The sequence below is a fragment of the Micrococcoides hystricis genome (assembly GCF_042434215.1).
Classification (GTDB): Bacteria; Actinomycetota; Actinomycetes; order Actinomycetales; family Micrococcaceae; genus Micrococcoides; species Micrococcoides hystricis.
Genome location: NZ_JBHLUB010000024.1, coordinates 1 through 51,115 on the forward strand (window position 1 = coordinate 1; position 51,115 = coordinate 51,115).

The following is a 51,115-nucleotide window of genomic DNA, read 5'->3' on the forward strand; positions in this document are numbered from 1 at the left end:
AAACCGGTGGCGTGAAGATCCACACCGCTTGAACGAGAGCTACGCGATCAATCTATATGAGGCACAACCCGAGTTACGCGATCAAATTGACATGAGGCACTACGGTTTCTGCTCCTCTGTTTCTACCCCTTGTCTGGGGCTGGGGGCGTACCATGATGACACAGGTACCCCCGCGGCGTTAGAACGATGAAAGACCAATAATGAGCACCCCCGAAGTACCCACTCCGTACGTCACGGCCACCACCGTGTCTGACTTCCAAGCAAACATTTCGGCTGTTCGTGAAAGGATTGCCGCTGCTGCACGCTCCGTGGACCGGGACCCCGCCGAGGTGAGCCTGCTGCCGGTGTCCAAGACTGTTTCGGAAGAGCGTATCCGCACCGCGGTCGCAGCGGGGCTGACTCGTCTGGGCGAGAACAAGGTTCAGGAGGCCGAACGTAAAGCCACGAACTTAGCGGATCTTGGCGTGGAGTGGGTAGTCATCGGCCACCTCCAACGCAACAAAGCCAAAGACGTGGCTCGCTTCGCAACCGAGTTCCAGGCCCTCGACTCATTGCGCCTCGCAGAGACCTTGGATCGTCGCCTTCAGCTGGAAGGACGAGGCCTCGACGTACTTGTGCAGGTCAACACCTCGGCCGAGCCGCAGAAGTATGGCCTTGCCCCGGAAGAGGTGGCTGATTTCCTGAACAAACTCACCCCGTATCAATCCTTAAGAGTGAAGGGATTGATGACCTTGGCCGAATTCACCTCCGATACGGAGCGGGTCCGTGAGTGTTTCATCACCCTGCGCACCCTGCGTGATCAGCTTCGTGACAACGTTCCCGCCGGAATTGAGCTGTCAGAACTGTCCATGGGAATGAGCGGAGACTACGAACTGGCCATCCAGGAAGGGGCTACAATTGTTCGGGTCGGTCAAGCGATCTTCGGTCCGCGGTCAACCCCGGACAGCTTCTATTGGCCTGACTCCCCCTCCTCAAGCTGACGCCTGCTCAGACGCCAGCAAACTGAATGTGTAGAAACTTGGTGCTTCTTGAGCTCTTCGTCGAATCCGACGTCTATCGAAACTTCGCGGCTGTCTGAGGGCGCCGCCTCGACGATAGCTGTGCTGCTCGGTGCAGCATTTGTGGTCATCCTGAATGAGACGATCCTGAACGTCGCCCTCACGCACTTGATGGAAGACTTCCACGTCAGTGCGAATACCGTGCAGTGGGTTGCCACCGCCTTCATGCTGACCATGGCCGTGGTGATTCCCACGACCGGGCTCTTACTCCAACGTTTTTCCATCCGGTCGGTGTTCGGGGCGGCCATGGGATCGTTCCTTCTCGGCACTGCCTTGGCTGCCGCCGCCCCGAGCTTTCCGGTGTTGGTGCTTGGGCGTGTGGTTCAAGGTTTCGGCACTGCGATCATGATGCCGCTGCTGATTACGACGATCCTGCGTCTTGTTCCACCGCAGCGCCGTGGCGTCATCATGGGCAACGTCTCCATTGTCATTTCCGTGGCGCCGGCACTGGGCCCAACGATTTCCGGACTGATCCTATCCGTGGCTCCGTGGCGTTTCCTCTTCATTGTCGTGCTGCCCATCGCGCTGGCAGCGCTTCTCATTGGTTTGAGCAAGCTTCCACGCGCGGTGGAAAACGAGCCGGGCACGCTGGATCTACTCTCTGTGCTTCTGACCGTCCCCGGCTTTGGTTTCTTGGTGTACGGCTTGTCCTCGTTCGGCAACACGGAGAACCAGAACGTGGTGCTGAGCGTCAGCGCGCTAAGTATCGGTCTGGTCTGCGTGACGATCTTCATTGTCCGTCAGCTCAAACTCCAAACGACCGGTACTCCGCTGCTGGATTTGCGCACCTTCACCTACCGGGATTACGCCCTATCCCTGCTGCTGTTGGTGCTGTCCATGATGGCTCTGTTCGGCGTGGTCATCGTCTTGCCGATCTACATGCTCTCCATCCGGGAGCTGGATCCGATTCAGGTCGGGCTGATTCTACTGCCCGGCGGCTTAGTCATGGGTCTACTCGGACCGGTGGTTGGTCGGCTCTTCGACCGCGTGGGTGCCCGCCCGCTGACCATCGTGGGTGCTAGCTTGCTCGTGCTCGCTCTGGGCTCGTTGACTTTCCTCGATGTTCATACCGCTACCTGGTATCTGGTCGCCGCGCACATCGTGTTGAGTATTGGCTTGGCTTTGATTTTCACACCGGTCTTCACTGCTTCCATGAACCCATTGCCACCGCACCTGTACTCACACGGTTCGGCCACCCTGTCTACCCTGCAGCAGGTGGCAGCAGCCACCGGCACCGCCTTGCTGATTGCCGTATTGCAGTTGACCGCGAGCGCTGCCGCTGGCGCCGGCGGCGCTCTGGTGACCGGTATCGACTTGATGCCCGGTGTTAAGGCAGCGTTCTATGTTGCTGGCGGCTTGTCGGTGGTGGCGTTGGCGCTGACCTTCTTCATGCCGGGCAAGACGGCAGAACAGACTGCTGGGAATCAAACTCCGGCCCCGTAGCGTTATGGTTCATTGGTGTCTGGCCTGCGGGTCTACACTGATTTTCTGATTCTTGGCCGGAGGCTACGGCCGAAAGAGGAGCGCGCGCGCATGTCTTTACCGTCACCGCAGATGATTCTGCACCGCACAATGGGTAGTCAACGGGCCAAGGGGCACGGCAAAATTGCCCCCGGTACCGTCAAACGGATTCTCGGTTTCGCGGCTCGGCGCAAGACCATGTTGATCGCCTTCTTGGCTGTCTCCGTGTTGGTATCCGTCATTGGCGTGGTCACCCCGATCTTGGCGGGTGATGTGGTCAACGCAATCACCGCAGGTGGCCCTGTTGAAACCATCGTTTGGTTGGCGGTGGCGATCGCGGTATTGGCCGTCGCGGATGCAGCTTTCACGCTGGTCAACCGTTTCTTCTCTTCCCGGGTCGGTGAAGGGTTGATCTACGACTTGCGGACCGCGGTCTTCGACCACGTGCAGACCATGCCGATCGCGTTCTTCAATCGGACCCGGACCGGCGCCCTAGTCTCCCGCCTGAATACCGACGTGATTGGTGCACAGCGCGCATTCGCCAACACGCTTTCCGGTGTTGTAGCCAATATTGTTTCCTTGGCTTTGACCATCGGGGTCATGATCACGATCTCCTGGCAGGTCACATTGTTGTCGATTCTGCTGCTGCCGATCTTCTTGGTGCCGGCTCGTCTGCTGGGCGCGAAGCTTGCGGCCTTGCAGCATGAAGCGGCCAACTACAACGCGGCGATGTCCACCCGCATGACCGAGCGTTTCTCTGCGGGTGGGGCCACCTTGGTCAAACTCTTCGGCTCCCCGAGCAACGAGTCGGAAGCTTTCGCTTCCCGGGCCGGTCGGGTTCGGGACATCGGTGTGCGCACCGCCATGCTGCAGACGACCTTCGTCACGGCCCTGACTTTAGTATCAGCCCTTGCGTTGGCCCTTGTCTACGGTCTAGGCGGCATCCAAGCAGTACTCGGTAATTTGAACGCCGGAGATGTGGTCACCTTGGCCATGCTGCTGACCCGGTTGTACGCCCCACTGACGATGTTGGCGAACGCCCGGATGGACATCATGAGCGCGGTCGTCAGCTTCGAACGCGTCTTTGAGATCCTCGACCTGGACCCGCTCATTAAGGAATCCGAGGACCCGAAGACGGTACCTGCCGGGCCTGTTCGGGTGAGCTTCAACGACGTGCGCTTTGCCTACCCAAGTGCCGACCAAGTCAGCTTGGCTTCTCTAGAAGAAGTGGCGGTATTGGATCAACGCGGCGGCAACGAAGTGCTGAAGGGCATTGATTTCTCGATTGAACCGGGCCAGACGGTCGCCCTGGTGGGCTCCTCGGGTGCCGGTAAATCAACCATCGCCTCCCTCTTGCCCCGGTTGTACGATCCAACTTCCGGTTCGGTCACCGTGGATGACATTGATATTCGGGATATCAGCTTCGAATCCATGAAGCACACCATCGGTATGGTGACCCAGGATGGCCATCTGTTCCACGAATCGATTCGGGACAATTTACTGTTGGCCAATCCCGACGCCACCGACGAACAGCTTTGGGACGCGGTCACGCGCGCCCGACTCGTCGAAGTGGTTCGGGCGTTGCCGGACGGTTTGGATACGGTCATTGGCGAACGCGGCTACCGGCTCTCCGGTGGCGAGCGCCAACGTCTGACGATCGCTCGGCTCCTGCTTGCTGCCCTACCGGTCGTGGTGCTGGATGAAGCCACCTCGGCGTTGGATTCAACCAATGAGGCTGCGGTACAGCAGGCACTGGCAGAGGCCATGTCCGGGCGCACCGCACTGGTCATCGCCCACCGGTTGTCTACCGTGCGCAGTGCCGATGAGATCTTGGTGATTGAGAACGGGCAGATCTTCGAGCGGGGCACCCATGACGAGCTTTTGGCTGCCAATGGGCGCTATGCGGAGCTGTACCACACTCAGTTCGCCGCCCAAGAGTAGGCATCCGCGGTCCTAACGCCTAGAAGTCGTCGATGATGATCTTCTTCATGCCCATTAGCTTTTGGTAGGTGCCGGGTTTTGTCATGAGTTCGTCCATGTTCGCCGGCACGATCTGCCAGCTGACACCGAACTTGTCCGCCAGCCATCCGCACTGCTCATACTCCGGGTGGCCGAGAGTCGCTACCAGTAGTGGTCGATCTCAGCTTGGTTCGCACTCTGCACCAAGAAACTGCATCCGGGGCTGAAGGATTCAGATCCTTCCGCACCTGAGTCCATCGCGGTGAACCACTGATTCAGGAGGTTGAAGTCGGAAAACATCACTTCTCCTGCTGCGGCTGGCCCGGTCTGCACCGGGTAGCGAACCACGTTTCCGGCTGCAGACGGATTGAAAACCTCGCGATAGAACTCACCGGCTTCTTTCGCTTTGCCCTGAACATCCCCGCTGAAGAGTAAGGACGGGATCATGAAAAGACGAGGTTCCCCTGCCGGGTCAGTCAGCATGAGCTGCCAGTTAATGCCGAAGCGGTCTTCGACCCAACCGTAGCGTGCGCTGAATGGGTATGAGTCCAGTGGCATGCGGACAGTGCCGCCGTCCATGAGCTGACTCCAAACCCGTTCCACAGCTTCTTGGTCAGCTGTTACGTCATCGTTGAAGAACAGCGGATCGAAGTTGACCATCAGCGAGATGGCCGAGCCCGGAGTGAACTCGTCGCCGGCGTTAATGAGGTCGAGCTGATAGTCCCGCACCTTGATGCTCACAACAAGCGGTTTTCCCGCCAGTGGCTGTTGAAAGTCGGGCAAATCCTCGTGCGGGTAGCGGGCGGTGATTTCGGTGGTTGCGGGGATAGCTGCGCGGGTGAATACATCGGCGATCCCCACCCCGACTTCTTCGGCGTTGCCGTTGCACCAGATGTTGGGGATGATGCGCTGGGGTGCCAACGCGCGGATTTCGGTCCTGCCGTCCATGATGGGATCTTTCCAAGTCGTAAGTCGGGCGAGACTGAAGTGTCTCAGCCGATAAGTGCTTTCTTGTACAAGATCGCTGGTCTTCTCATCCTACTCCTCGCGGTTGCCGCCGTACATGAGCCTCGGGTGAGCGAATCTTAGCGCCCATTCTGTTCCACTGAGCACTTATCTTGCATATAGTTTGCAAATATAGTGTGGGGGGATGACAGGAAGGAATACCGATGTTTAAGAAGGGCGACCACGTCGAGTGGAATTCTGAGGCTGGCAAGGTCCGCGGGGTGATCACCAAGAAGCACACCAAAGATTTCCAGTTCAAAGGCCGCACCCGGCACTGCAGCGAGGATGAGCCGCAATACGAGATCAAGAGCGATAAGACCGACCATGTTGCTGTGCATAAGGAGTCCGCGCTGAAGAAGGTTTCATGAGCAAAGCCACCGTCTACACGATCGGCCACTCGACGCGTGAGTTTGCCGAAGTGCTGGCCTGCCTGCGCCGCAATTCGGTGGATACCCTAGTGGATGTGCGTTCCTTCCCCTCCTCCCGCAAGCACCCGCAGTGGAATCAGGACGCCATTATTGCTGCCTTGCCCGAAGACCTGCAGTACCGTTGGATCCGTAATTTGGGAGGGCGGCGGCACACCCCTGCCGGGGTTGCAAGCCCCAACGGAGGCTGGCGGGTCAAGGCGTTTAGCGACTATGCAGACTACATGCGCACTCCCAAGTTTCAGGATGGACTGACGGAGTTGATGGACCTGACCCAAGAGCGCACCCCCGCCATCATGTGCAGTGAAGCGGTACCGTGGCGCTGCCACCGCCGCCTGATCACCGATGCCCTGTTAGTGCGTGGCTACGATGTCCGGCACATCATGTCCGGCCGCTCCACCAAACCGGCAAGCCTGACACCATTCGCCGCGGTAGACGGGACCGAGCTCACCTACCCGCCCGGTGGCGATCATGACTGATGCCGCAGCCTGCGTCAGCGAAGTCGCCATGACCATTCCGCCCGGCAAGGTGATGACCTACGGACAGATCGGCAAAATCTGCGGACTACATCCCCGTCACGTCGGCAAGCTTGTCTCGCAGTTCAATGGGGACGAGCCGTGGTGGCGGATTGTTGCCGCCGACGGGCTGCCGGCCGCCTGCCACGGCGGGATCGCCCATGAACTGCTACTGGACGAGGGCGTCCCTTTCAACGGTTACCGCATCGACAAGACGTTTATGACTCAGCTGGCCGATCGGCTGGACTCAGGCGAGCTGACGTAGTGCCGCCGTTGCGACCACGAGGTCTTCCCACGGCATACCCACGCCCTTGAAGACCACCGGTTTGTCTGTCGGTAGCTGACGGTCCCCGCGGAGGACCTCGGCCATGGTCACCAACTGATCTTCGGTCAGCGCGCCATCTTCGATCGCCATGACCACATCCCCTGCTTCACGCAGGGCTGCGCCGCGGTCTTCAACAATGACGGTGGATCTGGCCATGAGCTCAGCTTCCACCTCACGCGCGTCCGGTTCATGGGTACCCATCGCGATGACCACAACGTTGTCGTACACGTCTTCCGCGCTGAACACCGGGGTCCTTGCACTGGTAGCGCAGACGATGACGTCGGCCTCCCGCAGCGCTGCGGTAGCCTCTTCGGTGCCGGCCGCCAGCACGTTACCCAGCTGCCCGGCTTCCGCCGGCGCGCGGTCCAAGTTGCGCACGATGAAAGTCACGGCGGCCAGCGGCTGCGGCAAGCAATCCTGCAGGGTGTGGACGTGTCCAATACCCTGAGGACCGGTACCGAACACGACTACGCGCAGGGGATGGTCGAAGCGGCGCAGAGCCGGCTGCACGGCGGCAATCGAAACTGCCGGCGTCCGCAAGGTGGTGAGTTCGGTGCCGTCCAAGGTGGCTTGCAGGCTCAGAGTCTTGGCGTCGTAGAGCAGGTAGCTAGCCTGGATCCGTGGCAGGTTGTGTTCCGGGTTGTTTGGCGCAACCGTGACGACCTTGATGCCCGCGTAGTCCCCAACCTCACTGGGCATGGTGAGGATCTGACCGTGACTCGTCGATGCCGGGGTTCGGGGAAGATCAGTTGCCGGATCATAACCATCCTGAAGGGCCTGCGTGAGCGCGGCGACTGCCTCCTTTGGTGGCACTGCGGCCCGCAGTGTTTCAGCATCTACCTGACGTATGTGGGTCATCATTTCTCCTTCGTTCCCGACAGCCTACCGGTTATCGATAACCGTGTCAGTGCTTTTTTCCAGATTCATCCCAACGGAAGGGAAAAGCCGACCTTCTGGCGCATAACCCACTGAAGGAAGACACACAAAAGCCCGTGCCTGGCGCTTGTGGCACTCAAACACGGGCTGAACGGAGGGTATTCCTTTGTGTGGGCCTCCATAGGTACTTCTCAAACCCTAGCAAGCCCCGAAGAACGTTGATTTCCCGTGTTATCAAGGGATCGAAGTCACAGCAAACACGTAGGGGTACCAACCTCGCGGCTGATTCCCGTGGTCCGATGCGTAAAAATTCGGGTCAGTCTCAAACCCGTTTGAGTGCCTCGAGTCGAGTCGCGCTTCTTGCTGGGTACGCCGAGGGGGTGCCGGTTCAGGAGCTGGCAAGAAGGTTCAACGTTCATCGTGCGACGGTGCGAGAGATTGCTCGGCGAGCGGGTCACCCAAGCAGAGCCCCAGAACATTCCCAACAGCTACGAAGTGAGGCGGCACGCCTCTACGCCGAGGGTTTCACCCTCAGTCAAGTTTCAGCGCAGTTGGGAATCGGCGACGAAGCCGTCCGCTCGGCCGTGGTAGCCAATGGGGGTACGATTCGACCCAAAGGCCGCCGTCGAATGAATGCTTGACCCGGGCGTCGAATGCTCACCTTCCCTTCAACGACGAAGGGAACGGGAACATGGACACGCTCTTGGCATTCACGACGGACGAACGTGCGGCACGGATCGCCCTGACCGTGATCACGGACCCCACTGATGCGACAACGGGGCATCTCATTGCGGCTCACGGCGCTGTAAGCACTGTCACGATGCTTGCCGACGACGCACCGGTTCCCGGTTTGGATAACGTGGAAGCTCAGCTGTGGCGTAAACGCTTGATGCCCCGGGTGGAACCACGACTCATCCATGAAGCACTCGACCTCACAGAACACGGTGGCTTCAAGACGCTTATTCCAGGCGATGATAACTATCCGGCGTCGCTCCACGATCTCGGCGACGGTGCTCCCTATGTCCTCTGGGTCAAAGGCGAGGAGTCGCTACTCGCAATGCCAGAGAGTGATCGCTTTACGATCACGGGTGCACGCGCGGCAACCAGCTACGGCGTCCATGTCGCGAACGAGATCTCTGCTGACCTTGCCAGTGACGGGAAAGTCATTGTCGCTGGCGGCGCATACGGCATAGATGGTGAAGTTCACCGGTCTGCGTTGGCGGTTGCGGGTCATACGATTGCGGTGATGGCCGGTGGAATTGACCGTCCATCCCCAGCGGGTCATCGGGATTTGCTTGAACGCGTGAGCGATGTCGGACTGTTGGTGAGCGAGCAGCCGCCCGGCGCCACGCCGACACGAGCACGGTTCATCGCCCGTGCCCGCATCGAAGCTGCACTTTCGGGTCCAACGACGATCATTGAAGCCGGTTCACGGTCGGGCTCGCTGCTGGTGGCTCAACAGGCATACTCGCTGGGGCGCGGCGTCGGTGCGGTGCCGGGGCCGGTGACAAGTGCCACGAGTTATGGCCCGCATCGACTCATTGCCCAGGGCGTCGCCAGTGTCGTGACCAATGCCAACGACATACGGGCACTTTCCGAGAAACAGCCGCCTTCAGGCTCGATGCCGCCACTCAGCGCCGAAGCATTCCGTATGGACAGATACTCGGCACATGCTCGTGCCGCTCATTCAGCTCACCGTGATCTCTGAGGCAACCTACGAGATCAACGATCGCAGTACGGATCGTTTGGTCTTGTGATGCATGTGTAGATAATGACGCGGATCAGCGCGCCGTTTCTAAATCACAATATTCAGTATCTTCGCCAAACATTTCCTGGGTCCTCTGCTGACTTCTGGCTCCGGTCTTGAGCCGGTTGACATGGAGACGCGCAAGCAGCATCAGACTTAACGGACCGATCCACAACATCTTGAGTCCGTTCCAAATGCTCGACAGGACAAGCACATTGAGCCAAGCTGGGCCGCCATCGTTGATGACCTGTATCAGGATTGCCGCGATCACGAAGTATGGGATCGCCAACAGCATCGCTGGCACGCCCCATTTGAGGCCGCGCGGGGTGCGGATCGCATCAAGCAGGATATTGGTCGGCATGTACCGACGCAGAAAATTTCGGGTAAGGACACTTCCAGTCCAGAGCAAGCGGATCACGGTCTCGTTCCTCTCCATCGCACAAACAACTCCGACGAGGCGATGCGTTGAAGAGTGACCTGAAGGATCTGCCACAAGTGGCGCGTTGGAATGAGAATCCGCCTCTGTCACCAGGATACGACGAAGCACTGACAGGAGGGAAGGTAACCCGATCGGAACTCTAAAAGCCCAAGGACATGACCGATGAAAAATACGGGATTGAGGTCACAACACCTCGTGATTAGCAGAAACGTACGACAGATAAAAACTCGGCTAACTCACTGAGGACGGACCGTCCGTCTAAAGATACAACAACGTGTCTGCAATGCTTTCAGGTAGGCGTTCGATAGCTCCAGATTGTTCACTCAACGTGCGCAGGTTCCACCATGTTGCAGCCCGAACTTCTTCCGGACTCGTTTTCCATACTTCGCTCAGAAGCTGTTCTATGGCCGCCATGTCTGCGGGTTTACGAGCACGCACCTTTCGCGCTGGGAAGTCAGTCTCACACAACACCCGTTCGCGAGGAAATTGTTGGATCTGTTCTCGGGACATCGCGGCATTCACAGAGAAGTACGCGTTGGTTTCGATAGCTCGTTGGACGTCAGTGTGATCACCGTTGAACCAGTGCAAGATTGCGCCGCGCATCCCAGCGTCATGGAGAGACTGCACGACCTCCGTCGATGCACCGGAGCTATGTATGGAGACCAACACAGGCTCATCGCGCACTATAGCGAGCACTTCTTTAAAGATGGACCTCTGCTCAGCCAGTGCGCCGCCGCGTCGGTCGAGCCCGATTTCGCCCACTAGAGCGAACGAACTGAGGAGGCTTTTGAACTGTTGCGGATCCCAAGCAGCACGGGCGGTAGAGACTCCTGGGTGGACGCCGAGTCCCCAGATTAGCGAGGAGTCGCGTCGGTTCTTGACCTGGTTTGCTTCATGGAGGCTTCGGGTCACGGCGAACACAACGGCGTTACCAAGGGCCGCGATCTGACTTGGCGTAACGTCCGGGGCGATGTGGGCGTGAGTGTCTAGCGCTGGAAGGTCTTTATCGATCATGTCAGGTCTACCTGCCCTAGCTCGGCGAGGCCACGTGCGGCTAGGTCACTGATGGCGTCCAGGTCTGCATCTGGTGGCCAAGTTCCCGCATCGATCTCGTCCTCGTCGATGCCACGCACGACTGCGTAGCTAATGGCCGCGCGGTCGCTGAATCGTCGCTGCAGAAGTTCGTCTCGTGCATTACCGACGAGATTATCGGATAAGTAGATCGTCGAGTCGTCTATTTCAGCTGCAATGAATGTGCCTCGCCTGGTTACGCACGAGTAGCACAGGCCGCAGTTAAGGGTCGAGTCGCCGCCTTTGATGCGACCACCGTCGAGCTTGCTGCACGAGATTGTGAGGCTGGCAGTCTGAACCCACCCTGCTGGTGGGCGGCTGTCCGCCACGAGGCGCATCTCTTCACCCTTGGTGTAATTGGCGAACGGGTTAGTTACGGATACCGACAGGCCGATGGTCTGGAGAAGTGTATTGATACGATAAAACGTCTCGGGGTGTGTAGAGCGGGTGGAGAGCGCACCGGCACGATTGGGGTGCAGGGGCAGGTTCAGACTGGTGAAGCCGTTCTCGGGTACGTATAACGTTGTCGCCTGGCGGCTGGTTGCGACAGCGACTCCGAAGGCCACGAAAAGCAGCGAACGGCTTCGACTGGAGCGTTCCTTCTTCTCCTGAACCTGGGTGAACTCAAGCTGGGTGCAGGAAGGTACAGATTCGTAGGAATCTTGAAGCCAGAAGCGGACTGCGTTCTGAGCTTGTCGCACTGCGGTTGCGGTGTCGTAGTGGCTGACGAAGAGGGGTACCTCGTCAAGCGTTGCTAGCAGGTGTAAAGCACCGAGGTATGAGTCGAGTCCACCACTGAGGAGAGCGACGGACGTCGCAACATCGAGTGATTCGCTAGCGCCAGAATCGGATCTGGTGGTTGGGTCCTGGATCAGGTCGATCTCCCACGCGTCGCCAGTGAGCCAAGAGAGGAGCTGAGCAAGTTGATTCGCCCCTTCGCCGTCCCAGGGAACCGGGTCAGCAACCTCCACGGTGAGATGAAGACTCCGCGTGAAAGCGGACGGCCTTGCAGAGAGTCGATCTGCGAGATACGCGGCTCCAGCAATACGAACAAGGTCGACGGCTCGGTCTGGGACGTGACCCAATGAAGGGAGCCACCAGCCCAGGCTAGTCTTAATCGTTTCAGTCTCGCCTCCTCCGGTCGGCCATCTCAATCGTTGATAGGCAATTGGACTGTCCTGCGTGGAATCTTGACCTGAGATGTAGAAGTGAGTCTGTGGCATGTTGGTTACCTCGCCCTCAATACGCGGATCGCTCGTTGAGCGAGGTCAGCGGCGGTTTGATGCAGGTCGTTAGCCGACAGGGCCGGGCCAGCATCAATATCAAGTGCTCGGACTTTGGCATCAATCCAGCCTCGCAACATTCTTTCGCGGGTTAAGGCTTCATTCCCGTCGAGTGTGCCGCTCGTGATCTGGTCTTTGAGCTCGACGAGTCCGAGCTGGAAGATGTAAGCGCTTACGAACCCCTTGATCGCTTCGTTAGCGGTCGGTGGTTCGCCGTCAGTGGCGACGATCCTCTTGACTTGTTCCGTAGCTGCCCGTCGGATGGCTCGATCATCGGGGTGTCCATCGTCGCCGATCATGAGGGCCACGAGTTTGCTGATGCGTGCTCGCGGGGTCAGTGAGTCGAACTCGGCAAGCGAAAGGCCGTAGTCCGCTAGCCTCTGAGTATCGCGGTTCCTTAGTGCGTAAGCCGCCCCAATCGTTGCGCCGCCGCGGGATGCTCCGCCAATGACCTGTCTGGAAGATCTGCTGCCGGATCGTCCAGTTCCTGCGGAGCGTCCTCCAGTTCCTCCAGCGCCACTTGCTCCTCCGGCACCTGCTCCTCGTCGTCCCGGGGTGCGGGGTCGAGGAATCGGAGGCACAGTGTTGCGTCTAGTCGAAGGGTCGTCGCGCCAGAGCGCATCGATTAGAGCTTGACCGACGCGGTCGAGATTCGACGCTGGCGATATCGGGTCGAAGAGAGTGTCTGAAGGTTGATCTGGCTTAGAATTATCAGTTCCCTCCGTTCCGTCCCCGTCGCCCGATGAGCCGAGTCCGGACCACGCGTCCCTGAACTCATTCCACGCGGTGGAGTTGCTGCCACCGTATGCGCCGCTAGTTCCCATTTAGCTGCCCCAGCTCGTCGCGTGCACTTTCTTGTGTCGAAGGGTGTAGCGAGGTATCTTGCGCAGCACGTTTCACAAGATTAACAAGCGCAGGCCGACGGCTGTTGGCAAGTTCGACGATCGCTCCCGGTGTGAGTCGCGCTCCCCAGCAGTGCAGCTCAATGCCTGTCGCCGCGACATCTTCGAGTGCAGCGTTTTTCCCAACCCACACGACTGCACCACGGATCACTGCTTCTGCGTCGTCGGTACGTTTGGTGGCACCGATCAGTACCTCCAGCGCCGCGAGTTGCTCATCTTGTCCCCGGTCAGCTAGAGCGTCTGCGGCGACATCGCGCACTGCTTCACTTTCGCTGAGCAGGTCATTGATGAAGGCGAGCAGGTCGTCCGAAACCTGCGCGCCCATGCTGACGTTGATAAGGCTGGCAGCGAGACTGATGTAGGGATCGAGGTTCAGATTCTTCAGGAACGGGGGCGCGGCGGCCCACTCTTTCGTTCCTTCATCAATGCCGTCAGGCAATGTGGCGTCCTCCCCCTCCTTTCCGGAGGGGCGTGCCCAACCCTCCCATCGGGCCAGAAGCGCTCTGCGATCTTGAACGGGTGCTGCAGCGAGCGTATTGAAGGAGGTTCTGTAGAGTTCTTCGAGCAGGAGCAGTTTGATCATCACTGATGGAGCAACATTCACACCGCGCGCCAGCGCGATGGACTCGCGAACCCCGAATGCGTTGAGAAACCTTTTGATCTGTCGAGGATTAGACCGACGATCAGCGCTCAAGCCCTCTGCGAGTTGGGTCGCCAACGCTAAATCCTCATCGGTTGGTACGACGTCCAAGTCATCTAGGCCGTGTAGCAGTGGCGTCTGGTTGGAATTCCTACGCGTTCGAACATGGTCTGCAAGTTTCCGTAGGTCGTCGCTTTCCATCGAACGCCCAGCAATCAGGAGGCCAATGTACGCCTCTGCGTCCGCTCCGGACAAGCGCGGAAGTGCAATTGGGAGCTGGACAATCTTCTCCAGGTAACGCTTGGCAAAGATGTCGCCGCGTCGAGCACCATCAAGGCTGACCGAGATAGCGTCACGAACCATTTCCTGGTCAGCGGCAAGGACGAACACCATCTTCTCGGTCGACAGGAACAATTTGATCGCTTCGAGCGTCGCGGTCACCGCATCCGGCAGACAACGGTCAAGATCATCGACGAGCACCACGACCCGCTCCACTTTCGGGATCAATGCCAGCATGTCCTTGTAAGCATCGTTGAAGCTCGCCATCGACTCCGGACCAGCCGGGTCCTTCGGACGGAATATCTCAGCGATCTGCTGAGGGTCTATTTGGAAAGTCAGAGCACCCTTGGCAATCGCGACTGCTGCACGGCTCCAACTAACCCGATCCAGAAGTTCCTTGGCCTTAGCCACAACATTCGCTTTGACCCCAGAGTCCTTAATCTGAGCCTGAATGCCGTGAAGGATCTCGGCAATCAAGGTGCCCTTGACGTCATCCTGATCGTCGTATGCCCACGGGTTGGTAGAGACGACGAAGCAAGTCTCGTCGTTCTCGAACTCTGCCTCGATGAGCTTGAGCACGGTGGATTTGCCGCCACCCCAGGGACTCTGCACCGAGAGCGTAAGGGGGTGAATCTTGTGTTCACGGATCGCTGCGACGATCGGGTCGACCACTGCGTCGAATCCTAGAAAGTCGAGCGTGCTGGGATTATCATCCCAGAGCCTGATCGTTGGGGGCGAAATAGCCATTGCCTGCCTCGCTCTCCGGCGATGACTCGGCTCTGCGAATCGCCTACTTGTTTAAGAGATACATATGGTCATCAAGTATCACCCATGGCCCTGCTGTAAGGAGGGAGCGACACACGCGGTGACAGTCGATTTCAGAGTCCGCGAGCGCGATTAACGGCGCGTTGGTGGTCGCGCCGTTGCATGGGCGTATGGATTTCTTGGAGTCGTTGGAGTGCGGTCTGTGCTCGGACGTGGGCGATCTTCTGCGCAGTGCGTTCGGGTACAGGACCTAATGGGTGCGCTCCGCTGATCTGGTACCGGTCACGGTAAGCGGCGAGCACTCGTGCTTGCCGAGTCCATGCCGTGGCCACTTTCGGTTCCTCTGGAATCGGCCCGATCAGGGCGACCCACTCTTCGCCGTCAGCGAGTGCTGTGTTGAGAACGGCGTCGGCGCGTTGCTCGATCAGCTCGCGTCGCTCATTGAGTGCCTGCCGCATTTCTGGACTCATGGTTCCGTCTGCGGGTGGGATAAGTCCTGCGATCAGGCGTGGCTGTTTGCGCGTCCGCCCTGACCCGGCTGGGCGGACGGTCGCTTTAGCGAGTCGGGCATGCAGTACCGAGGCGATGTCATTGGCATCCTCAACGCTGCGTGCCTGCACGAGGCGTGGCAGGAGCCGATCCACATCGTGGTGATTCGCTTCCGCTCGTCGCAACTCCGCCGATAGTGCACCGTATGCATCAGAGGCAAGCACGTCTTCGGCCTGTTCAGGCGTGAGGCCACTCGCATGTAGCAAGGTCGCCCAGCGGTCGTGTTGGGCGGCTTGCGCGATCGTCTCGTACTCCGCGGCGAGTTGGGCGATCGAGCCCCACTGCTCTTGCTCCGCGGTGATGGTTTCGCGGGCGGAGAGTTCAGCACCGACGTGTTGCATGACTCCGTAGAGCACTGACCTGGCAGTGGCATCGGTGTTATCGTCTGGGTGGAGCTGGCTGTGCGCATCATCCGGTCGGTCCACGGCGACATAAGCGTGGTTTGCGTTGCGGCCGCGGGTCATCGCGACGTAGAAGTTCTCCCGTGTCGTTGTCGCGGTCACAACCGTGTGCGCGGTGTCGGTCGTGATTCCTTGAGCCCGGTGTGCCGTGACGGCGTAGCCGAGGTACCCCAAACACACTTACCTGTGATCTTGCGCGTGTGCGCGGTACCAGGTTACTGGATTTGCACGATTGTCGGATACACTCGTGATGCGCGACTTGCGCAGTCGAGACCCGCTCTAGCGATCACTTCCTCCGTGGCGGCAAGAAGTCTCCGAGACGGACTCGCGTGTCGCGCGATTCAGGATGTCCAATGATCGACAACTGCTTGCCAGTCGAACTCGATAGTCTTGCCGACAGTCCAAGTATCCCAGTAGCGAGGGTCGTCTGAGTGCGGCCGTTGGCTGCGATCAAGGTGACCTACCTCGACAAGAGTCGGTACCTCCGCTGCCCACCCAAGCAGGATTGCCTGGCGTGGTGGCAACGACGGCAATTCGTGCAATAACTCGCCGAGCGAGTCAGGCACCAATCGTCCGAGCAGATCCTGATCTCGGTCGTTCACGATGCGGTGAAGAAGGAAGCTGTTGCACTGAGAGAGCACAGTCTGGGAAAGCGCAGAGGGGCGTTGCGAGGACAGCACAAGACCAAGTCCGAACTTTCTGCCCTCTCGCGCGATGCGTTCGAAAGTCTCACGGCAGAGATCAGCGCTGGTCGGTATATCTGCACTGCTGACGCCGGATGCTACGAAACTGTGCGCTTCTTCGAGCACCAGCACAGTCGGAAGAACTTCGCCAGTGATTGCTCTGACGTGCTGGAGGGCCTCCATAACTAGACGTCCGATCACTGCAACCGCAGTGTGAACGACCTCTGGGGCCAAAAGCGACAAATCGACGACAGCGACTTCGCCATTCTCACATTCTTCGTCTCCGAGAAACTTGCTGAGCCATTCCGCAAGGGTCTCATCACCGTCAGGTGCAATGATCGGCTGATGACGAAGATCGCCCAACAAACCTTTGACTCTCATTTGGAACGATGACGCATATCCGGCATCCCTCTGGAAATCAGGTGTCCTCAGCAGTGCTTCAATTTGAGACGGAAGATCCTGTGGGTCGAAAACTACTGGCATGTCCTCCGTATACTTCGGGGAAGATTCCGGCTCGCCTAGCTCGGTGAGGGCGCGACGAAGGCAGTCAAGAAGTCCATCAACCTCACTGCTTACATAGCTATTCTCTCCGTATTGGCGAGTCGAAGAATGGCGCTGTTGCATATCCCTAACATGCTCGAGAAGCTCTGGGATTCCGTCTTCGTCTTGCCAGGGAGAGAAGACCCCCTCCATGTCTTCCAGCACCAAAGTGAAACCCTTGTATCGCGGAAAGTTGAAATACGCAGGCATGTCGCTTCGCAGGATGTTCCATATATCGAAATGAGCCCGAAGCTCTACTGCTAGACGATCGATCCCCTCAATCTCTGGATCTAGACTATTTCGGAGGTTTCTGAGGGCGCGTTGAAGCAGAGGCCGTTGCGACTGCAAGGAGGCTCTGGTGATTGCGGCCCATTCAGCGCTTGACCAGGACCAAGCGGGAACAGTGAGCCTCTCTTCGCCTTGGCTGCTGGGCTCAACGCGGAGGACCCTCACGCCGGTCAAGTCTTTGAAGCAATCCTTGTACTCGCCGTTCGGGTCTAGTACTACGAACCTGGCACGCGATTTGTTGTTGCTGGACGCTTCGCGTGCAGCCGATAGTGACCAGCGGACAAGCCCAGCGACGGTACATGACTTGCCCGATCCCGTCGATCCAAGGACTGCCAAATGTCTGCCGAAGAGGCGGTCTGGATCGAATGCGACATCCGTATCGCCTGCGAGAGGTGATGTGCCTAGTACAACCTTCCCGCCTGCAGCTCCTGCGCTGCCGATCGCTCGGATTTGCTCGGCATCGGGAACCAATACCGGCTCACCTACCGACGGATAGGAGACGACACCCCGAACTAGTTCGGGCGACGTGTCGTGAGTCGACCCCCATCTCAGGGTCCCTAACGGGGTGACCGACATTCGCCGCCGCGGGAAAGGGATGTCGAGCAGCGTTCGGTCGTGACGTTCAGCCACCAAGGGCATCGAGCTATCTATGCCTATCCAAGTGACAACACCAACCAAATGACCGACCTCGCTGGGGATAAGCACCCATGAGTTGATTCGGGGAAATCGTTGCACGAGGCCTGCATCCAACGACGTTGCGCTTGGTGCTTCGTCCGATAGAGAGACTCTAATCTCTCGGGGAGAGACACTCTCCACTGAACCGATGATCTGGTTCTTGCGAAAATCGAATGGTGTGCTCATGAGCCCTCATTGTCGGCGTTCTTCGGCTCGATTTCATCCTCAAGTTTAGATCGCTTGTTGAGGTATTCGAACTGAGCTTCAAGGATTCGATCCGAGGTAATTGCGGGGAGCAAGGAGGAGAACTCTTCAAGGCCTCCTACATCCGGGCCCAAAAGTTCAGTCGTCTGCGACACAGGAAACAGAGTCCGGGCCTTGAAGGAATCGAGGGCGCTCAGAGGATCGCGCGAGACAACAACCAAATGGGTTGACGGAACGCGGAGCATATCTGCAATCACGCGATTAATATGACCATCGCCGAACCCGTAGCCGAAAGTGACCAGTGTCGTATTTGGGCGACAAACAGCCGCGGCGAAGTCGCGGAACAACTCGGCGTAAGGATAGGACAGGGTCTCAACATCCTTTGCCGGATTGGGGTAGATGACTGCGTTCGCTGCTGTTTTCGAAGCTGTGCGAGGCCCGCCGAAAGGAATCGAGTCGCGCCAAATCTCCCCTCTTGCGAAGCTCCAGTCGATAGAACCATGCAGTTTGGCGAACCTTGCCACGCCGTCGACCAGTCGGGGCTCGCCCCTAATCCCCGGCGGAGAATAATGAAGGTCCAGGTTGATTCTGGATGCGCTGAACTTGGGGTGGAGCCTGCCTTCGAAGCGGTCTATCAGATGTAGACCAAGTACATCGGCCGCGTACTCCAATAGCCGATCGTAGTTAGTCGTAAAGAGGTTCAGACGATCGCGTTGAGCTGGCCGCGCGACGAAGGGTCCGAGAAACTGTGTCAAGGCGCGCGCAACTTTAAGGGCTTCGCTGTCAGACTTCTGGTGGTGCTCCCAGATGTTTCTTTCGAAATCCAGAACTTCATTCAACAGGCTCGACATGGCGGCCTCAATGGCATCTCTGACTGAGTTCTCGTTGGACTTCTCACCGAGCACAGCGAGGCCATCCGCGAGCATCATGGCAGCTCGAATCTCGTCTTCAAGATTTACGTCTCGACCGACGTTCTGAGCCGATTCCTTCGCGTACTCTCTTATCCGAGGAAATGGCGCTTCCTCGTCTTCTGAGATGTGGCGAGACATTAGGGGTGGGTGTTTCCCCGCCATACTGCCCGCCGCTGCGCTCAAACCGTTGCCGATCAGAAGTGAGAGATGCTCGATCTGAAGTAAAGCGGCTAGCCACGCCTCGACTCGACGAGTCTGAACTGCGGTCAACGATCCTGAACTGTCAACCTGTAGTGGATCATCCGCGCCGAGCCGGATGACAGAGATCTGCTTGCTACCGGACATCTTGGTTCCCTTGCCGGTCGCTAGGGTTGGTACCACGCTTCGGGAACCCGAGGGCTCGGTGCGTACTGCGGTGACCACTGGACACCGTTGTTTGTTCGGGTGACTTCACCTGGCGGAGACCTCCTACCGGTGACGCGGTCACCTACTGTTCGCTAGATGTCCCTCTCATTCTCCCGCATGCGGTCAGCGGTCACCAGGCGACACGCACGTGAAGGAGTGACGTCATAGCCCGCGCGTCGGCCGCCAGCGATCGGGATTGTGACGATGGAGTTCATGCTCGTAGGGGTCGCTGAGCCGACGGGCTCGTTCTGCCATCTGCTGTCGGCGCTGCTCCTGCCCGGCACGTTTGGCCTCGATCAGCCGGGCGGCATCGTTGACGGGCAGTGCACGGAGTTCGTCGGCCTCGGTACGGAGCATAGCGGCCTGGGTCTTAGCATCTCGCACCACACGATGCGAGCTGACGCCGCCAATTCCGAGATCAGTGCGACGCGCTTGGTCGGCTCCGTACTCGCGCACCAGCATCGCCCGGCGTTCCTGCTCATGGCGTCGTCGTACTTCCTCGCGGCCGGTCCTGGCGGCTTCGACAACCTGCGCTGCCTCGGCCACGCGAGGGTCGGCGCCCGCGCGTTTCGCGGCAACCTTGCGCGCCCATTCGATGAGCCGATCAGGATTCTCAGGCGTGGCGCCCCACTCGGTGCTGACCTGCCCGCGCAACGTCTGGGTGCGTTCGGTCGCGGCCTGGTGCTCAGTGCGGGTTTTGCGTCTGCCGAACCTGCCTACGGTGGCGAGGCGGCCACGGGCGGCGGCCTCGTCTGCGACGGCAGCGAGGTATGCCGCGCCGTCGCGCTCGGCCTGGACAGTGAGCGGCCCGGCGACCTCGGTGCGTACCTGCTCGGCGGCTTCCTCGGCCTTGCGGAGAACTGCGGTGCTCTCGTCATCCTCAACCCGATGAGCGGCACGTTGGGCATCGAGGCGCGCGGCGATCTGATCCCACCGCTCCGCTTGCCGCTCTACACGTTCGGCCTCCCTGTCGAGTCTGGCGAGTTCTTCGGTGACGCGGCGGATCGGGCCGTTCTTGATGATGCCCCGCACTGCTTCGGCGGCTTGGACGGTGGCGTGGGTGAGACCACGGTCTGCCCGGTCGCGTTCCATCGCATCAACGAACTGCGCACGCGCATCCGCCAGATTCTCAGCGATGACGTACAGCCGGTTGTGCTCGCGGCCTCGGGTCATGCCGACGTAGACGCCTGCCGCGCTCGTCGCCTCAGTGAGCAGCGTGTGGGAGGTGTTGACGGTTGCGCCTTGGACGCCGTACGCGGTCGCGGCGTACGACAGGTGCGCGTGTTCACTTACGTACTCAGGTGGCAGGGCGACGGTGCGCGGGTTTCTGCGCCCGCTGGCTGTTTCTCGCGCGTAGAGGGTGCCGTCCTCAGCGATGTGCTGGACGATCCACTGTTGCCGGTTCGCTACGCCAAGCGCGGTGTCGTTCTTCCTGGTTTGGATCAGATCGCCCCGACCGATAGGCAGCTCGTCGCTCCCGGTCGCCGTAATCGTGTCATCGACCTCACCGTTCTCAACCCGTCCTGTGCGGATGCGCTCGTTCAACGTGGCGGCCTCATCGTTCGAGGCGACCGTGATCGCCTCACCCTCAGTAGCGTGCTCGGTGACGTGCTGCTGGGCTTGTTCCTCGTCCGCGTGCAGTGTTACGAGGCCCATGGCTGCGAGCCGGTCGAACACTTCGCCGGGGTTCTCCCGGTCGCGCATCGTCAAGGTGAGTGCCGCGTACTCGGCGTCGGCGAACCGGTGGAGTTCGGTCATGTCGTAGGTGCGGCCACGAACCTGGGCGGCCATGTCGAGCACGCCGCCCCGGCCGACGGCGGGGAGTTGGGCGCGGTCGCCGACGAGCGCGACGGTCGCGCCTGCTTCGGCGGTGATGGTGAGGAGGGCGTGGGCGGTGTCTTGGTCGAGCATCCCGGCCTCGTCCACGATCACCCGCTCACCCCGGCGCAGCACTGCATCCGCTGAGGGCCCGGTGAAGGTGCGTCCGGTGTCGGGGTCGGTGTCGCCGGGGCTCAGGCGTGTCCATACGCCATCGGAGTTCCAGCGCCATCCGTGCGCGTGCACGAGCGCTGCAACGGATGTTGCGGGGACGCCGAGTTCTTCGTGCGCGACCTGCGCCGCCCGCAGCGTCGGTGCAACCACCCGCGACGCACGCCCGTGCTCGGCGGCGGCTTCGATGGCGGTGCGCAGCATCGTCGTCTTCCCGCTGCCCGCCGCGCCCTCCACGATCACCAACGGGTCAGAGGATGCAACCGCAGCAGCAGCCATCGTCTGCCCTTCATCCAGCCCTGCCACTCGTGCAGCATCGGTCACGTCCGGATGCTCCAGTTCTTGCTCCGGTGTGGCGGCGGTGAGCCGGTCACGGAGCGCGGTTTCGGCGGCGACAACGGTGAGGCTGGTCAAGTGCGCGACATGCTCCGGCGTCGCCGCATCAGGTGGCAGGATGGAGAAGCAGTCCGAGACCGCAAGCTCGGTCGCCATCGTGATGAAATCCCGCAGCTCAGCGGGGGTTGCTTGCACACCGTGTTCGGTGGTGATGCGGGTGACATGCTCCTGCACCGTGTGTCTCGTCCATGCTGATGATACGGCGGCGCAGCGATCCAGCGCCCGCGATGCAACCTCCTGCACCGCAAGATCATCCAACAGCACCAGGCTCTGCACGGTGCTGCGTTGCGGCGCAGCGGGGTTGTATCCGGCGTCGCGGAGTTCCTGCACCCACCACTGCTCGTTCTTCAAATCAGCAGGCTTCTTCCCAGGCCGTTCGTGTGTCCACGCGATGCCCTGCAGCCTCGCCGTCATCACCGGGCCGAGCTCTTCGCCGGGGTGCTCGGCTTCCCATTCGGCTTTGAGCCGGTCAAGGTTGCGTCTGATCTGCGCCGACCGCTTCGACATCACCCCATTGAACGGCCGCAACTCCACCACCTCACCGGAAACCGGGTCGAGTGTCAGGCCGTGCTCGCCAAGGGTCTGCGCGAGGTGCGGGTGCGCGGCGATCACCGCGGTGCCGAGGGCACGGATCACGCCCTGCTGTTTGAACAACGCCGCCGTATCGAGCGCCCGCCACTTCCCAGCCGCCCGCACCCGCGTGCCGATCTGCATATGAATGTGCCGGTGCGGATCGCCCGCACGCGAGGTCTTATGCCGAATACCAACGACCTGCATCCGCTCGATAGGCAGCACTTCCCGTTGGTCGCGCGGCCCGACCCTGGTGACGGAGTGCTGGCCGAGCCACCGGCGAATCTCAGCCAGCGCGTCCTGCTGCGCAGCATCGAGCGCTGCTGATACCTCCGGGTGGAGTGCGGCTGCGACCGACAAGGACTTAGGGGCGTTGAGCGTCATCTCCGCGAACAACGGCGAACCCTTCGACCCCTCACCCGGCTTGCGCGGGGTGCCCATCGACTCACCCGTGATCGGTTCCGTCCAGTCCACCCACCCCTCATACTCCTCGGCGGTCAGGGAACGGGTGTCCGTGACCTCGCCGCTGGCGTCGAGCACCGCGTACTCGGCCACAGCGTTGTCCGCGTCGAGGTAGTACTCGTCAGCGCGGGAGCGGTCGGCCTCGACATAACGGCGCGCGGCAGCCCCGCTGCCGCGAAACAGGATCACACCGCCCTTCATCTCGACCTCCCTCATGAGTCGTCTCATGAGGGAGGTGCGCACGCCCCACCCACGGTGGCATACGTGCCTCACTTTGAGACTGAGGGGTGTTAGAGCCGAGGAGCCAGGCAGTCGGATTCTCAGGGGCAGTTCGTAGACTCGGAGTGTGCGGATTCTGGTGGAGGAAAGCGAGTGGGCTCAGGCTTGCTGCGGCATTGGGTTGTGTGTCGGTACTGAGACAACCGGGGATCTCTCTGCGGCTGATTCCACCTTGACACGGCTTGACGGCCAGGACTGGGGGTCAAGCCCCGACTTGGATCCGGCCTCCGATCAGACGCTGCGCGGCAACTACTCCTACGTGCTACGGGAGGTGTCCGCATGAACAACACAACCTCGCTGGCAGACCTCCTCATGCGCGGGCCACGGGGACGACGATTGCTCCTCGAGTACGCGATCGCGTCTGATCGCCTCCACGACCCCGAGTACCGTGAGGACTCGTTTAACGCGGGAGTCTTTCTCGCCTCGTATCATCTCGACCCAGGTAAGGGCACGTCGGTGCAGTTGATCGGCGACGTCGGTGCGGAGATTCAGGAGGTCACGCCCGCTGAGGTTGCAGCACGCTTGGAAACTGTGGCGTTGGCCGAAGTGACGCCGGAACTGTTGCGTGATTGCGTCGCCGAGTCGGTCGGTTCGGCAAGGTACTGGCAGGAAGCCGACGGGAACGACGTACTCGCGGCGACAGTCGAGATGCAGGCCCCGCTTCGCCGCGTCGCGGAGCACGTCGCCGCGTCTGTGCATGCCGAGTGGTGGGGCGAGCCGGTAGCGGAGTGTTCCCAATGGCAGGTGGAGTGGGATGACGCGCCCCCGCACGAGATCATGACAGACCCGATGGCGCTACTTCGCAAGGTGCGGGATCAGATCATCGAAGAAGAACTGGCCGCCAAGCGTGAGCGACCGTCGGATGTGACTGCGAACTGGAGCGGGATGTGGTGGTCGCGGCCACCGTGGGAGCTTCCCTCGACCACCAGAGCACTGTTCGACGGGAGTCCTGCCGGGTTGTGGTTCGTGGAAGACAGCCTCGGCTACGAGCAAGCGGATACCCGGCGGCTGGGGATACCCGCGGGGCTGCGTATCTTCGAGATCGACACCGCACAAGCGTGGGCGGAACTTTGCGCGCGGTTCCCGATCGAGGTCACCGCGCAGAAGCGTCACGACTGGTACCGCACCACCGGGCGAGATGGCGCTTGGGTGAGCCCGGACTGGGCGAAAGTCGCCGAACACTACGACGCCGTGCACCTCCAGGTACAGGCGTATCTTTCTGCGGCGGGAACAGCGATCCCTGTCGATGAACAGGCCGCTACCGTGATCGCGGGCTGGGACCCGGATCAGACGTTCTGGTTCACACCGAACGTGCGCTACATCGACGACCCCCTGCGCTGGGTACTCGAAGAGAACGGCGAACGCACCGACTGGGTGAGGCAGGAGAACCAACCATGATGATCGAAACACGATTGCGGCCACGTGTCGCGCTCGGCGCGGCAGTTGCTGTAGCGGCAGCGATTTTGCTGTCTGCCTGCGCCCCCTCTCCGACGACGACCACGACCGACGCTGAGGGGAACACTGTCACCGTTGATTGGGTCGACTACCCGGCGCACGCGGGCATCCCAGCAAACGATGTGTTGATGCTCTCCGCTGCTGAAGAGGTTGAGGCGCGAGCAGACGAGCTCATCGCCGAAGTTCAGGACACTCTCGAAAGTGAGTACGGCATCACTGGGTGGACGGTAGAAGACGAAAGTGGCTGGTATCCACAGGAAGGCAACGGGTACGGTGGCAAATCGCTGCTAACCACCTATAACTCTGCAAGCCATGAGGTGAACGTCACAATCCCCATCGAACAATGGGATGCGGTTATCGACACCGTTCGAGAGATCGCGGAACGGTATGAGATCACTGACCAAGTGCGCGACACCTACTTCGAGGAGTATCCAAAGTGGATGCGGGTAGGGAGCTTCTATCGCGGGACTGAGTTCTTCGACGTCACCATCCAGGACGAAACGCTCAACCCTGACTACCAGGCGGGCGAGAGCGACGACGAACTCGTGGCGGGTGTTTCCTTGTTCTATGGGATCACGACGATCAGTGAAACAGATCGTGCCGAGTTCATCCGCCGCGCGGCCCCTTTCGAGGGAATCAAGATGCCAGAGGCAACGACCTCCGACTGACACTCACGCGCGGTCCTGCCACCGTGGCGGGGGCGTGGGATCAGGGGTTTTCCTGTTTCTGGGTGAACCGTGCCGGTGGTGTCACCGTGGCCCCACCGCGCGACCTGGGGTTTTATGTTTTGGGCGCGAACCGCGGATCAATTCGGCGAAGCCACTTGATTTTGGAAAGTCTCTTGGGGGGGTCGCGTTACGGTGGTGCTACTGCGATTACTGAACGGCGAAACGCTGGAAAGTCTTCGCTGCGACGAGGTTTTGATGAAGATGATCCGCGCCGCCAACCCCGGTCTTTGCACCGAGCCTTGATTTGGGGGTGGGGCACCGCACCTAACGGTATGAGCACCCGTACCGTTACCCCCACTGACACCTCCACCGCACCTAAGCCGTCATCTGACTCCACGCTCGGCGCTCGGCTCGCTGCTGCCTCTCGGCGCGAGCAGGGCTTCACCACAGCCGTGGACGATCCGGCGGTGCTGGCGGGGCTGCGTGGCCTCTGCAACGCTCCGCGCCCCATGCGCGCGCCCGTGGCCGAGAAATGCGAAGGCCCCGCGCCCTGACGTGCTTTGCGAGTCAGGAACGCGGGGCCGGTCATGCACGATCCGGTCTATGCGCGCCAGATGAACTCAACCCGGCGGGCGAGCACTGCCGCCCGGTGCGCGTCGCGGCGCACATGGAAGTCCTCGGTGCTCTCGTTGCGACGCTTTGGGACAGCGGTCATCATGTCTGCGGGGTGAGCATGGACGAGTACCGCTTGCAGGATCAGGCTTGCTGCCTGGTACTGCCACATCGTGGTACGCCCCTCCCACTCAGCCGCAACCGTGGTCATGTCGATGTTGAGCCCTGCGTGCTGCTCGGACATCCTCGCCGCATGCTGGCGGCGGGTCGCCTCGATCCGCTCTGCGATCCTTGCGCGTTGCCGCACCCACATGGCCTTGTCGATCAGCCCGTCGTAGTAGTCATCATCAAGCCGCCCCAGACGTTCCCGATCCTGGTCGAGTGTCGCTACGAGTCCAATTCTTGCCGCAAGGTCACTGCCAGACGTTCGGTGTTTCGTGGGGTGGAGAGTGATCTGCTTGAACGTCGCCAGCACTGCTTCCTCCACGAGCCTCTCGATTTCGGCGGAGCGAATCGAACGGGTGCACCCGCCTAGGGTCGGCTGTAAGCACTGGTACACGCCGCCCCGATGGATCATCGATGTGCCGCACAGTGAGCAGCGGTTCAGACCCGAGAAGGGATACATCCGCACCGCGGCACCACTGCCGGGTTGGTGGAAGTTCCGGGCCTTCTTCCTCGCGTCGAGCACGTCGGAGACCTGCTGCCAGGTGTCCTCATCCACCAGTGCAGGCCATGCCGCTTTCACCTGCATTTTCGAGGTCTTCGCACGGCTTCCGTCGGGCATGACGGGCCGGTACTCGCGTACGCCTTTGTTGGAGGGGGTGTAGAGCACCATCTTGAGCGTGCGATCCGACCAGGCGCATCCGTGGGTGGTGAGAATTCCGCGCTCGTTCCAATCCTTCCGAATGCGATACAGGGAGTCACCGGCCAGCACCCGCTGGTACATCTCGACCACCAGCGGTCCGGTCACCGGGTCAATTACAAGCGCGCCTGACTCGGGTCTGCTGTCGGTTTGGTTGAGTCCATGACTGCATAACTTTTCGGGTTGTGCTGGAAGGATGGAAGCATGCGCCGCAGGATCGCACTACGGATTACTTCGATGACCTCTTGTTTGAAGTGCCGGGTTCGGCCGATGATTTGAACCGTGCACTGCGTCGTGGGCTCATAGACGATGAGCTGTACGACGAGGTCGCGGATCGCCTCGAAGCGTTACAAGCGCGTTCATCTCCGGGTCAGTGAGAGTGTCAGGCATCACCTGCATGACATTTCCTTTCCGGCGCGACCCGATGCTGTCAACTGGGGAGTCGCTCCCTAAGCTGCGCGAGGGTCTCATCATTGCCTAGATCCAGTTCATCGAATATTGGGTAGACCGTCTCCCCGTCAACGACGAGCACGGATTGTGAAGCGTTCACCAGTTCGTATATGCCGTCAGTGCTTGTTTGAGAGAGAAAGAGGATCAGGGAGTCTGCGCCGACCTCAGCTAAGCGAAGGTCGTAATCTCCGTCTGCGGCAGGCTGCTCTACGGTGACGTTCGAGCCTGCGGGTAAGTTGCCGCTGAGCGTCTCAACTACGGTGAGCTGAGAGCGCACCTTTCCAGAGGCTGTATCGGATTGCTCGACGGTGGCCTGTACGACGAGATCGGCTTTCTCTGCGAGTGCTTCAACGTCTTGATATTGATTCTCGTGCGTCGGTGGGGGCTGGTGCGTGTTTTCGGTTTCGGGTTCGGCAACGTAGAGAAACTGCTGAGGGTTGATGAAGAGCACGAGCGCAGCTGCGCAAGCGAGCACGGCCAGGGTAGCCGTTGCAGCGGCCGCGAGGCGGTTTCGGCGCGGCTCTGCTGCGGTGTTCTCAATGTCACCGGGCAACTCCTGGCCGGTGATCTGAGCGAAATCAGATCGTGCGCGGTTGGAGAGGATTGCGTTACGGTTTGCACTGAAGGGGCGTGCTTTACGGAGCCGTCGTTCGAGGTCATCCATCACGCATCCTTCCCTTCGGTTGCTCCTTGCAGAACCGGGTCTCTTAAGATGGAACGCAGGCGCTCCTTTGCTCGGAATAAGCGAACCCGCACCGCTGCGGGGGTGCACCCAAGAATCTGAGCCGCTTCGGAGCGGGTGAGATCCTCCCAGTAGATCATCATGAGTATCTCGCGGTCTGCCTCTGAGAGCGAGAGCATGGCTTTGCGGACGAGCATGGCGTCTTCGATTGAATCATCAGGCATGGCAGTCTCCATGTTCTCTCGTTGCAGGAACGACAGAACGTCGACGGTACGTTGTGCGTGGCGGTACTGGTTTGCGACGAGATTGCGGAGCGTCTGGTAGACCCACGGCAGCTTCAACGAGCCACCCTCAAGGTGGTGTTCCCACGTGATGCGGAATACTTCGCTGGTTATGTCTTCGGCGAGGGCGAAATCGCCGAGTCGTTGGTGTGCGATCGTCAGGATCAGAGGGTGGTGATCCGCGTAGAAGCGCTGGAAGCTCTCGAGTGCCATACACGGTTCTTTTCTATATCGGGCCAGCGCCGAGTATGAGAAGACCAATCACGGTTTAATCTTTCATACTCGGCGCTGACGCTCACTTCATGGGCTCATCCGTTGATGTAGAAGTACTCCTCGAATGGACGCTCAGGAACCGTGCTTCCTGGATCTTCTGAGTATCCGCCGGTGAGAGAGACTTCAGTGTTGATCGGGATTCGTGTTCCATCTGGGAGAATTACCTCTTCATCGTTGAGCGAGAGAGTGGTTCCTTCGGGGAACACAATGCCGACACGTCCTCCGTTCGCATCTTCACCATACAGGTACTGGTCACTGGATTCTCCAATCAACCGGCCCTCGAAAGCAGCCTCGGCCGAGCCTTGATCCTCTACCGGCGTATAGGTCAGAAGGTTCACCTGGCTCCTCTCGGTGGGGGCCACTGTCGACGTATGCTGCGAGGGGGACTCACCGGTTGCGCACCCGCCCAGCACGCCGAGGGCCCCCAGCGTCAGCGCTGAAGTGAGAATGAGGGATGGAACGATGCGACGTTTCATAGCTTGATCCTTATCGATTCAGACGCACAGAGTGCGTCGGTAGCGTGAACCCGGATGGGGCTTCACACCTCCTATATGTCTGAGCGGCAGAGAACGTTACATCGCCCTTGGAAGTAAGGGTTTTTACAGTCCAAGACTCGGGCCGCGCGATGGGCCTGGCTGGTGCTGGGTTGGTGAGCGATAGGGGTCTTGCTTGCGGAGTCGTTCGGCGCGTTCGCGTGCGAGCTGCTTTTCGCGTGCCGCGTGCTCAGCTGCGGCCTGGTGCTTCGCCTGCACCCGCTCGGCCGCCTGGTCGGTGGGAAGCTGGCGCAGCTCGACGGCTTCGGCGCGCAAGTCGGTAGCTCGACCCCGCCACCGTTCCGTGTTCTGCGCGGCACGGCGCTCCCCGCTCTCGGCCGTGAGGAACTGCGCAGCGGGATCGTTGCGGAACACTCGGCGGGCAAGGCCTTGCGCTTCGAGCGGGTGTCGTTTGTGAGCGGTGTTCAGCTCGATCTTCGCAACGGTAGAGGCTTTGCTCGCGTCGCGCACCTGGGGGTCTTGGCCGGCGCGCTGCTGGCTGACGCGCTCGGCCCAGCTCTCGACCTCGCCAGCACCCCATGGGGCGCTGCCCCAGCGTTGCGTGGCGCGGTCGCATGCCTGTTCCCACTCGCTTGTGGCGGTTTGGGTGTCGCGCTCGGCCCGCCGGCGACTGAATCGGCCGGCGCTGCGCGCTTCCTGTTGCGCCTGCGTCGCGCGCTCGCGCAGCGCTGCGATCTCGGCCCCGTCGGTCTGAGCTTCGGCGCGAAGCGGGGCGATCACTTGGGCGTGTAGCTGTTGTGCGGTGGCCTGCGTCGTTTCCACTGCTTGTTCGAGCTGGTGTAGCTCGGCGGCATGCTGCTCGCGCAGCCGGGCGAACTGGGAGGCGGCATCGTCCCAGACGGCTGTCTGCCGGTCGGCTTTCGCCGCGTCGTGGATAAGCTGGTCGACTTCGGCGGCTACGGTCGCCGCGTTGCCGGCGATGATGCCGTGCATGTCGCGTTCGACCTGTTTTCGGGCTTCGTCGAGGCCGCGGTCTGCGCTATCGCGTGCGAATGCGTCGATGAACTGTTCGCGGGCATCTTGCTCGTCGACGGCAACGACGTGCAGCACGTTCGCGGTGCGGCCGCGGGTCATGCCGACATAGGCACCGGCAGCGTCCATCTCGTCGGAGAGCACCGTGTGCGCAGTGTCGACGGTCATGCCTTGCGCGCCGTGCCCAGTGACGGCGTAGGCGAGCTGCACATGCTCGGCCACGTAGTCGGCGTCGAGGGTGCGGTGATGCCCAGTCGTCGGGTCAGCGACGGTGATGCGGCCGTCAGCGTTCACGCTGCGCCCCGTCCACGTTTGTCGGTTGGCGACGCCGAGCTCGGGGTCGTTCTCGCGGGTCGCTACCTGCGCGCCTGCGGCGATGGGGTCACCGTCCATCCCATGCGTGACAGTGGCGGGGTCGATCGCACCGGCGTCGACCAGACGCTCGTACACGGCATGGTTGATCTGCTGCGCGGCCGCGTTCGTCGACGTGACCGAGATGGTGGAGCGGCCGGCCTGCTGCTCGACTCCTGGGGCAAACGATGGGGCACCGAGTATGTTCTGGCGCGTATTGCGATGCACGAGGGTGCGGATATTGCCTCGAGGATTGATTTCATGCGGTTTTCTGTGCGATGACGTGGGTGCCTGTTCAGATGGGGCAAGAGTCCAACTCACAAGCCGTTTGCAGTTCAGGAGTGGCGTCAAACTCGACATGTGGTATTCCCGGCACCGGCTGCCCCTACGAGCACGTCGATGGTCCGCCCGGACACAGCGATCGATGCGAGTGCGGTCGCTTGGTCATCGCTCAGCATCCGGCCGTCAGCATCAGGAAGACGGGTGATCTGCTCTACCGTCGTAAGCGCCACAGTCGGTGACGCTGTGGCGCGGGAACGTTGCAGGAGGCGGTCTTCTGCTTGAAGCAGGGTCTCGGAGGAATACACGGTGGAGTGCTTCGGCCGGAACCTGCTCGTGCCATTATCTCGTTGGAACATCACCGGGCTTGATGCCAATTCGGGCGGCGTCAACCTGAGGGACGCGTGCTCAGCCGCATCGACCACCAACCCGGTGATCGCTTCACGATCCACCATGGAGGCGAAGCGCCAGCCCATGAGTTGCCGGGAAGCTTCGGCGTGCAGGTTCCAGCGCCGCCACGTCGACCGCTTCTCACCCACCACCTCCACGACCGCTTGCCCGATCTCAGCAATCACCTCGAGGGGCACATCGTCAGCACGCAACAACATCGCGGACGGATTCACCGCAACGCCTTGCGCCCACCGGGTTGCATCTTGACCGAGTAAGCGGGTTGCGCGGGTACGCCAATCCTCGGTGAGTTCCGCCAGAGAGCGCACCTGCTTCTCCGGCCGAGTAGCAAGGGTTGCCTGCGCACGGAGCTTGAGAATCGTCGCCGTCGTGGGCTGCTTACCGTGCTTCTCAATGTAGTCAGCGATGAGGCGGTTCTTTTCGACCTCAATATGTCGGGAACGAGTCGAGAACTCCGACACCAACGCCTCAGGCACGGCACTGATTGCCCAGGCGGGGTTGCGATCACGGCCCATGTCCCGGGTTTCCCACTCGACTCCGAATGTGCGGGTCATGTGATCAGCGAACACTGCTTCGTGCATTTCTGAAAGTGCGACAACGGCAGCGTGCATCGGCCTGCCATCAAGAGAACGCCACTTACCGTCTTGCGCCGTCTGGACCTTGTTTGAGATCACGACATGCGTGTGCAAGTGCGGGTCACCAGCACGGGAATCGTAATGATCGAATGCGGTCGCGATTACCCCAGTGACATCGACTTGTGCTGCGGCACCATCGGTGCCGGTTGCACCGACTCGGGTGGTTGCAACCTCGCGCTCTATGAATGCAAGCACCTCCGCGATCGCCGCATGGTGCGCCTGCGCAATCAACGCTTGCGTCCCTGCATCCGCAACTGCCCACAACACCGAGGCGGACTTCGGTATCGAGAACGTGTAATCAAATCCAGCTACTGCACGACGGGTACCCCGTTCGGTTTCTTCGGCTTCGATCTGCGCGACCTGTGCCGCGCGAACGGCGGGAGACAATGACCCGTCCAGCTCTGCTACGCGAGCGTCGATTCGCTCCGAAACGGGCACAAAGGACTGATACGCACGGCCGAGGGGGTCACCGGTGATGGGGTCTCGGCCCATCCCGACAAGGAGTTGGAGCTGCGCTTCGGTCACTTGGTCACCGGTGCTCAATTGACCGGTACCGATCCCGGTGAGGCCTTGCCCGACCCACCTACCGGGTGGTGCCCCCTGCTCGGCGTAGTAGCGCGTCAACGGTGTCGAGAGCGACCGGTCACCATCACCGGCGGCCACGGTGCGCAGCAGGTACTTGAAACCGTCACCCGCGCTCATCACGCGCATCGAAACCGTCATCGCAGCTGCCTCCTGAACGACAGGTAAGCGTCAGCGACCGCACGTCTGTGACTTAAGAAATCACGGAGCGGAGCACAGTGCTGCTGGCACAGGCGTCGTATTCAAGTGAGGCGAATAGCCCTTGCCGCTATCCCGGGAGCAGCGTGCCTTCCTACGTGCAATACCTCGTCAACGGCGTCGATGAAAGACGATGCCCGTCGCAGGCGGCGATCGTGGGCAGGAAGTATTCATAGCCACTGTCGGCTGAAAGCATCAGCATCGCTGCCGTGTGAGTGACTACGCGAGGTACATCAGGACCAGAGATTCGCTACTAGTCTCCCCAATGCTCCAAATCGAATGTCAGACACCACTGGTAGCTCTCGTCATTCAGCGCTGACTCGATTGCTTCATGCAAGTCAGGCAGGAGGTAACCGAATACTTCGTCCATGGCGTCGGCCGTTTCGTAGAACTCGACGAGCTGGACGTATGCCTTGTCTTCGCTATCCCACGGCATCCCAGAGTTGTCCAGTGAAGTGAAAGTCTCAAAGAAGCGATCGAGCATCTTGTCGATCGCCGCATCCCACCCATCAGTGAAGCCATCGGCCCACTGGGCGCGGCCCCCATCAGGCGACACCCAGGGCAGGCCGACTGACACCTCATCAACAATCGCTGTCGCTCCGGCCTCGCTGGAGATAATCATGGCAATGTCGCTGAGTTCGAACTCCAAGTCGCCACACACACGCCACTCTCGTTCCCATCGCCAATCGTTCGGGTTCCCACTCTGAAGACTACGTACGCTTTCGATAAAGGGTGTCAGCCGCCAGAGCGGCGCGTCCGACTTGCGCGCCGCGCCATCCATCGCCGCATGAAGCGCCTGCCATTGAGGGGACGGGTCGCTGACGTACCAGACGGGTTGTGCATTGAACTTCCCACGCAACTTCTCCTTGTCGAAGACAATCCCCCAAGGTCGATGCTGGGTCATGCGTCCGAGTTCGTGCAGCGGTATCTCCGTGAGGCACACAGAGCGATGAAGATGCTGAACTTCTGGATAGTATCTTCCAGCGCCGTAGGGTGCCCGGGCCTCAATCGTGCCGCCGGCCAAGATCGAAATCAGATCGTCTTCGGAGCGTGTGAGATGCACGAGCCACCGTGACATATCAGAGGCCTCGCGGTGCTGTCTCGTGCCTTGCCACTCAGGTTTGATATCCACTAGATCCTCGTTTCTCACATAGTGAACAGGTTAGTCCTGGCGGAGACCCAACGCGACCGGCTACCAGTGTGTTCCGGTGACCCAGACCGGCGGTAGAGCGCGACTACCATCATCCCGGATACTCATTGTCTCGGGCGGCACAGTCGACCACTCCCGCCGAAGTGAGTCGTCTTCGACCCTCTTCTGCAAGACGCGTGGCTGCTCTTGATTGGGTCCGGAGACGAGATCGTCTCGACCTTTGGCGAGCAGGTTGCCCTCTTGGCTGGTCTGCTACACGGACTGCGACGGTACTTGTCTGACGCCGTCGACGTGCTGTAACCCCGACAGATGATCGTCGAGAAAGTGCGCGGCCCGCTCTCGGCCACGAAATATGCCCACAGAGGTAAGGAGCAACCGGAGATGTTCACCGTACCTTCCTGGTGGCCCGAAGACGTGGCCTCATGGCGACTATCAACGCTCTTTAGAAAGTTAAATGCCGCCGCACAATGAGCGTTCACCGATTTGGGAATGATGATCGAGGCTGTAGCGAGGCTTGGATGCTCGGTACTTGGTTCCGAGAAAAACCTTTCCTATGTGCCGCCGGCATTTTCACCGATGGGATCGACAGTGGCATCAACGCCGCTGGATCGGTCAGAAAAGTTTCGTCTTACCGTAGTTTGATGTTTGATAAACTGCGACCATGTCGGTGTCTACGTTGTCGGAGAGTACTCAGAACTATCTCAAGGCGGTGTGGAGTCTTGGGGAGTGGTCCGATGTTCCGGTGACCGCGTCAATGGTCGCGGCACGCACGGGGGTCGCGTTGTCGACAGCGTCTGATGCGATCCGGAAGCTCAGTACGCAGGGCCTGCTGGAGCATGCCCGCTACAGTGCGGTGAGCTTGACGCCGGAGGGCCGGTCGCATGCGGTGACGATGGTGCGTCGGCATCGACTGATCGAGTCGTTTCTGGTCGAGGTGTTGCGGTATCGGTGGGATCAGGTGCATGAAGAGGCGGACATGCTTGAGCATGCCGTGTCGGATTTCATGATTGACCGCATCGATGAGCTTCTCGGATATCCGGAGCGCGACCCACACGGTGACCCGATTCCTGCGGCGGACGGGACGGTGACGAGGCCCGATGCGGTGCTGCTCACGAGCGTCAGCGCGGGGGCACGGGTTCGGGTAGAGCGGATTTCTGACGATGACCCGAAGTTACTGCAGTTTTTCGCGGATCATGGCATCGTGTACGGGACCGTTCTGGAGACGAGAGCCGCGGCTCCCTACACGGACACGCTAGAGGTGGCTGTCGTGGAACAGAAGGCAGTGCTGCCGCTTGGACGTTCTGCGACGGATGCGGTCTGGGTGGCGATGCTCGAATAGTGGTGTGTGTCGGGGTGAGCCGGTCTGTTGCCACCTAGGCTGTGACGGCGTGTATCTGACCAGCGACGGAGAGCCCCAGGCTTGCTTTCCCAGTCGAGGTGTCCAGCTCAATGACACCGGTTGCGTGATCGATGTGTATGACCTGCACGGGCGAGTCGGGGGTAAGACCAAGCATCTGGAAACGTTCGAGGAGTTCGCGATCACCTTCCACCACCCGTGTGATACGCAGATCTACTGCTACGGAGTGGCTCTTGAGTGCGGCATCGGAAACCTTACTGAGGTGGCCGGTGATATCTGGGATGGGGTGCCCGTACGGGTCGACAGTCGGTGATCCGGCCTTCTGGAACATACGCTCTGCGAGCGTGTTCGTGAGGGCAAGACTGATTCCTGAGGCCTCCTCTGCAATATTTGGCCAGGGTATGCCGAGCACGTTGCAGAGAAATGCGCGCGCTATCCGTTCGTGTCGGATCGCGAGGAGCGCGGTACTGCGTCCCTTGTCGGTCAGATCGATGGGGCCGTATCGTTCGTGGTAAACGAGGCTCGCCTCGCCCAGTCGCTTGATGGCCTGCGAGACCGTGGCCGGGGCTCTGGCGAGACGGTGGGTGAGGGCGGTCACGCTGACGGAGGCATGGTGGTGCTCCTGCAGATGCCAAATTGCTTTCAAGTATTGAATCGCGGTGCTCTCCTGCATGGTCTGATGTCACGTCGGGAGTCCCCGTTTACGCGGAGGCCAGTGCTGAAATCTTGTGGTGTGCGAGTTGTCTTCGGCGTTGTGCAAGCCGTGTGCCTGCCAGCACGGCAGCGAACATGATCCCGTAGAACACGGCCATCCCGGCACTCGTGGCGGCGTCGAGAACGTACGCGACCCAAAAACCTGCCACCGCACCAACAATGGCGATGATCACGGTGAGCGTCATCATCACGGGAAGGCGCGTGCTGAGCAGGTAGGCAGTCACGGGCGGCACGACAACGAGTGCGATCACGAGGATCGCGCCCGATGCGTTGAACGTCACCGAGACGAGGAACATGAACGCGGTGTTGATGAGCCCGGTACGAATGCCGAGGCTGCCCGCGAACTCGGGATCGAACGTCGTGACTTTGAGTTTCGAGTAGAACACGGTGAGGAAGGTGACGTTGACGAGCAGGACCGCGAGCATCACGTACATTTAAGACGGGCCCAGCGAGACACCGCCGATGATCAAGTGCCGGAACGCGGCGATGTTGAGGTCCCCTGCGAGCACCATGTGAGTGTCGAGGTGGATGTTCGCGAAGTTTATGCTCACCAAGATCACCCCGCCGCTGAACAGTGCCGGGAAGATGAGCCCCTGCGGGGCATCTCCGGTGAAGAGGCCGGTGCGGGTGAGCCATTCTGCGCCAAGGACCACTAGCAGGCCTGCGAGGGCAGATCCGATGATGAGGAGGGGTGAGTCGAAGTTGCGGGTGATGAAGTAGCCGACAACGATGCCAGGGAGTACCGAGTGGGCGATCACGTCGACGAGCATCGACCCGCGACGCAGCACCACGAAAGTGCCGGGGAGCGCACAGGCGACGGCGGTGACGACGGCGAGCAGCATGGTGCCAATGGCGAAACTCATTGCACGGTCCTTTCCATGAGGAGTTCATGCTTCAGCATCGCGCGTGCGCGTCTGCGCGAGAAGACACGGGTGATGATGCTGCGGCGCGGGGAAAACAGCAGAGAAACTACGAAGATCGCGAACAGGGTGAGCACGATCAGTGGCCCAGTGGGTATGTTGCCGAATGCGATCGGTGCCTGCACGCCGGAATGGATATTTACAAGTGGACAATGAAGCTCGGCCCGCTCGTGCCCGGTGAACTCCTCCTCGACACCTTTGATCTCGCGCTCGATATTGGGCGGGTCGACATGCAGGCCTCGCCCTACGACGTGAGCGAGTACGGTCTCCCGCCCATGAAAATTGAAACGCCCGAGGGTAAAAGCGAGTATGCCGCAATGCAGCGCGGCTTCATGGAGCGCGGCAACGCCCTGCGGGTGCGGGTGCTTGACGCGATCACCCGGGCCCGCGAGAGCGCCGCCGCATAGCTACTCGGTTAGCTACTCCAGCAGTTACCCGAGCGCGGCGGTGAGCACCCTGAGATTGTATTCAAGGTACTTCGCGTAGGTGTTGGCCTCCGGATGTTCGGCGTCACCAATCTCATCGGAGTAGATGGGGTCTTCAAAAATGGGGATCCCCGTCTCTTCTGAGATCCTTTCCATCGGTCGAGTATCAACGTTGGATTCAATAATGAGGTACGGCACCTCAACCTCTTTCAGCTCTGAGATGAGCCGGGTGAGTTGCTCAGCCGAACCGTTTTCTTCCGTGTCGATCTCCCAAATATAGTATTCGGTGAGGTCGTAGCGGTCGGCAAGATACTGGAAGGCGCGCTCACTCGTCACGAGCACACGCTGATCCTCGGGGATCGCGTCCAGCCCTTCCCGGTACTCCGCCTCAATCTTTTCGAGTTCATCGAGGTAGACGTTCGCCTGCTCCGTGTATTCCGCCTCGTGTTCCGGGTCGTGGGCGATGAGTCCGTCGCGTATCGCCTCCGCCATCATGATGCCGACCGTTGGGTCGATGAAGGCGTGCGGGTTGATCTCACTCTCGGCGGTGCCCTCGCCGATCATCATCGGCTCCACCTCGTGAGAGGCGATGATCACGGTGTCTGGGTCGGTGCCGACTGACTCGGTGAGCCGCGCAAACCATCCCGCGTCTCCTCCCTCGAGGTTCAGCCCGTTCATGATGAGTAGGTCAGCGTCTGCTACCGCTTTTGTGTCTTCGGGGAGGGGCTCGTATTCGTGCGGGTCGGTGCCGGTGGGTACGAGGTTGTGCACCTCGATGAGGTCACCGCCGATCTCTTCGGCCATGTTTTCCAAAATGGTGAACGAGGTGACCACCCGCAGTGGCTCCTCGCCCGAGGCGGGTGGCTCACCGTTATCGGCAGCTTGGGTGCAGGCACCCAGGAGCAGTGGAACGGTGATGAGGGCTGCAGCCGCGGTGAGTCGGGCCCTGCGGCGAGGGTGATGGGTCATTGAGGTTGTACCTTTCTGTGTGGGATGAGGAGCCCCTGGCGGGGTGAAAACAGCATGGCAAGCACAAACAGTACGGCGGCGATGATCGCGATGACGGGCCCAGAGGGGAGGTTCGTCGCAAAGCTTACGACCATGCCCACAAAGGAGCTCACCGCCCCGCAGGCCGCGGCGATGATGAGCATCGGGGTGAGGCGTTTCACGAGCAAAAATGCGGTCGCCGCAGGGGTGACGAGTAGCGCGATGACGAGCACCACTCCGACGGTTTGCATCGAGGTGACCGTGACGAGGGTGAGGAGCACGAGCACCAGGTATTGCAGGTTGCGGGTTTTGAAGCCGTACACTTCAGCACTCGCCTCATCAAAACTTGAGATGACAAGCTCTTTGTAGAGCAGTGCGACTACCGCGGTGACGACGGCGCCGACGATGATTGAGAGGATCATGTCTTCCGTTTTTACCGCGAGGATGTTGCCGAACAGGATTTTGGTGAGGTCGATCGCGCTTTGTGCTTTCGCGATGAGCACGATCCCGATCGAGAACATGGTTGCGAGGATGATGCCCATCGCCGCATCCTGTTTCACGGTGGTGCGGTTTTGGATGAACCCCACGCCAAACGCCGAGAGGAGGCCTGCCGCGATGGCGCCCCAGAAGAAGTTGATGCCGAGCAGGTAGGAGACGGCGACGCCGGGCACGACGGCGTGTGAGATCGCGTCGCCCATGAGTGCGAGGCCGCGGAGCATGACGAGGCTCCCGATGACCCCGCTGATGATGCCGGTGAGCACGGAGACGATGAGCGCTTTTTGGAGAAAGTCGTAGGCGAAAAGGTCGGTGAAGAACTGCATGGTTATGCCGCCCCTAGGTGTGGAATGCCGAACACGGTCTCGAGGTTTTTTGCGGTGAAGGTTTCTTTCGCGGGCCCGATGCGTGCCACCCCGTGGTTGACGAGGGCGACCCAGTCGCAGTAGTCGAGCACCGTCATGAGGTCGTGGTGCACCATGAGGATGGTGACCCCCTGGGCACGCAATTCTCGTAGCGTTTCAACAATCGTGGTTTCGCTTGTTGCGTCAACCCCCTGAAAGGGTTCATCCATGACGAGGAGCTCGGGTTGTCCTGCGAGCGCGCGTGCGAGGAGCACCCGTTGGCGTTGTCCGCCTGAGAGCTCCCCGATGGGTCGTTCGGCGAGGTGGGTGAGCTTCACGGTGTCGAGAGCGGTGGCGGCGCGTGCCCGCTCGGTTTTGCCGGGGCGTTTCACCCAGCCGAGCCCGGCGTAGGTGCCCATGAGCACAACGTCTCGCACCGTGACCGGAAAGCTCGGGTCGAGGGTGAGGGACTGTGGCATGTACGCCACGCGGGCGCGCACCCGTGACAGTGGGTGATCGAGAAACCGCACCTCGCCGGTGGTGCCGGGCAGGAGGCCGAGCATGGCTTTGAGGAGTGTTGATTTCCCGGCACCATTGGGGCCCACAATGCCGAGCACGACACCGCGGGGCACCTCGAAGGAGACGTCAGTAAGTACTGGGTTATTGCGGTAGCCGGCGTGGAGCCCGCGAACCCGGACCACCGGGTCAGACACAGAGAGATTAGCCATGAAGAATACCTAAGTTTAGTGCACCGAACTTTTTGGATGCTCCTACCGTAAACCCTCCGTGTTCACCCGTTAAATCGCGAAACACACGGGCGCACGAGATCCTCTGAGGCAGACCCCTCTGCCCGCTAAGGAGCGTAGCTGCCGCCATGACTCCCAAGCCGGTCACCAATCGTGATTGAGTGCGCATTGAACATCTTTCTCTTGATTTAGAAACTTATATGTTTGGAATGCCGTAGTTGAAAAGCATAGCAATCGTGTTTTTTGGTCACGTCGCCCCGACTCTGTTCTCAAGGTCGCTGAACTTACTACTCCTCAAGTTGCGTGGTGATGCGTTTGTGTACGTCACGAATAGGTTTGGGGAGGTTCGGGAATTGGGCGAGATGCTCGCTACGGTGGCCCATCTCAGCACCCCATTGCGCACGGTCGATATGAAGCAGCCGGTCGAGATCGCCCGCTTGGAGGTTGAGTCCGTCGAGGTCGAGTTCGTCAGCTGTGGGGAGAGTACCGACCGGGGTGTGCTGCCCGTTCGCGCGTCCGTGATGGTGGTCGATAAGCCAAAGGAGAGCACGGAGGTTGTCACGGTACCCGGGCCAGAGGTAGCGGCCATCGTCTGGATCTCGCTGGAACCAATTGACGTGAGCGAAGATCGGTGGGTGGGCAAGGTTGCCGAGGATGGAGAGCCAGTGCTGGGCATAGTCCCCTTCCGGGTAGGAGAGGAAGGGTCGCATGGACATCGGGTCATAGCGCAATTGCCCGTCGAGGCCCTCGGCTGCGAAGGTGGCCTCGGCACCCAAGGTGAGTCCGTCGTAGACAACCTCCGCGAGGTCGGTGATCGCGCGGATCAGGGGTTCACGGTCACTGGTGCGTCCACCAAAGATGATCGCGTCAATTGGTACTCCGGCGGGATGGTCAGCGGCAGGAGCGAGCGTGGGGATGTTGGTGAGTGCGGTCGCGAATCTACTGTTCGGGTGCGCCCAGGGGTCATTTCTCGTGCGCTCGTCGCGGTCGGTGATGAGGTGACCGGCCCAGTCGCGCCATCCTTCGATCTGCGTTGGCGGCTCTGGGGTTTTGCCTTCCCACCACACCTCCCCGGTGAGGTCGTGGCGGGCGACGTTCGTGAAGATCGCACCGCTTCCGGGGCCCATTGCATCGACAGCTACAGGGTTCGTGGTTTCGTTGGTGTCTTTCGCGACACCAAAGATCCCGTTTTCGGGGTTCATGCCGTAGAGCCGACCGTCGTCTCCCGCCCAGAGCCAGGCAATATCGTCGCCGTAGAACTCCACCCGGTACCGGTCCCCGAGAGTGTCAGGCGGCAGGGTCATCGCGAGGTTCGTCTTGCCTGAGGCGCTGGGGAACCCGCCGCACACGTGATAGGTGCGGCCGGTGTGGGTGTCGACGATGCCGAGCAGCAGGAATTGCTCGGCAAGAAATCGTCCGGATACCCAACCGTCGTAGGAGGCAAGACGCAGAGCATGGGCGATTTTCCCGAGGAGCGCGTTGCCACCGTATGCGGAGCCGTAGTGCAGGATGGTGCGCTGGTCTGCGATTGTGGCGAAGAGGCGCTGATCTTCGGGAGTGCCCTGGTTTAAGGTGTCGAGGTCACCGGTGACATGCACGCCACGAACGAAGAAGTCGGGATCGTCGAGGTCGTCGAATAGGTGGAGGCCGACGCGAGCCATACGGATCATGTGCAGCACGACGGTGCGGTCGTCTGTGAGTTGCACGCCGGCAGCAAACGGGGCGAGGGGCGTCCCGGGTACGGCCATGAGGTAGGGCACCACATACATGGTCTTGCCTGCGGAGGCTGCACGCATTCGCTCGCGTAATGTCGCGGTGATTAAGTTGGCGGGATGCCAGTTGTTGTAGACGCCACGATCCGACGGGTTGCTGGTCGCGACGACAGTGCGTGCTTCCGACCGGGCAGTGTCGTTCACATGCGACCTGGCATAGTAGCGCCCCTCACCAGCCCGGAGCAGCTCACCGGCGTCCAGGGCCTCTTGGATGAGCCGAGCATCATCGGCCGCGCTGACGACTTCCACTCGCGCCGGAGTGGTGATCGCTGCCCACTCCTGCACGAACTCGCGGATCGCCTGAGTGGTCACGGCTGCCGCATCTAGGGTTTGGTCGATACTGGTGCTCATACGATGGGTTCTCCTGTCCCCGTTCCCTGAACGAGGGTGTGTAGTCGATGGGATCTGATCCAGGCCGCAGCAAAGGAACTCTGAAGATTCTGTTCCGTGGCGGCCACGAGAGTGCGTGCGGCATCGAACCCACCCACTCATGCGCCACCGGAGACCCGATGACGCGGTAGCACGCTCGTGAGTTCTCCACCGCCCTCCTGGCCCTTTATCCACAGCGCGTCTGCGCACCTAACATTCTATGTTCGACACGCCGTAGTTGCAAATATGGGCGTGTCGTAGAAAAAGGATCTAAAGTGATGTTATTACTAGATACGCTCCCTCCGGTGGGGGTCGAGCACAACATGTAGTGGTTGCCGACGTGACGATCGGCAGCCGAACAGGAGAGGAGAACCCCGATGCCGACCGCACTTCGCTCAGGGCAAGCCGCACCCCTGACGCGGGAGCTGACATTCACAGAGTCTTCGGATCTGGTGTTCTTCTCCAGCGTGTCCGAGAACACCAGACGCTTCGTGGAACGGCTCGACCTTCCCGCAGCGCGCATCCCCTTGCGCCCCCGCAGCGAAGGGATGATTCGGGTAGCTCGCCCGTTCGTGTTGGTCGTTCCTACGTATGGCGGCGGCGCGCACGCTGGAGCGGTGCCGAAGCAGGTGATCGCGTTCCTGAATGACCCGGTCAACCGGTCCCTCATCCGGGGCGTGATCACGGCGGGGAACACGAACTTCGGTGAGGACTACTGCCTTGCAGGCCCCATCATCTCCGCCAAATGCAACGTCCCCGAGCTGTACCGCTTCGAACTGCTGGGTACCCAGCGCGATATCTACAACGTCACCCATGGCCTGACCCGTTTTTGGGCGCAGGCCTCCAATGAGAGGAACCCCGTATGACCACCATGACTCAAGAAACTCCGCCACGTACCGGGATCGGTGTCCGTAAGGACTACCACGCCCTCAACGCACAGCTGAACCTGTTCGCCCTGGATGGGTCGATTCAGTTCGACAAAGACCAGGAAGCTGCGGCGGAGTATTTGAGGCAGCACGTCACACCGAACACGAAATCTTTCGGATCAGTGCATGACCGCCTGAACTGGCTCGTCAAACACGACTATTACGAGCCGGAGTTTCTGGCCGCATACACGCCAGAGTTCATCAGTGGGCTGTACGAGCACGCGTATGGCGTAGGCCACCGATTCCACACATTCTTGGGGGCGTTTAAGTTCTTCACGTCCTATGCGCTGAAAACTTTCGACGGCACCACCTACCTGGAAGGCTTCGAGGAGCGCGTCGTCGCCACCGCACTCTACCTCGGGCAAGGAGACACGAAACTCGCGACCAGCCTCGTCGATGAGATGCTTTTGGGCCGTTTCCAGCCAGCGACGCCAACGTTTTTAAACGCAGGCAAAGCGCAGCGCGGTGAACTCGTTTCCTGCTTCCTGCTGCGCCTGGAAGACAACCTGGAATCCATCGGCCGCAGCGTGAACTCCGCCCTGCAATTGTCCAAACGCGGCGGCGGGGTCGCCCTGCTGCTGACGAATCTGCGTGAGACCGGTGCACCGATCAAGAAGATCGAGAATCAAGCCTCCGGCGTCGTCCCGGTGATGAAGATCCTCGAAGACAGCTTCAGCTACGCCAACCAACTCGGTGCCCGCCAGGGCGCGGGAGCGGTATACCTCCACGCGCACCACCCCGACATCATGGGGTTCCTCGACACCAAACGGGAAAACGCAGACGAGAAGATCCGCATCAAGACCCTCTCCCTCGGTGTCGTCATTCCCGATGTGACCTTCCAGCTCGCGAAGGAAAACCGGGACATGCACCTGTTCAGCCCGTACGACGTGGAACGCGAATACGGCAAACCCCTCTCCGACCTCTCGGTGAGTGAACATTATGACGACTTGGTCGGGAACCCGCGGATCCGGAAGACCACGATTAGTGCGCGCGAGTTCTTCAAAACCCTCGCCGAGCTGCAGTTCGAATCTGGATATCCATATGTGCTGTTCGAAGACACCGTCAACGCTGCGAACCCGCTCGAAGGCTGGATCAACATGTCGAACCTGTGCAGCGAGATCCTCCAGGTGAACACCCCCTCCCATTACGACGCCGCCATCGGATACGAGAACGTGGGCCGGGATATTTCTTGCAACCTTGGCTCGCTCAACATCGCGCAGGCGTTCGCCTCGCCTGATTTCGGACAGACCGTGGAGACGGCGGTGCGGGCACTCACGAGCGTGTCGGAACAGACCGACGTGGACGCGGTGCCATCAGTAGCTGCCGGAAACGCTGCATCGCACGCGATCGGGCTCGGACAAATGAACCTCCACGGCTTTCTTGCCTCCCAGCGCATCCGGTACGGCAGCGAGGAGGGCATCGACTTCACCGACCTGTACTTCCTCACCGTCACCTACCACGCCCTGCGCGCCTCGAACAGGATCGCGATCGAACGCGGCAAAACCTTCACAGGCTTCGACACCTCGGCGTATGCCGACGGCTCCTACTTCGACAAGTACACCGACCGTGATTGGCAGCCCGCTACCCAGCGGGTCCGCGACCTCTTCACCGATGCCGACGTCGCAATCCCGAGCCGTGCTGACTGGCAGGAACTGCGGGAGTCGGTCATGGCGCACGGGATTTACAACGCCTATTTGCAAGCTGTCCCACCGACCGGCTCAATCTCATATGTGAACCACTCGACCGCCTCGATCCATCCGATCGCAGCGAAGATTGAGATCCGCAAAGAAGGCAAACTCGGGCGTGTCTACTACCCGGCCCCGCACATGACCAACGAGAACCTGGAGTTCTTCGAAGACGCCTACGAGATCGGCTACGAAAAGATCATCGACACCTACGCCGCCGCGACCCGCCACGTGGACCAAGGGTTGAGCTTGACGTTGTTCTTCCGCGATACCGCCACCACCCGCGACATCAACAAGGCCCAGATCTATGCCTGGCGGGCCGGGATCAAGACGCTCTACTACATCCGGCTGCGCCAGCCAGCTCTCGAAGGCACCGAGATCGAGAACTGTGTCTCCTGCGCCCTCTAATCACCTTACCCACCCCGATTTGTATCAAGGATTCCCTATGACTCTCCTCGACCTCACCCGTCCGATCACCGAGATCTCCGTCACCCCGCCCGGGTTCCGGCACGACCCCGCCGCTCGCCTGCGACCCATCAACTGGAACCGCATCGGTGACGACAAAGACCTGGAAGTGTGGAACCGGCTCACTGCGAACTTCTGGCTCCCCGAGAAAGTGCCGCTCTCGAACGACCTGCCTGCCTGGCAGACCCTGACCCCCGAAGAGCGCACCCTCACAATGCGCGTGTTTACCGGGCTCACCATGCTCGACACCGTGCAGGCCACCGTCGGTGAGATCTGCCAGATCCAAGACGCCCGCACCGAGCACGAAGAAGCCGTCTACACAAACATCGCATTCATGCAGGCCGTGCACGCACGCTCCTACTCCAGCGTGTTCTCCACCCTCACCAGCACCCCAGAAATTGACGACGCCTACCGGTGGGCCGTCGGCAACGACCTCCTCCAAGAACGATCAAAACGAGTCCTGGTGCACTACTACGGTGATGATCCGCTCAAACGAAAAGTAGCCTCCACCCTGCTGTCGTCCCTGCTGCTCTACGCCGGGTTCTACCTGCCGTTGCACTTCTCTGTCCACGCGACCCTCACCAACACCGCAGATATGATCCGGCTGATCCTCCGCGACAAAGCCGTGCACGGCTACTACTCCGGATACAAGTACCAACGCGGCCTCGAGACCCACTCGGCAGCCGAACAGGAACACATGCGCGAGTTCACCTACGCACTGTTGGAAGAACTCTACGAACTGGAACTCGAATACTCGGGTGACCTTTATGAACCGCTCGGACTCATGGACGACGTGGCGGTGTTCGTGCGCTACAACGCGAACAAGGCGCTCATGAACCTCGGCTACCCGGCCCGCTTCACCCCTGAAGAGACCGAGGTCAACCCCGAGATCCTTGCTGCCCTCTCACCCGGCTCAGCCGAGAACCACGACTTCTTCTCCGGCTCGGGTTCCTCGTACATCATCGGAAAAGCCGAAGACACCAGCGACGACGACTGGGACTTCTGACACACAAAATCACCCACCCTGCACTCACACATTCACTGAAAGATATAGCGTAACCCGAAACATTTCCATCCTTGTCGGCAGTCTTCGCCGAGGCTCCTACGCCCGCACGATCGCTTACAACCTCATCGACCATTTCCCTAGAATTACGACGATCCCGACGGGACCGGCACCCCGTGTTTTTGGGCTGTCGCTGACACGAGTCAGCTCCGCGCGTGCATGAGCTTGGAATACGACCGATCAGTTGCTGGTCGCCGTTGTGAGTACGTCGGTGCTGCTCGTCAGATTCCCCGGCCCCGTGATCGCGCCGGGCAGGACAGTGGCAGGGACATGAGCGCTCGACTTTGGGGGTGGTACCTGCGATGTCCTGGCCTTTGTGTCCTTCTGCCTGCGAGCGTCAGACCCAGCTGGTGCCGACGAACTGTCGGCGATCGCGCAGTCGATCGGCTAGCTGCTTTCGGTAACTGGGCCGGTGCTGGTCGGTGTGCTGCGCTCCGCCCCCTCCACTTGGATGCCCGATTGTGGCGTGACGGGCCGTGATGCGCTGTGTTGGCTTGGGGTGGGCAGCGAGATTTCTCGCCACTTGTTGCAAGTACTCGGACGATGCATCGTCCGGTTGGCCCGGTGACGTACGACTGCGTTAAAGTCATCGTCGTCCGGGACGGCAGCGCAGTGTTATTCAGCGAATTCGGGCAACGGTTCGTCACGGTCGGTGACGTGGTGGTGCTGGGCGCGAATGTGCTCTGTGGCAGTGAACCGGAAGGTCATATCACCACTACCACGATCTACCTCGACACTGACTATGTGATTGATCAGGTGTTCTGGCAGCACGCCTGGCTGCTCCGTGACCGTCTGGATGCGCAGCGGTTCACCGAAGCTCTCTACAGCGAGCCCTCGCAAGTGCTTCGGCTTGGAGAAGACCGTACTGGCATGTTGATGCCGTGGCTGGATGAACTCGTTGCGTGCAGTATCGACGGCGGATTCGCACATCATTTTCACCGCATGCAGGCACTGTGGTTTTCGATCGCTGACGTGGTCAGTCCGTTCCTGAAAGTCACGCCGTTTCGGCAAAGCCGCACGCAGCGCGCTCACTCCCGCCCAACGCTACCAAGGTGCCGACGGTTCGCACCGGCCAGGGACGAAGCCCACCAAACCCGTGCGACGCTGGCCAGTGATATCACTGCGAACTGGACGCTGGATGTCTTGTCGGCTCGGGTGCATCTGTCCCCGAAGCAACTCTCGCGAGTGTTCACCGAGGCCTACGGTAAGACGCCGTTGGCGTATTTGACGATGCTGCGCGTTGAGGAGATGGCGCACCTGCTGCGTGAAACTCACTTGACGATCGACGCGGCTGCCCGCCGGGTTGGTTGGGCGAGCCGCAGTCGTGCCAACGAGGCATTCCAACAATGTGTGGGTATGACGCCGAGCAAATATCGCCGGATGCACACCACCGAGAAGTGACCGGGAACAGGACATCTCCGGTGTCCTTCGGGACGTCTTCTTCGACACCGCAGCCTGGTGCTGGTGTTTGGCTGGTAGGACGGTAGGGACTGTTGGGTTCAGTGTTGTTCCTGGCGGTCGTCCCGTACTTTGACTTCCGCTCGTGGCTCATGTGTTCCCGGCGTACCTGGTAGTCGCAGGCCCTACTCAAAGCAGTGGCTGGTGACTACAGGTTTCTGGGAGAGGCGGACGCGATGGCGAAGAAGTGGGAGGAAGCACGAGTAGCGCGTGAAGCGAAGCTCGATGGTTTGCAGGAGCGGTTGATCAGCGCGGTTGATGGCCTCGTGACTGGTGAGGATTGGCAGCGCGCGATGACTTTCGCAGCGCGGTTTCGATCGCGGTCGTTCAACAACACATTGCTGATCTGGTCCCAGCATCTCGACGCATTCGAGTCCGGTCGCGTACCGGTTGCGGAGCCATCGTATGTGGCGGGGTTCCGGCAGTGGCAAACTCTGGGCCGTCAGGTGGACAAGGGCCAGTCGGGGTACATGATCTTCGCCCCGGTCACCGCTCGGTTTGCTTCGGCAAAACCGGGAAATGCGGCGTCGTGGCGCAGGCTGCAACGCGGTGAGAAACCGCGAGCGGGTGAGGTCGCCCGTTCGAAGATCATCGGGGTGAAACCCGCTTACGTGTGGGATGTCTCGCAAACCTCAGGCGATCCGATTCCCGAACGCCCGATGCCGGTGCTGTTGGAGGGCAAAGCCCCCACTGGGCTCTGGGACGGCCTCGCCGCCCAGATTGAGGCGCACGGATTCACCGTGGTGCAGGTGCCGCATGAGTGCATGATCCACGGCGCGAACGGGGTCACCGACTACGGTGCGAATACGGTCGCGGTGCGGGAAAACATGTCACCTGCGGCGCAGGTGAAAACGCTCACGCATGAGCTGGCACATGTGATGCTCCACGGACCGAATAATCCTGATGCGTCTGGACATCGCGGGATTGGTGAGGTGGAGGCCGAATCTGTTGCACTCATGGTGGGTGCTGCGCATGGAATGGACACCACTGGTTACACGATCCCGTACGTGACCGGTTGGGCCAGCACCGTGAAGGACTCATCCCCGGTCGAGGTCGTACAGGCTGCCGGTGAACGGGTACGGAAGGCCGCGACAGAGATTCTCGATCAGCTCGACACGACACAGGTCGGGGCTGGTGACCCGCCCGGCCTGGTGCGGGATACATCGCGACGCGAAGCGCGTCAGCGATTGGCCCCTCAGCCATTGCCTGAGCCGTCACCGCCCTCGGCTGTAGGTAGACGTGAACCGGTGAGGGGGCTGTGACATGGCGACCGTATTCAATGCTCTGGCCCGCATTCAGCACCTACCACTGCTGGATGCTGCGCGGTTGCTCGCGTCGGCCGGGGTGCCGGTGTTTCCATGCGTACCGGGTGAAAAACGCCCTCTGACCAGGCGTGGCTTCCATGACGCGACCACCGATCTGAACCAAGTGTCGGCGTGGTGGGATCGGTGGCCGAGCGCGAATCTCGCGATCCCCACCGGTCCCGCCTCGGGCATCGAGGTCGTAGACGTCGATATCAGTTCAAGCGGTTCTGGGTTCCCTGCGTTCCAGCGTGCACGCCGCGAAGGAATCGTGCACGGGTGGGCGGCGCTGGTGCGCACCCCGTCGGGCGGGTTGCACGTCTATTTCCCCTCCGGTACCTCGCGGGAGCAGCCTTCGTGGCAGGCACCCACGGCACAGATCGATTTTCGTGGCACCGGCGGCTACATCCTCGCCCCGCCGTCACAGGTGCGCCAGCCCGATGGTCACTTGAGACCGTACGAGTTGCAAAGCACCGGCTTGATAGAACCTTCGCCGGTGGATGCGTCTCGCCTGCGGAACTTCCTTGACCCACGCCCCTCACCTACCCACCAAGACCAGATGACACCGCGTCGGGGTCCTGATGTGCAGCGTCTCGGCCGATGGGTTGCAGCCCTGGGTGAAGGTGAACGGAACCAAGGCTTGTTCTGGGCAGCGTGCCGCCTCGCCGAAAACAACACCGCCGTTGGTGACACCCTCGCAGTTCTGGGACCTGCGGCGGCACACGCCGGACTGAGGCCACGAGAGATCACCACCACGATCCGCTCCGCATACCGCACCACCGACCCCGCTCATCGTGAGCCGGCAGGCAACGAACCGGCACCGCGTCGTTCTCCACCGCAGCAGGCTCTGGGCCGGGTGGTTGCATGACGACCCCGGTGTTACAGCGGCGTGGTGGACGGCTCGCGGTGAGCACCGCCGTGACAGGAACCGTGTTGATCGCCCTTGGCGCGTTCTGGTTGTCGTTCACCGCACTGGCAGACCTCGCGCGTAGGTCTGGGATTAGTGAAGGTCAGGCGTGGGCGTGGCCGGTGATCGTGGACGGCATTATCGTCGTCGCCACCGTCTCCGTCGTTGCTTTGGCTGGTCACCGTGCGGCCTGGTATCCGTGGATGCTGCTGGCCGCAGGTGCGCTCGTATCGGTGACGGCGAATGCGCTGCACGCCGTCATTGCCGCCGATGCCGACGTACCAGGGCTACTGGCCGCCGCTGTTGCCGCAGTGCCGCCACTGGTGCTCCTTGCGATCACGCATCTGACCGTCATCCTCACGCGCCCGATCGCCCCGAACAATTTCCCGTCCACGGCTGCGACCACTCCGGTACTCCTCGACAAAGCAGATATTGATGGCGACCAGGAGGTGCCGCGTGGCTTCCGGATTCCGACTCGCATAGTGCTGCGACGCCTCCGTTCACTGATGAGGCCTCGGCCATCAGCCCCGATCGGGGTGAGCTGGACCGGCGTGCGGTTGCTGCTGGGCTGCGCGGGCAGGGCTGGTCAAACAAGCGCATCGCCACACATTTCGGGGTGCACCCCTCGACCGTGGGGCGCTGGCTGCCCCAATCGCTTTCCATCACGAATGAACAGGAGACATCACCATGAATACCAAGCAACCCCCTCACGTCACTCATGAGCCCGAGTCCCCGCAAACCACACCGCGCGCGACAGCACCCAGCGCAGCTGAGGGGTCGCCCCATGAGGACGTGTCGGAGCTGGCCCGCCGAACTGATCCCTCCCTGAAGAGCAGAACGGTCACGGCGCGTGGTGTGGATCGGTTCGATCCACGTAGCGTCGCCTGGGTGCGCCTGTCCGACGCGTTGTCGGCATCGACTGCGCAGCTGGCGGGGCGTGGGATCAGTTTTGAGGCGGAACTGCACCGCCGGATCAGACGATTCCCGGTGCAGACCGTCGCAGCGTCACGAACGGCGATCTCGAACCGTGTCAGCAAGCTTCCACCGTTATCGGCGTTCGGTCGCCCCCGTCCCCACGGAGTGTCGGCACCGCAGCGGTCGGGTGTGGGGATGGCCCGGTGATGCGTTATGACGAGCACCGCAATCGTGCTGGCCCCGGATCGGTGGGAGGTGGTGCGCACCTCTCTAGCAGGAGGTGCCACCATCATGACTACAACCGCAGCGGCACATATCGATTTCACGACCGGAGAAGGCCTGCGCAGCCTTCTCACACGAATCCACGACGCAGGTAGGACCGCCTGGCGCAGTGACAGTGATGTTCCTGCGCTCATGGACTACACCGCCACCAAATACGCACCCCTTGCCAGGAAGCACGGCCTCGATGCGTGGGAGGCAGCCTCGGCGGCATTCGACGTGATGCGCACCCCCTCAATTCTGCGGGCGAACGATCCGTGGGGTGTGGTCACGCGGGCGGTGCAGATCACCTGCATTGCCGAAGCCCGCGCGAACGGGATGCTCTGCTCCACGCACCAGGCTCGCCGCCCGCAGTTTTCGGTGTTTCATGGCTCATCGTAAAAATGCGTGTAGTTGGGTTCGGAATCCGCCGGTGTCGAGCAGTGCTCTGGTGATGTAGTGGGTGAGGTTTCTGAAGCCCAGGGCGGTGCCGC

41 protein-coding genes and 6 pseudogenes are annotated in these 51,115 nt (G+C 60.7%); 21 read left to right on the top strand and 26 right to left on the bottom strand.

Annotated features, from left to right (window positions below; all coding sequences use genetic code 11):
* Positions 1-200: 200 nt before the first annotated feature.
* The 3 genes from ACFFFR_RS04840 (at position 201) to ACFFFR_RS04850 (ending at position 4,460) form a co-directional block, all read left to right on the top strand.
* The gene (locus ACFFFR_RS04840) at positions 201-980 is read left to right on the top strand and encodes a YggS family pyridoxal phosphate-dependent enzyme (RefSeq protein ID WP_377458401.1); all 780 of its coding nucleotides are present in this window, start codon (positions 201-203) and stop codon (positions 978-980) included.
* Between the two features lie 48 nt (positions 981-1,028).
* Positions 1,029-2,501 carry an MDR family MFS transporter gene (locus ACFFFR_RS04845; protein WP_377458402.1) on the top strand — a complete coding sequence of 491 codons (1,473 nt, stop codon included), beginning with the start codon at positions 1,029-1,031 and terminating at the stop codon, positions 2,499-2,501.
* Positions 2,502-2,591: 90 nt separating this feature from the next.
* A complete protein-coding gene (locus ACFFFR_RS04850; protein ID WP_377458403.1) occupies positions 2,592-4,460 on the top strand; it encodes an ABC transporter ATP-binding protein in 1,869 nt (622 codons plus the stop codon).
* Between the two features lie 19 nt (positions 4,461-4,479).
* Here the strand turns inward: ACFFFR_RS04850 and ACFFFR_RS04855 are convergent, their stop codons facing one another.
* Both ACFFFR_RS04855 and ACFFFR_RS04860 read right to left on the bottom strand, forming a co-directional pair.
* Positions 4,480-4,647 (bottom strand): VOC family protein, encoded by a 168-nt coding sequence (locus tag ACFFFR_RS04855; RefSeq protein ID WP_377458433.1) that lies wholly within the window; start codon positions 4,645-4,647, stop codon positions 4,480-4,482.
* Positions 4,641-5,426 carry a VOC family protein gene (locus tag ACFFFR_RS04860; protein WP_377458404.1) on the bottom strand — a complete coding sequence of 262 codons (786 nt, stop codon included), beginning with the start codon at positions 5,424-5,426 and terminating at the stop codon, positions 4,641-4,643. The genes ACFFFR_RS04855 and ACFFFR_RS04860 overlap by 7 nt, the downstream gene beginning before the upstream one ends.
* Before the next feature lie 221 nt (positions 5,427-5,647).
* Here ACFFFR_RS04860 and ACFFFR_RS04865 point away from each other — a divergent pair, with 221 nt between their 5' ends.
* The 3 genes from ACFFFR_RS04865 to ACFFFR_RS04875 are packed head-to-tail and all read left to right on the top strand — an operon-like array spanning position 5,648 to position 6,688.
* Positions 5,648-5,851, top strand: a complete 204-nt coding sequence (locus ACFFFR_RS04865; protein WP_377458405.1) for a hypervirulence associated TUDOR domain-containing protein — start codon at positions 5,648-5,650, stop codon at positions 5,849-5,851.
* A complete protein-coding gene (locus ACFFFR_RS04870) occupies positions 5,848-6,387 on the top strand; it encodes a DUF488 domain-containing protein (protein WP_377458406.1) in 540 nt (179 codons plus the stop codon). Before ACFFFR_RS04865 ends, ACFFFR_RS04870 begins: the two co-directional genes overlap by 4 nt.
* Complete coding sequence (locus ACFFFR_RS04875) at positions 6,380-6,688, top strand: MGMT family protein (protein WP_377458407.1); 309 nt, start codon at positions 6,380-6,382, stop codon at positions 6,686-6,688. Before ACFFFR_RS04870 ends, ACFFFR_RS04875 begins: the two co-directional genes overlap by 8 nt.
* On the opposite strand, the gene ACFFFR_RS04880 is transcribed toward ACFFFR_RS04875, so the two are convergent.
* Positions 6,671-7,609, bottom strand: a complete 939-nt coding sequence (locus ACFFFR_RS04880; protein ID WP_377458408.1) for an ornithine cyclodeaminase family protein — start codon at positions 7,607-7,609, stop codon at positions 6,671-6,673. The two genes, ACFFFR_RS04875 and ACFFFR_RS04880, sit on opposite strands and share 18 nt — an antisense overlap.
* A 314-nt stretch (positions 7,610-7,923) precedes the next feature.
* Here ACFFFR_RS04880 and ACFFFR_RS04885 point away from each other — a divergent pair, with 314 nt between their 5' ends.
* The gene (locus ACFFFR_RS04885; RefSeq protein WP_342664647.1) at positions 7,924-8,265 is read left to right on the top strand and encodes a helix-turn-helix domain-containing protein; all 342 of its coding nucleotides are present in this window, start codon (positions 7,924-7,926) and stop codon (positions 8,263-8,265) included.
* A gap of 62 nt (positions 8,266-8,327) precedes the next feature.
* Positions 8,328-9,332, top strand: a complete 1,005-nt coding sequence (locus ACFFFR_RS04890; protein WP_377458409.1) for a DNA-processing protein DprA — start codon at positions 8,328-8,330, stop codon at positions 9,330-9,332.
* Between the two features lie 73 nt (positions 9,333-9,405).
* Here the strand turns inward: ACFFFR_RS04890 and ACFFFR_RS04895 are convergent, their stop codons facing one another.
* The 10 genes and pseudogenes from ACFFFR_RS04895 to mobF (ACFFFR_RS04940) form a co-directional block, all read right to left on the bottom strand.
* The gene (locus tag ACFFFR_RS04895) at positions 9,406-9,807 is read right to left on the bottom strand and encodes a sulfate permease (protein WP_158053032.1); all 402 of its coding nucleotides are present in this window, start codon (positions 9,805-9,807) and stop codon (positions 9,406-9,408) included.
* A 261-nt stretch (positions 9,808-10,068) separates the two neighbouring features.
* A complete protein-coding gene (locus ACFFFR_RS04900; protein ID WP_377458410.1) occupies positions 10,069-10,824 on the bottom strand; it encodes a TatD family hydrolase in 756 nt (251 codons plus the stop codon).
* Positions 10,821-12,104: a queuosine biosynthesis protein queC gene (locus tag ACFFFR_RS04905; protein WP_377458411.1), complete on the bottom strand. Its 1,284-nt coding sequence runs from the start codon at positions 12,102-12,104 to the stop codon at positions 10,821-10,823. Before ACFFFR_RS04905 ends, ACFFFR_RS04900 begins: the two co-directional genes overlap by 4 nt.
* 5 nt (positions 12,105-12,109) lie before the next feature.
* Positions 12,110-12,988 carry a Qat anti-phage system associated protein QatB gene (locus ACFFFR_RS11935; RefSeq protein ID WP_512700196.1) on the bottom strand — a complete coding sequence of 293 codons (879 nt, stop codon included), beginning with the start codon at positions 12,986-12,988 and terminating at the stop codon, positions 12,110-12,112.
* On the bottom strand, positions 12,978-14,732 hold the full coding sequence (locus ACFFFR_RS04915) for a KAP family P-loop NTPase fold protein (RefSeq protein ID WP_377458412.1): 1,755 nt from the start codon (positions 14,730-14,732) through the stop codon (positions 12,978-12,980). The genes ACFFFR_RS11935 and ACFFFR_RS04915 overlap by 11 nt, the downstream gene beginning before the upstream one ends.
* Before the next feature lie 131 nt (positions 14,733-14,863).
* Positions 14,864-15,865, bottom strand: a pseudogene (locus ACFFFR_RS04920) (P-loop NTPase family protein); the annotation flags it as partial.
* Between the two features lie 176 nt (positions 15,866-16,041).
* Complete coding sequence (locus ACFFFR_RS04925) at positions 16,042-17,133, bottom strand: ATP-binding protein (protein ID WP_377458435.1); 1,092 nt, start codon at positions 17,131-17,133, stop codon at positions 16,042-16,044.
* 99 nt (positions 17,134-17,232) lie between these two features.
* Positions 17,233-18,072 (bottom strand): annotated as a pseudogene (locus ACFFFR_RS04930) (helicase HerA domain-containing protein); the annotation flags it as partial.
* Positions 18,069-19,346, bottom strand: coding sequence for an SIR2 family protein (locus ACFFFR_RS04935; protein ID WP_377458413.1), 1,278 nt, complete (start codon positions 19,344-19,346; stop codon positions 18,069-18,071). The gene ACFFFR_RS04935 and the pseudogene ACFFFR_RS04930, both read right to left, overlap by 4 nt.
* 222 nt (positions 19,347-19,568) lie before the next feature.
* Complete coding sequence (gene mobF / locus ACFFFR_RS04940) at positions 19,569-23,051, bottom strand: MobF family relaxase (RefSeq protein ID WP_377458434.1); 3,483 nt, start codon at positions 23,049-23,051, stop codon at positions 19,569-19,571.
* Positions 23,052-23,381: 330 nt separating this feature from the next.
* Here mobF (ACFFFR_RS04940) and ACFFFR_RS04945 point away from each other — a divergent pair, with 330 nt between their 5' ends.
* From ACFFFR_RS04945 to ACFFFR_RS04955, 3 genes are all read left to right on the top strand, one after another.
* A complete protein-coding gene (locus ACFFFR_RS04945; RefSeq protein WP_158052928.1) occupies positions 23,382-24,500 on the top strand; it encodes a hypothetical protein in 1,119 nt (372 codons plus the stop codon).
* Complete coding sequence (locus ACFFFR_RS04950) at positions 24,497-25,225, top strand: hypothetical protein (RefSeq protein WP_377458414.1); 729 nt, start codon at positions 24,497-24,499, stop codon at positions 25,223-25,225. The genes ACFFFR_RS04945 and ACFFFR_RS04950 overlap by 4 nt, the downstream gene beginning before the upstream one ends.
* 173 nt (positions 25,226-25,398) lie before the next feature.
* Positions 25,399-25,779, top strand: a complete 381-nt coding sequence (locus tag ACFFFR_RS04955) for a hypothetical protein (RefSeq protein WP_377458415.1) — start codon at positions 25,399-25,401, stop codon at positions 25,777-25,779.
* A 47-nt stretch (positions 25,780-25,826) separates the two neighbouring features.
* Here ACFFFR_RS04955 and ACFFFR_RS04960 read toward each other — a convergent pair whose 3' ends face one another.
* From ACFFFR_RS04960 to ACFFFR_RS04990, 7 genes and pseudogenes are all read right to left on the bottom strand, one after another.
* Entirely contained in the window at positions 25,827-26,807 is a 981-nt protein-coding gene (locus ACFFFR_RS04960) for a recombinase family protein (RefSeq protein ID WP_377458416.1), read from the bottom strand.
* 322 nt (positions 26,808-27,129) lie between these two features.
* The gene (locus ACFFFR_RS04965) at positions 27,130-27,813 is read right to left on the bottom strand and encodes a hypothetical protein (RefSeq protein WP_377458417.1); all 684 of its coding nucleotides are present in this window, start codon (positions 27,811-27,813) and stop codon (positions 27,130-27,132) included.
* Positions 27,813-28,325 carry an RNA polymerase sigma factor gene (locus ACFFFR_RS04970; RefSeq protein ID WP_158053049.1) on the bottom strand — a complete coding sequence of 171 codons (513 nt, stop codon included), beginning with the start codon at positions 28,323-28,325 and terminating at the stop codon, positions 27,813-27,815. Before ACFFFR_RS04970 ends, ACFFFR_RS04965 begins: the two co-directional genes overlap by 1 nt.
* Positions 28,326-28,420: 95 nt before the next feature.
* Positions 28,421-28,861, bottom strand: a complete 441-nt coding sequence (locus tag ACFFFR_RS04975) for a hypothetical protein (protein WP_377458418.1) — start codon at positions 28,859-28,861, stop codon at positions 28,421-28,423.
* A gap of 123 nt (positions 28,862-28,984) precedes the next feature.
* A complete protein-coding gene (locus ACFFFR_RS04980) occupies positions 28,985-30,622 on the bottom strand; it encodes a hypothetical protein (protein ID WP_377458419.1) in 1,638 nt (545 codons plus the stop codon).
* Positions 30,622-32,307: pseudogene (gene mobF, locus ACFFFR_RS04985) on the bottom strand (MobF family relaxase); the annotation flags it as partial. The gene ACFFFR_RS04980 and the pseudogene mobF (ACFFFR_RS04985), both read right to left, overlap by 1 nt.
* Positions 32,308-32,617: 310 nt before the next feature.
* On the bottom strand, positions 32,618-33,427 hold the full coding sequence (locus ACFFFR_RS04990) for a hypothetical protein (RefSeq protein ID WP_377458420.1): 810 nt from the start codon (positions 33,425-33,427) through the stop codon (positions 32,618-32,620).
* Positions 33,428-34,175: 748 nt separating this feature from the next.
* Here ACFFFR_RS04990 and ACFFFR_RS04995 point away from each other — a divergent pair.
* The gene (locus tag ACFFFR_RS04995) at positions 34,176-34,853 is read left to right on the top strand and encodes a metal-dependent transcriptional regulator (RefSeq protein WP_377458421.1); all 678 of its coding nucleotides are present in this window, start codon (positions 34,176-34,178) and stop codon (positions 34,851-34,853) included.
* A gap of 34 nt (positions 34,854-34,887) precedes the next feature.
* On the opposite strand, the gene ACFFFR_RS05000 is transcribed toward ACFFFR_RS04995, so the two are convergent.
* Both ACFFFR_RS05000 and ACFFFR_RS05005 read right to left on the bottom strand, forming a co-directional pair.
* Complete coding sequence (locus ACFFFR_RS05000; protein WP_377458422.1) at positions 34,888-35,544, bottom strand: metal-dependent transcriptional regulator; 657 nt, start codon at positions 35,542-35,544, stop codon at positions 34,888-34,890.
* A 28-nt stretch (positions 35,545-35,572) separates the two neighbouring features.
* Positions 35,573-36,448: pseudogene (locus tag ACFFFR_RS05005) on the bottom strand (metal ABC transporter permease).
* Between the two features lie 26 nt (positions 36,449-36,474).
* On the opposite strand from ACFFFR_RS05005, the gene ACFFFR_RS05010 reads away from it, so the two are divergent.
* Complete coding sequence (locus tag ACFFFR_RS05010; protein WP_377458423.1) at positions 36,475-36,912, top strand: hypothetical protein; 438 nt, start codon at positions 36,475-36,477, stop codon at positions 36,910-36,912.
* A 24-nt stretch (positions 36,913-36,936) separates the two neighbouring features.
* Here the strand turns inward: ACFFFR_RS05010 and ACFFFR_RS05015 are convergent, their stop codons facing one another.
* From ACFFFR_RS05015 to ACFFFR_RS05030, 4 genes are all read right to left on the bottom strand, one after another.
* Positions 36,937-37,899, bottom strand: a complete 963-nt coding sequence (locus ACFFFR_RS05015) for a metal ABC transporter solute-binding protein, Zn/Mn family (RefSeq protein ID WP_377458424.1) — start codon at positions 37,897-37,899, stop codon at positions 36,937-36,939.
* A complete protein-coding gene (locus tag ACFFFR_RS05020) occupies positions 37,896-38,738 on the bottom strand; it encodes a metal ABC transporter permease (RefSeq protein ID WP_377458425.1) in 843 nt (280 codons plus the stop codon). The genes ACFFFR_RS05015 and ACFFFR_RS05020 overlap by 4 nt, the downstream gene beginning before the upstream one ends.
* Positions 38,739-38,740: 2 nt before the next feature.
* Positions 38,741-39,484 (bottom strand): metal ABC transporter ATP-binding protein, encoded by a 744-nt coding sequence (locus tag ACFFFR_RS05025; RefSeq protein WP_070423827.1) that lies wholly within the window; start codon positions 39,482-39,484, stop codon positions 38,741-38,743.
* A gap of 305 nt (positions 39,485-39,789) precedes the next feature.
* On the bottom strand, positions 39,790-41,625 hold the full coding sequence (locus tag ACFFFR_RS05030) for a phosphoenolpyruvate carboxykinase (GTP) (protein ID WP_377458426.1): 1,836 nt from the start codon (positions 41,623-41,625) through the stop codon (positions 39,790-39,792).
* Between the two features lie 395 nt (positions 41,626-42,020).
* Between ACFFFR_RS05030 and nrdI the strand changes: the two genes are divergently transcribed.
* The 8 genes and pseudogenes from nrdI to ACFFFR_RS05070 form a co-directional block, all read left to right on the top strand.
* Positions 42,021-42,509 carry a class Ib ribonucleoside-diphosphate reductase assembly flavoprotein NrdI gene (gene nrdI, locus ACFFFR_RS05035; RefSeq protein WP_377458427.1) on the top strand — a complete coding sequence of 163 codons (489 nt, stop codon included), beginning with the start codon at positions 42,021-42,023 and terminating at the stop codon, positions 42,507-42,509.
* Between the two features lie 5 nt (positions 42,510-42,514).
* Positions 42,515-44,662, top strand: a complete 2,148-nt coding sequence (gene nrdE / locus ACFFFR_RS05040) for a class 1b ribonucleoside-diphosphate reductase subunit alpha (RefSeq protein WP_446686095.1) — start codon at positions 42,515-42,517, stop codon at positions 44,660-44,662.
* A 37-nt stretch (positions 44,663-44,699) separates the two neighbouring features.
* Positions 44,700-45,725: a class 1b ribonucleoside-diphosphate reductase subunit beta gene (gene nrdF, locus ACFFFR_RS05045; RefSeq protein WP_377458429.1), complete on the top strand. Its 1,026-nt coding sequence runs from the start codon at positions 44,700-44,702 to the stop codon at positions 45,723-45,725.
* Between the two features lie 600 nt (positions 45,726-46,325).
* Entirely contained in the window at positions 46,326-47,183 is an 858-nt protein-coding gene (locus tag ACFFFR_RS05050; RefSeq protein ID WP_377458430.1) for a helix-turn-helix transcriptional regulator, read from the top strand.
* A gap of 233 nt (positions 47,184-47,416) precedes the next feature.
* Positions 47,417-48,502: an ArdC-like ssDNA-binding domain-containing protein gene (locus tag ACFFFR_RS05055; protein ID WP_377458431.1), complete on the top strand. Its 1,086-nt coding sequence runs from the start codon at positions 47,417-47,419 to the stop codon at positions 48,500-48,502.
* 1 nt (position 48,503) lies between these two features.
* Positions 48,504-49,409 carry a bifunctional DNA primase/polymerase gene (locus tag ACFFFR_RS05060; protein ID WP_377458432.1) on the top strand — a complete coding sequence of 302 codons (906 nt, stop codon included), beginning with the start codon at positions 48,504-48,506 and terminating at the stop codon, positions 49,407-49,409.
* Positions 49,406-50,139, top strand: a pseudogene (locus ACFFFR_RS05065) (DUF2637 domain-containing protein). Before ACFFFR_RS05060 ends, ACFFFR_RS05065 begins: the two are co-directional and overlap by 4 nt.
* A gap of 515 nt (positions 50,140-50,654) precedes the next feature.
* A pseudogene (locus ACFFFR_RS05070) lies at positions 50,655-51,011 on the top strand (hypothetical protein); the annotation flags it as partial.
* Positions 51,012-51,115: the final 104 nt, after the last annotated feature.

Bases quoted from the DNA above. Each gene is read 5' to 3' on its own strand.
- mobF (WP_377458434.1), bottom strand. From the start codon at position 23,051: ATGAGACGACTCATGAGGGAGGTCGAGATGAAGGGCGGTGTGATCCTG.
- ACFFFR_RS04975 (WP_377458418.1), bottom strand. From the start codon at position 28,861: ATGAAACGTCGCATCGTTCCATCCCTCATTCTCACTTCAGCGCTGACG.
- ACFFFR_RS04870 (WP_377458406.1), top strand. From the start codon at position 5,848: ATGAGCAAAGCCACCGTCTACACGATCGGCCACTCGACGCGTGAGTTT.
- nrdE (WP_446686095.1), top strand. From the start codon at position 42,515: ATGACTCAAGAAACTCCGCCACGTACCGGGATCGGTGTCCGTAAGGAC.
- ACFFFR_RS04925 (WP_377458435.1), bottom strand. From the start codon at position 17,133: ATGCCTGCGTATTTCAACTTTCCGCGATACAAGGGTTTCACTTTGGTG.
- ACFFFR_RS04840 (WP_377458401.1), top strand. From the start codon at position 201: ATGAGCACCCCCGAAGTACCCACTCCGTACGTCACGGCCACCACCGTG.
- ACFFFR_RS04885 (WP_342664647.1), top strand. From the start codon at position 7,924: ATGCGTAAAAATTCGGGTCAGTCTCAAACCCGTTTGAGTGCCTCGAGT.
- ACFFFR_RS05000 (WP_377458422.1), bottom strand. From the start codon at position 35,544: ATGCAGGAGAGCACCGCGATTCAATACTTGAAAGCAATTTGGCATCTG.
- ACFFFR_RS04865 (WP_377458405.1), top strand. From the start codon at position 5,648: ATGTTTAAGAAGGGCGACCACGTCGAGTGGAATTCTGAGGCTGGCAAG.
- ACFFFR_RS05010 (WP_377458423.1), top strand. From the start codon at position 36,475: ATGCTTCAGCATCGCGCGTGCGCGTCTGCGCGAGAAGACACGGGTGAT.
- ACFFFR_RS05025 (WP_070423827.1), bottom strand. From the start codon at position 39,484: ATGGCTAATCTCTCTGTGTCTGACCCGGTGGTCCGGGTTCGCGGGCTC.
- ACFFFR_RS05020 (WP_377458425.1), bottom strand. From the start codon at position 38,738: ATGCAGTTCTTCACCGACCTTTTCGCCTACGACTTTCTCCAAAAAGCG.
- ACFFFR_RS05030 (WP_377458426.1), bottom strand. From the start codon at position 41,625: ATGAGCACCAGTATCGACCAAACCCTAGATGCGGCAGCCGTGACCACT.
- ACFFFR_RS04965 (WP_377458417.1), bottom strand. From the start codon at position 27,813: ATGGATGACCTCGAACGACGGCTCCGTAAAGCACGCCCCTTCAGTGCA.
- ACFFFR_RS04950 (WP_377458414.1), top strand. From the start codon at position 24,497: ATGATGATCGAAACACGATTGCGGCCACGTGTCGCGCTCGGCGCGGCA.
- nrdF (WP_377458429.1), top strand. From the start codon at position 44,700: ATGACTCTCCTCGACCTCACCCGTCCGATCACCGAGATCTCCGTCACC.
- ACFFFR_RS04935 (WP_377458413.1), bottom strand. From the start codon at position 19,346: ATGTCCGGTAGCAAGCAGATCTCTGTCATCCGGCTCGGCGCGGATGAT.
- ACFFFR_RS04915 (WP_377458412.1), bottom strand. From the start codon at position 14,732: ATGGCTATTTCGCCCCCAACGATCAGGCTCTGGGATGATAATCCCAGC.
- ACFFFR_RS04945 (WP_158052928.1), top strand. From the start codon at position 23,382: ATGAACAACACAACCTCGCTGGCAGACCTCCTCATGCGCGGGCCACGG.
- nrdI (WP_377458427.1), top strand. From the start codon at position 42,021: ATGCCGACCGCACTTCGCTCAGGGCAAGCCGCACCCCTGACGCGGGAG.
- ACFFFR_RS04970 (WP_158053049.1), bottom strand. From the start codon at position 28,325: ATGGCACTCGAGAGCTTCCAGCGCTTCTACGCGGATCACCACCCTCTG.
- ACFFFR_RS04880 (WP_377458408.1), bottom strand. From the start codon at position 7,609: ATGATGACCCACATACGTCAGGTAGATGCTGAAACACTGCGGGCCGCA.
- ACFFFR_RS04900 (WP_377458410.1), bottom strand. From the start codon at position 10,824: ATGATCGATAAAGACCTTCCAGCGCTAGACACTCACGCCCACATCGCC.
- ACFFFR_RS05050 (WP_377458430.1), top strand. From the start codon at position 46,326: ATGCATCGTCCGGTTGGCCCGGTGACGTACGACTGCGTTAAAGTCATC.
- ACFFFR_RS04980 (WP_377458419.1), bottom strand. From the start codon at position 30,622: ATGTCGAGTTTGACGCCACTCCTGAACTGCAAACGGCTTGTGAGTTGG.
- ACFFFR_RS04995 (WP_377458421.1), top strand. From the start codon at position 34,176: ATGTCGGTGTCTACGTTGTCGGAGAGTACTCAGAACTATCTCAAGGCG.
- ACFFFR_RS04875 (WP_377458407.1), top strand. From the start codon at position 6,380: ATGACTGATGCCGCAGCCTGCGTCAGCGAAGTCGCCATGACCATTCCG.
- ACFFFR_RS04895 (WP_158053032.1), bottom strand. From the start codon at position 9,807: ATGGAGAGGAACGAGACCGTGATCCGCTTGCTCTGGACTGGAAGTGTC.
- ACFFFR_RS04850 (WP_377458403.1), top strand. From the start codon at position 2,592: ATGTCTTTACCGTCACCGCAGATGATTCTGCACCGCACAATGGGTAGT.
- ACFFFR_RS05015 (WP_377458424.1), bottom strand. From the start codon at position 37,899: ATGACCCATCACCCTCGCCGCAGGGCCCGACTCACCGCGGCTGCAGCC.
- ACFFFR_RS04860 (WP_377458404.1), bottom strand. From the start codon at position 5,426: ATGGACGGCAGGACCGAAATCCGCGCGTTGGCACCCCAGCGCATCATC.
- ACFFFR_RS05055 (WP_377458431.1), top strand. From the start codon at position 47,417: ATGGCGAAGAAGTGGGAGGAAGCACGAGTAGCGCGTGAAGCGAAGCTC.
- ACFFFR_RS11935 (WP_512700196.1), bottom strand. From the start codon at position 12,988: ATGGGAACTAGCGGCGCATACGGTGGCAGCAACTCCACCGCGTGGAAT.
- ACFFFR_RS04905 (WP_377458411.1), bottom strand. From the start codon at position 12,104: ATGCCACAGACTCACTTCTACATCTCAGGTCAAGATTCCACGCAGGAC.
- ACFFFR_RS05060 (WP_377458432.1), top strand. From the start codon at position 48,504: ATGGCGACCGTATTCAATGCTCTGGCCCGCATTCAGCACCTACCACTG.